Origin of the sequence: Aeromonas sp. L_1B5_3 (genome assembly GCF_963866575.1) — a bacterium.
Lineage (GTDB): Bacteria > Pseudomonadota > Gammaproteobacteria > Enterobacterales > Aeromonadaceae > Aeromonas > Aeromonas jandaei.
Window position 1 is genome coordinate 1 of sequence record NZ_CAWMDN010000115.1, and the last position, 53,123, is coordinate 53,123.

At 59.7% G+C, this 53,123-nt stretch carries 62 protein-coding genes and 1 other RNA gene (1 of these 63 running past the window's edge); 31 read left to right on the forward strand and 32 right to left on the reverse strand.

Annotation, left to right across the window (positions count from 1 at the left end; translation table 11 throughout):
- Nucleotides 1-36: 36 nt before the first annotated feature.
- Genes AACR93_RS11970 through hemC form a run of 4 tightly spaced genes read right to left on the reverse strand, consistent with a single transcriptional unit; the run spans nucleotide 37 to nucleotide 3,916 of the window.
- Nucleotides 37-1,200 (reverse strand): heme biosynthesis HemY N-terminal domain-containing protein, encoded by a 1,164-nt coding sequence (locus tag AACR93_RS11970; RefSeq protein ID WP_043850944.1) that lies wholly within the window; start codon nucleotides 1,198-1,200, stop codon nucleotides 37-39.
- A gap of 9 nt (nucleotides 1,201-1,209) precedes the next feature.
- Nucleotides 1,210-2,259 carry a uroporphyrinogen-III C-methyltransferase gene (locus AACR93_RS11975; RefSeq protein ID WP_043850945.1) on the reverse strand — a complete coding sequence of 350 codons (1,050 nt, stop codon included), beginning with the start codon at nucleotides 2,257-2,259 and terminating at the stop codon, nucleotides 1,210-1,212.
- Nucleotides 2,256-2,990, reverse strand: coding sequence for a uroporphyrinogen-III synthase (locus AACR93_RS11980; protein ID WP_043850946.1), 735 nt, complete (start codon nucleotides 2,988-2,990; stop codon nucleotides 2,256-2,258). Before AACR93_RS11980 ends, AACR93_RS11975 begins: the two co-directional genes overlap by 4 nt.
- Nucleotides 2,987-3,916: a hydroxymethylbilane synthase gene (gene hemC / locus AACR93_RS11985; RefSeq protein ID WP_156152957.1), complete on the reverse strand. Its 930-nt coding sequence runs from the start codon at nucleotides 3,914-3,916 to the stop codon at nucleotides 2,987-2,989. The genes AACR93_RS11980 and hemC overlap by 4 nt, the downstream gene beginning before the upstream one ends.
- 323 nt (nucleotides 3,917-4,239) lie before the next feature.
- Here hemC and AACR93_RS11990 point away from each other — a divergent pair, with 323 nt between their 5' ends.
- The gene (locus AACR93_RS11990) at nucleotides 4,240-6,759 is read left to right on the forward strand and encodes a class I adenylate cyclase (protein ID WP_043850949.1); all 2,520 of its coding nucleotides are present in this window, start codon (nucleotides 4,240-4,242) and stop codon (nucleotides 6,757-6,759) included.
- 76 nt (nucleotides 6,760-6,835) lie between these two features.
- Here the strand turns inward: AACR93_RS11990 and AACR93_RS11995 are convergent, their stop codons facing one another.
- Together AACR93_RS11995 and cyaY are read right to left on the reverse strand one after the other, a co-directional pair.
- Nucleotides 6,836-7,489 (reverse strand): alpha/beta hydrolase, encoded by a 654-nt coding sequence (locus tag AACR93_RS11995; RefSeq protein WP_043850950.1) that lies wholly within the window; start codon nucleotides 7,487-7,489, stop codon nucleotides 6,836-6,838.
- Nucleotides 7,486-7,800: an iron donor protein CyaY gene (gene cyaY, locus AACR93_RS12000; RefSeq protein ID WP_043850951.1), complete on the reverse strand. Its 315-nt coding sequence runs from the start codon at nucleotides 7,798-7,800 to the stop codon at nucleotides 7,486-7,488. Before cyaY ends, AACR93_RS11995 begins: the two co-directional genes overlap by 4 nt.
- A gap of 73 nt (nucleotides 7,801-7,873) precedes the next feature.
- On the opposite strand from cyaY, the gene lptM reads away from it, so the two are divergent.
- The 6 genes from lptM (at nucleotide 7,874) to AACR93_RS12030 (ending at nucleotide 12,696) form a co-directional block, all read left to right on the forward strand.
- Nucleotides 7,874-8,050 carry an LPS translocon maturation chaperone LptM gene (gene lptM / locus AACR93_RS12005; protein ID WP_082044105.1) on the forward strand — a complete coding sequence of 59 codons (177 nt, stop codon included), beginning with the start codon at nucleotides 7,874-7,876 and terminating at the stop codon, nucleotides 8,048-8,050.
- A 32-nt stretch (nucleotides 8,051-8,082) separates the two neighbouring features.
- Nucleotides 8,083-9,333, forward strand: coding sequence for a diaminopimelate decarboxylase (gene lysA, locus AACR93_RS12010; RefSeq protein ID WP_043850952.1), 1,251 nt, complete (start codon nucleotides 8,083-8,085; stop codon nucleotides 9,331-9,333).
- Between the two features lie 49 nt (nucleotides 9,334-9,382).
- A complete protein-coding gene (gene dapF / locus AACR93_RS12015; protein ID WP_043850953.1) occupies nucleotides 9,383-10,213 on the forward strand; it encodes a diaminopimelate epimerase in 831 nt (276 codons plus the stop codon).
- A gap of 100 nt (nucleotides 10,214-10,313) precedes the next feature.
- On the forward strand, nucleotides 10,314-10,994 hold the full coding sequence (locus AACR93_RS12020) for a DUF484 family protein (RefSeq protein WP_041210109.1): 681 nt from the start codon (nucleotides 10,314-10,316) through the stop codon (nucleotides 10,992-10,994).
- Nucleotides 10,987-11,952, forward strand: coding sequence for a tyrosine recombinase XerC (gene xerC / locus AACR93_RS12025; RefSeq protein ID WP_043850954.1), 966 nt, complete (start codon nucleotides 10,987-10,989; stop codon nucleotides 11,950-11,952). The genes AACR93_RS12020 and xerC overlap by 8 nt, the downstream gene beginning before the upstream one ends.
- A 33-nt stretch (nucleotides 11,953-11,985) precedes the next feature.
- Nucleotides 11,986-12,696, forward strand: coding sequence for an HAD-IA family hydrolase (locus AACR93_RS12030; protein WP_043850955.1), 711 nt, complete (start codon nucleotides 11,986-11,988; stop codon nucleotides 12,694-12,696).
- Nucleotides 12,697-12,772: 76 nt separating this feature from the next.
- Here AACR93_RS12030 and AACR93_RS12035 read toward each other — a convergent pair whose 3' ends face one another.
- The gene (locus AACR93_RS12035) at nucleotides 12,773-14,299 is read right to left on the reverse strand and encodes a cyclic nucleotide-binding domain-containing protein (protein ID WP_041210112.1); all 1,527 of its coding nucleotides are present in this window, start codon (nucleotides 14,297-14,299) and stop codon (nucleotides 12,773-12,775) included.
- Nucleotides 14,300-14,442: 143 nt separating this feature from the next.
- Between AACR93_RS12035 and AACR93_RS12040 the strand changes: the two genes are divergently transcribed.
- A complete protein-coding gene (locus AACR93_RS12040; RefSeq protein WP_041210163.1) occupies nucleotides 14,443-14,826 on the forward strand; it encodes a hypothetical protein in 384 nt (127 codons plus the stop codon).
- On the opposite strand, the gene AACR93_RS12045 is transcribed toward AACR93_RS12040, so the two are convergent.
- Nucleotides 14,827-15,609: a gamma-glutamyl-gamma-aminobutyrate hydrolase family protein gene (locus AACR93_RS12045; RefSeq protein ID WP_043850956.1), complete on the reverse strand. Its 783-nt coding sequence runs from the start codon at nucleotides 15,607-15,609 to the stop codon at nucleotides 14,827-14,829. It lies immediately after the preceding gene.
- Nucleotides 15,610-16,004: 395 nt separating this feature from the next.
- On the reverse strand, nucleotides 16,005-16,529 hold the full coding sequence (yjgA, locus tag AACR93_RS12050) for a ribosome biogenesis factor YjgA (RefSeq protein ID WP_041210114.1): 525 nt from the start codon (nucleotides 16,527-16,529) through the stop codon (nucleotides 16,005-16,007).
- Nucleotides 16,530-16,642: 113 nt separating this feature from the next.
- On the opposite strand from yjgA, the gene pmbA reads away from it, so the two are divergent.
- Nucleotides 16,643-17,986 (forward strand): metalloprotease PmbA, encoded by a 1,344-nt coding sequence (pmbA, locus tag AACR93_RS12055; protein WP_041210115.1) that lies wholly within the window; start codon nucleotides 16,643-16,645, stop codon nucleotides 17,984-17,986.
- A gap of 87 nt (nucleotides 17,987-18,073) precedes the next feature.
- Here pmbA and murA read toward each other — a convergent pair whose 3' ends face one another.
- Genes murA through mlaF form a run of 7 tightly spaced genes read right to left on the reverse strand, consistent with a single transcriptional unit; the run spans nucleotide 18,074 to nucleotide 22,598 of the window.
- Nucleotides 18,074-19,330 (reverse strand): UDP-N-acetylglucosamine 1-carboxyvinyltransferase, encoded by a 1,257-nt coding sequence (murA, locus tag AACR93_RS12060; RefSeq protein WP_043850957.1) that lies wholly within the window; start codon nucleotides 19,328-19,330, stop codon nucleotides 18,074-18,076.
- A gap of 19 nt (nucleotides 19,331-19,349) precedes the next feature.
- Entirely contained in the window at nucleotides 19,350-19,607 is a 258-nt protein-coding gene (gene ibaG, locus AACR93_RS12065; RefSeq protein WP_033115468.1) for a BolA family iron metabolism protein IbaG, read from the reverse strand.
- A complete protein-coding gene (locus AACR93_RS12070; protein WP_043850958.1) occupies nucleotides 19,607-19,879 on the reverse strand; it encodes an STAS domain-containing protein in 273 nt (90 codons plus the stop codon). The genes ibaG and AACR93_RS12070 overlap by 1 nt, the downstream gene beginning before the upstream one ends.
- Nucleotides 19,876-20,508, reverse strand: coding sequence for a phospholipid-binding protein MlaC (mlaC, locus tag AACR93_RS12075; protein WP_041210118.1), 633 nt, complete (start codon nucleotides 20,506-20,508; stop codon nucleotides 19,876-19,878). Before mlaC ends, AACR93_RS12070 begins: the two co-directional genes overlap by 4 nt.
- A gap of 2 nt (nucleotides 20,509-20,510) precedes the next feature.
- On the reverse strand, nucleotides 20,511-21,011 hold the full coding sequence (gene mlaD, locus AACR93_RS12080; protein ID WP_033115465.1) for an outer membrane lipid asymmetry maintenance protein MlaD: 501 nt from the start codon (nucleotides 21,009-21,011) through the stop codon (nucleotides 20,511-20,513).
- A gap of 7 nt (nucleotides 21,012-21,018) precedes the next feature.
- Complete coding sequence (mlaE, locus tag AACR93_RS12085; protein ID WP_033115464.1) at nucleotides 21,019-21,798, reverse strand: lipid asymmetry maintenance ABC transporter permease subunit MlaE; 780 nt, start codon at nucleotides 21,796-21,798, stop codon at nucleotides 21,019-21,021.
- Nucleotides 21,798-22,598 (reverse strand): phospholipid ABC transporter ATP-binding protein MlaF, encoded by an 801-nt coding sequence (gene mlaF / locus AACR93_RS12090; RefSeq protein WP_042030127.1) that lies wholly within the window; start codon nucleotides 22,596-22,598, stop codon nucleotides 21,798-21,800. Before mlaF ends, mlaE begins: the two co-directional genes overlap by 1 nt.
- Nucleotides 22,599-22,805: 207 nt before the next feature.
- Here mlaF and AACR93_RS12095 point away from each other — a divergent pair, with 207 nt between their 5' ends.
- The 10 genes from AACR93_RS12095 to npr all read left to right on the forward strand — a co-directional run bounded on the left by AACR93_RS12095 (nucleotide 22,806) and on the right by npr (nucleotide 29,621).
- Nucleotides 22,806-23,801 (forward strand): KpsF/GutQ family sugar-phosphate isomerase, encoded by a 996-nt coding sequence (locus AACR93_RS12095; RefSeq protein ID WP_043850959.1) that lies wholly within the window; start codon nucleotides 22,806-22,808, stop codon nucleotides 23,799-23,801.
- A complete protein-coding gene (gene kdsC, locus AACR93_RS12100) occupies nucleotides 23,801-24,355 on the forward strand; it encodes a 3-deoxy-manno-octulosonate-8-phosphatase KdsC (RefSeq protein ID WP_043850960.1) in 555 nt (184 codons plus the stop codon). The genes AACR93_RS12095 and kdsC overlap by 1 nt, the downstream gene beginning before the upstream one ends.
- A complete protein-coding gene (lptC, locus tag AACR93_RS12105) occupies nucleotides 24,352-24,912 on the forward strand; it encodes an LPS export ABC transporter periplasmic protein LptC (RefSeq protein WP_043850961.1) in 561 nt (186 codons plus the stop codon). The genes kdsC and lptC overlap by 4 nt, the downstream gene beginning before the upstream one ends.
- Entirely contained in the window at nucleotides 24,899-25,426 is a 528-nt protein-coding gene (lptA, locus tag AACR93_RS12110; protein ID WP_041210123.1) for a lipopolysaccharide transport periplasmic protein LptA, read from the forward strand. Before lptC ends, lptA begins: the two co-directional genes overlap by 14 nt.
- Nucleotides 25,427-25,429: 3 nt before the next feature.
- A complete protein-coding gene (gene lptB / locus AACR93_RS12115; protein WP_043850962.1) occupies nucleotides 25,430-26,155 on the forward strand; it encodes an LPS export ABC transporter ATP-binding protein in 726 nt (241 codons plus the stop codon).
- Between the two features lie 63 nt (nucleotides 26,156-26,218).
- Entirely contained in the window at nucleotides 26,219-27,658 is a 1,440-nt protein-coding gene (locus tag AACR93_RS12120; protein ID WP_043850963.1) for an RNA polymerase factor sigma-54, read from the forward strand.
- Nucleotides 27,659-27,679: 21 nt separating this feature from the next.
- Nucleotides 27,680-27,967, forward strand: coding sequence for a ribosome hibernation promoting factor (gene hpf / locus AACR93_RS12125; RefSeq protein ID WP_005336323.1), 288 nt, complete (start codon nucleotides 27,680-27,682; stop codon nucleotides 27,965-27,967).
- A 2-nt stretch (nucleotides 27,968-27,969) separates the two neighbouring features.
- Nucleotides 27,970-28,416 (forward strand): PTS IIA-like nitrogen regulatory protein PtsN, encoded by a 447-nt coding sequence (gene ptsN / locus AACR93_RS12130; RefSeq protein WP_042030121.1) that lies wholly within the window; start codon nucleotides 27,970-27,972, stop codon nucleotides 28,414-28,416.
- Nucleotides 28,417-28,461: 45 nt separating this feature from the next.
- Nucleotides 28,462-29,328, forward strand: a complete 867-nt coding sequence (rapZ, locus tag AACR93_RS12135; protein WP_041210126.1) for an RNase adapter RapZ — start codon at nucleotides 28,462-28,464, stop codon at nucleotides 29,326-29,328.
- Nucleotides 29,329-29,348: 20 nt separating this feature from the next.
- The gene (npr, locus tag AACR93_RS12140) at nucleotides 29,349-29,621 is read left to right on the forward strand and encodes a PTS phosphocarrier protein NPr (protein ID WP_033115454.1); all 273 of its coding nucleotides are present in this window, start codon (nucleotides 29,349-29,351) and stop codon (nucleotides 29,619-29,621) included.
- 9 nt (nucleotides 29,622-29,630) lie between these two features.
- Here npr and AACR93_RS12145 read toward each other — a convergent pair whose 3' ends face one another.
- From AACR93_RS12145 to AACR93_RS12200, 12 genes are all read right to left on the reverse strand, one after another.
- A complete protein-coding gene (locus tag AACR93_RS12145; protein ID WP_043850964.1) occupies nucleotides 29,631-31,535 on the reverse strand; it encodes a BglG family transcription antiterminator in 1,905 nt (634 codons plus the stop codon).
- A 107-nt stretch (nucleotides 31,536-31,642) separates the two neighbouring features.
- The gene (gene dagF, locus AACR93_RS12150; protein WP_043850965.1) at nucleotides 31,643-32,383 is read right to left on the reverse strand and encodes a 2-dehydro-3-deoxy-phosphogluconate aldolase; all 741 of its coding nucleotides are present in this window, start codon (nucleotides 32,381-32,383) and stop codon (nucleotides 31,643-31,645) included.
- Complete coding sequence (locus AACR93_RS12155) at nucleotides 32,383-33,498, reverse strand: DgaE family pyridoxal phosphate-dependent ammonia lyase (protein ID WP_043850966.1); 1,116 nt, start codon at nucleotides 33,496-33,498, stop codon at nucleotides 32,383-32,385. The genes dagF and AACR93_RS12155 overlap by 1 nt, the downstream gene beginning before the upstream one ends.
- On the reverse strand, nucleotides 33,482-34,621 hold the full coding sequence (locus AACR93_RS12160; protein WP_043850967.1) for an amidohydrolase/deacetylase family metallohydrolase: 1,140 nt from the start codon (nucleotides 34,619-34,621) through the stop codon (nucleotides 33,482-33,484). The genes AACR93_RS12155 and AACR93_RS12160 overlap by 17 nt, the downstream gene beginning before the upstream one ends.
- A gap of 42 nt (nucleotides 34,622-34,663) precedes the next feature.
- Nucleotides 34,664-35,314 carry a DUF4310 family protein gene (locus AACR93_RS12165; RefSeq protein WP_005355144.1) on the reverse strand — a complete coding sequence of 217 codons (651 nt, stop codon included), beginning with the start codon at nucleotides 35,312-35,314 and terminating at the stop codon, nucleotides 34,664-34,666.
- An 11-nt stretch (nucleotides 35,315-35,325) separates the two neighbouring features.
- Nucleotides 35,326-36,102: a DUF4311 domain-containing protein gene (locus AACR93_RS12170; protein WP_005341754.1), complete on the reverse strand. Its 777-nt coding sequence runs from the start codon at nucleotides 36,100-36,102 to the stop codon at nucleotides 35,326-35,328.
- A gap of 39 nt (nucleotides 36,103-36,141) precedes the next feature.
- On the reverse strand, nucleotides 36,142-36,438 hold the full coding sequence (locus AACR93_RS12175) for a DUF4312 family protein (protein WP_033115448.1): 297 nt from the start codon (nucleotides 36,436-36,438) through the stop codon (nucleotides 36,142-36,144).
- Complete coding sequence (locus AACR93_RS12180; RefSeq protein ID WP_033115447.1) at nucleotides 36,438-36,803, reverse strand: SFCGS family glycine-rich protein; 366 nt, start codon at nucleotides 36,801-36,803, stop codon at nucleotides 36,438-36,440. The genes AACR93_RS12175 and AACR93_RS12180 overlap by 1 nt, the downstream gene beginning before the upstream one ends.
- Entirely contained in the window at nucleotides 36,804-37,166 is a 363-nt protein-coding gene (locus tag AACR93_RS12185) for a transcriptional regulator (RefSeq protein ID WP_042030112.1), read from the reverse strand. It lies immediately after the preceding gene.
- Between the two features lie 320 nt (nucleotides 37,167-37,486).
- The gene (gene degS / locus AACR93_RS12190) at nucleotides 37,487-38,608 is read right to left on the reverse strand and encodes an outer membrane-stress sensor serine endopeptidase DegS (protein ID WP_043850968.1); all 1,122 of its coding nucleotides are present in this window, start codon (nucleotides 38,606-38,608) and stop codon (nucleotides 37,487-37,489) included.
- A gap of 89 nt (nucleotides 38,609-38,697) precedes the next feature.
- Nucleotides 38,698-40,059 carry a Do family serine endopeptidase gene (locus AACR93_RS12195; protein ID WP_041210133.1) on the reverse strand — a complete coding sequence of 454 codons (1,362 nt, stop codon included), beginning with the start codon at nucleotides 40,057-40,059 and terminating at the stop codon, nucleotides 38,698-38,700.
- Nucleotides 40,060-40,149: 90 nt separating this feature from the next.
- Nucleotides 40,150-40,521, reverse strand: coding sequence for a YhcB family protein (locus AACR93_RS12200; RefSeq protein WP_041210134.1), 372 nt, complete (start codon nucleotides 40,519-40,521; stop codon nucleotides 40,150-40,152).
- A gap of 140 nt (nucleotides 40,522-40,661) precedes the next feature.
- Between AACR93_RS12200 and zapE the strand changes: the two genes are divergently transcribed.
- The 8 genes from zapE to AACR93_RS12240 all read left to right on the forward strand — a co-directional run bounded on the left by zapE (nucleotide 40,662) and on the right by AACR93_RS12240 (nucleotide 46,835).
- On the forward strand, nucleotides 40,662-41,756 hold the full coding sequence (gene zapE / locus AACR93_RS12205) for a cell division protein ZapE (RefSeq protein WP_043850969.1): 1,095 nt from the start codon (nucleotides 40,662-40,664) through the stop codon (nucleotides 41,754-41,756).
- A gap of 266 nt (nucleotides 41,757-42,022) precedes the next feature.
- A complete protein-coding gene (gene rplM / locus AACR93_RS12210) occupies nucleotides 42,023-42,451 on the forward strand; it encodes a 50S ribosomal protein L13 (RefSeq protein ID WP_005341737.1) in 429 nt (142 codons plus the stop codon).
- 15 nt (nucleotides 42,452-42,466) lie between these two features.
- Nucleotides 42,467-42,859 carry a 30S ribosomal protein S9 gene (rpsI, locus tag AACR93_RS12215; RefSeq protein ID WP_005336286.1) on the forward strand — a complete coding sequence of 131 codons (393 nt, stop codon included), beginning with the start codon at nucleotides 42,467-42,469 and terminating at the stop codon, nucleotides 42,857-42,859.
- Between the two features lie 294 nt (nucleotides 42,860-43,153).
- Complete coding sequence (gene petA, locus AACR93_RS12220) at nucleotides 43,154-43,744, forward strand: ubiquinol-cytochrome c reductase iron-sulfur subunit (RefSeq protein WP_041210136.1); 591 nt, start codon at nucleotides 43,154-43,156, stop codon at nucleotides 43,742-43,744.
- A 2-nt stretch (nucleotides 43,745-43,746) separates the two neighbouring features.
- Entirely contained in the window at nucleotides 43,747-44,964 is a 1,218-nt protein-coding gene (locus tag AACR93_RS12225; protein ID WP_043850970.1) for a cytochrome b, read from the forward strand.
- On the forward strand, nucleotides 44,961-45,695 hold the full coding sequence (locus AACR93_RS12230) for a cytochrome c1 (protein WP_033115439.1): 735 nt from the start codon (nucleotides 44,961-44,963) through the stop codon (nucleotides 45,693-45,695). Before AACR93_RS12225 ends, AACR93_RS12230 begins: the two co-directional genes overlap by 4 nt.
- 88 nt (nucleotides 45,696-45,783) lie before the next feature.
- Nucleotides 45,784-46,413 (forward strand): stringent starvation protein SspA, encoded by a 630-nt coding sequence (gene sspA / locus AACR93_RS12235; RefSeq protein ID WP_033115438.1) that lies wholly within the window; start codon nucleotides 45,784-45,786, stop codon nucleotides 46,411-46,413.
- The gene (locus AACR93_RS12240; protein ID WP_043850971.1) at nucleotides 46,410-46,835 is read left to right on the forward strand and encodes a ClpXP protease specificity-enhancing factor; all 426 of its coding nucleotides are present in this window, start codon (nucleotides 46,410-46,412) and stop codon (nucleotides 46,833-46,835) included. The genes sspA and AACR93_RS12240 overlap by 4 nt, the downstream gene beginning before the upstream one ends.
- A gap of 46 nt (nucleotides 46,836-46,881) precedes the next feature.
- Here AACR93_RS12240 and dolP read toward each other — a convergent pair whose 3' ends face one another.
- The 4 genes from dolP to AACR93_RS12260 are packed head-to-tail and all read right to left on the reverse strand — an operon-like array spanning nucleotide 46,882 to nucleotide 50,168.
- Entirely contained in the window at nucleotides 46,882-47,460 is a 579-nt protein-coding gene (gene dolP, locus AACR93_RS12245; RefSeq protein WP_033115436.1) for a division/outer membrane stress-associated lipid-binding lipoprotein, read from the reverse strand.
- 4 nt (nucleotides 47,461-47,464) lie between these two features.
- A complete protein-coding gene (locus tag AACR93_RS12250; protein ID WP_005336275.1) occupies nucleotides 47,465-48,055 on the reverse strand; it encodes a D-sedoheptulose-7-phosphate isomerase in 591 nt (196 codons plus the stop codon).
- 9 nt (nucleotides 48,056-48,064) lie between these two features.
- Nucleotides 48,065-48,436, reverse strand: coding sequence for a YraN family protein (locus tag AACR93_RS12255; protein WP_041210138.1), 372 nt, complete (start codon nucleotides 48,434-48,436; stop codon nucleotides 48,065-48,067).
- The gene (locus AACR93_RS12260; protein WP_043850972.1) at nucleotides 48,378-50,168 is read right to left on the reverse strand and encodes a penicillin-binding protein activator; all 1,791 of its coding nucleotides are present in this window, start codon (nucleotides 50,166-50,168) and stop codon (nucleotides 48,378-48,380) included. Before AACR93_RS12260 ends, AACR93_RS12255 begins: the two co-directional genes overlap by 59 nt.
- A gap of 199 nt (nucleotides 50,169-50,367) precedes the next feature.
- Between AACR93_RS12260 and rsmI the strand changes: the two genes are divergently transcribed.
- The 4 genes from rsmI to lfiN all read left to right on the forward strand — a co-directional run.
- The gene (rsmI, locus tag AACR93_RS12265) at nucleotides 50,368-51,201 is read left to right on the forward strand and encodes a 16S rRNA (cytidine(1402)-2'-O)-methyltransferase (RefSeq protein ID WP_043850973.1); all 834 of its coding nucleotides are present in this window, start codon (nucleotides 50,368-50,370) and stop codon (nucleotides 51,199-51,201) included.
- Between the two features lie 62 nt (nucleotides 51,202-51,263).
- An RNA gene (gene rnpB, locus AACR93_RS12270) (RNase P RNA component class A) lies at nucleotides 51,264-51,650 on the forward strand.
- A gap of 225 nt (nucleotides 51,651-51,875) precedes the next feature.
- Entirely contained in the window at nucleotides 51,876-52,748 is an 873-nt protein-coding gene (lfiM, locus tag AACR93_RS12275) for a lateral flagellar motor switch protein LfiM (RefSeq protein ID WP_197077955.1), read from the forward strand.
- Nucleotides 52,749-52,756: 8 nt separating this feature from the next.
- On the forward strand, nucleotides 52,757-53,123 hold the 5' portion of the coding sequence (lfiN, locus tag AACR93_RS12280; protein ID WP_033115432.1) for a lateral flagellar motor switch protein LfiN. 11 nt of this gene lie beyond the right edge of the window; only the first 367 of its 378 coding nucleotides appear in the window; it begins with the start codon at nucleotides 52,757-52,759; its stop codon lies off the right edge, out of view.

Consider the following 53,123-nt stretch of genomic DNA (forward strand, 5'->3'; position numbering starts at 1 on the left):
CGGCCTCTTATCTTTTTGCTGTTTGTAGTCTGAGGATCAAATCCCTGCCAGTTCCAGTGCCTGACGGTAGTACTCGTTGGCCTTGTTGGTAAGGCGGCGCTTGTCCATCACTTGACCGAGCGCGTGGTAGACGGCGGCACTGGGGGCCTTCTCCACCTGCTGCTCCAGCAGCTTCTGGGCCTCGTCGAGCTGGCCGGCCAGCAGATAGAGCTGGGCCAGCGCGTTGTCGACCTCCGGCTGCCCCTGCTGTTTTTGCAGCAGCGCCAGCAGCGGCTGGTAGTTGTCGAGTTTCAGCTTGGGCAGACGGCTCAACAGCTGCGGCATGGCTTGCTTGCGCAGTGTCTCCTGCCAGAGGCTGGCCGCTTCGCTGTCGGCACCCAGCCCGCGCAGCAAATCGCCGTAGCTGGCCAGCAGCTCCGGCTCAAGCCGCAGTTTGCGCGGCAGCTCCTGCCACACCGCCTTGAGGGTCTCCAGATTGCTGGCCGCCTGCTGCAGACGGCCATTCCACGCCTGTTGCAGCAGCTCCTCTTCCTGTTTCGGGGTCAGCTTGCCCACCTTGTGCAGGGTGGGGATAAGGTCGCACAGGGCCGCCCAGTCGTGGCGGGCCAGATGCACCTGACGCAGCTGATCCAGCACCATGGGATGGCGCGGGTTGAGGGCGTAGACCGACTCCAGCATTGCCAGCGCCGTATCGTACTGGCCCTGCTCGATCTGTAGCTGGGTCTGGGTCAGGGTGAGTGCCAGCTCGGCCTTGGGGTTCTCCTCCTGCGCCTTTTGCAGGTATTGATCCCGGCGGACATCGTCACCGCGCGCCTGGGCCGCCTTGGCGGCGCTCAGATAGTTGAGCAGCGGGGTGTCGCTGTTGCTGGCGCCCTTGAGCATCAGCTTTTCAGCCTGGCTGTAGTGCCCTTCGGCCATAGCCAAAGTTGCGGCCACGGTCTGCTGATTGGCCTTGCGGCGGCGACGCGAGCCGTACCAGCCGAGGGTCTTGCGGCGCAGACCGAACACCCGGCCCAGCAGCCACTCGACGATGAGCAGGGCGCCGTAGAACAGCACGGCCAGGATCACCGCGCTGGTGACGGAAGATTCGATGGTGTAGTTGCCGAGGGCAATCAGGACATAGCCCTTGTTGCCTGATGCCTGCGGGCCGAAGATCAGCCCTGCGACCATGACGGCAACCAGAATGATAATGCGGATCATGGTGCCCCCTTAGCTGCTGGCCAGAATGCGTTGCAGGCGTTCGGTCAGCACCTGCTCCAGCATCGCCTGGGTCTTGAACTGCTCCGGATAGCTGATCTGGATCTGCTCGCCCTTGAGCTTGTCGAGCTCACCCTGCATGTAGTGGGTGGCGCTGTTGTCGGTATCGAAGTACTGGGTCAGCCAGCGCTGCGCCTTGTCGATGCTGTCCTCATAGAGGGACTGCTGTTCGCGATAGACGGCGAGTTGTGCCTGCAGCAGCTTGGTCTTGAGGTTTTCGCGCAGGAAGAATTCCTGCTGTGGCGAGAGCAGCGCCTCCACGGCGCCATCGCGGCGACGGATGGTGATGAAGTTTTCGGTGAACTTGACCCAGTTCTTCTTCAGGTTGCTCTCCCACTCGTCAGGATTGGTGCTGACCGCCTGATCCTGCTCTTGTTTGGCTTCCGGCATGTTGACGGCTGAGAGCGGGAGCAGCTCGATCTGGTCTTCGAGGGCGGCCAGCTTGAGGGTCAGCCCTTCGCGGTCGATGCGCGGCATCCCTTTGAGCTTGGTGATATCTTCGGCCAGCGCCTTGCGGATCGGCATCAGGCTGGGGTCGTTGAGGGCGGCAATGCGCTCGTCAGCGTTGCCGAGCAGGGTGATGGCAGAGACAAGGTCATGTTCCAGCCACAGCTTGCGGCCCGCCATCCGTACCAGATATTCGGATTCGGCCAGCATCCAGTCGTTGGGGCGCTTGTCGTTGAGATCCAGAACCCGGTTCTGCAGCCCCTGCATCTCGCCCTGCAGCCGTTGCTGGGTCTGGCCCAGCGCAGCCAGTTGTTCGGCATCCTTGCTGTTGCTCTGGTCAATCTTGCTCATGGCGCTGGCCAGCTGCTGCTTGAGCTGGGCCAGTTCGGCCTGCTGGGCCACCGCATTCTTGTGACCATGCAGATAGAGACCACCGGTAAGGCCAAGGGCCAGCAGGATGGCGACCCCTCCCAGAACGGCACCGGAGCGGCTCTTGCTGCCATTGACCACCGCGGTCGGCTGGGGTGTGACCTGGGATTCTTGTTGTGCTGTCATTCCATCTTCCTCAGTTCCAGTGCGGCCATCAGGGCCTGGTTGGATGCACCTTGGGCAATCGTGATATGGATAAAGCCCGCAGCGCTGGCCATCTGGGCCACGCGCGGACTGGGGACCACCAGCAGGCGGTCAAAAAGCCAGGGCTGCTGGCTGGCGGGAACCAGCTCCAGCAGCCGTTGCAACAATTCACCACTGGTGACAAGCAGGCTATCGAGCCCGGCTGCCTGCCAGTGGCTGGTCAATGCTTCCCCGTCAAACTCGGGGTAGTGGCGCTCATAGGCGGCACAATAGTGCACCAGAGCACCGCGTGAGGCCAGCGTGCTGGCGATGAGATCCCGCCCGCCATTACCGCGCAGGATCACCACCCGCTTGCCGCTCACCTGCTGCAGTTCGGGCAGGGCCAGCAGTCCCTCGCTGCGCGGGTCGTCCGGGCAGATCGCCCGCACGCCCACTTCGGCAAAGGCATCGGCACTCGCCTGACCCACTGCGAAGTACTCAATATGTGGCCAGGTCAGACCAGTTTGCAACAGAAAATCGTGTGCAAAATGAACGGCATGGATGCTGACGGCGATAACGATGTCGGCATCTTGCAGCATGTCGGCCAGGCGGGGGAGGTCGCTGCCCGCGACCGTTTCCAGCAGTGGGCAGCAGAGTGGTGCATGACCGTGCCGGCGCAGCAACTGCGCCAGCTCGGTGGCCTGAGCGGCCGGACGCACCACCAGCGGGATCATGCGCGGTAAACCTCGGCCAGGATCTCGTCGGCGCCAGCCGCCAGCAGGCGCTGTGCCAGCGTCTCTCCCAGCGTTTCGCCTTCGCTCACCGGGCCGCGGATTTCGTCGCGGATGACACGGGTGCCATCCGGGCTGCCCACCAGACCGCGTAGCCAGATCTGTTCGCCGTCGACCAGTGCATAGGCACCGATAGGCACCTGACATCCCCCTTGCAGGGCGCGGTTCATGGCTCGCTCGGTCAATACCCGGGCGCGGGTCTCGGCGTGCTCCAGCGGCGCCAGCAGGGCGTGCAGCTCATGATCGTCGAGGCGGCATTCGATGCCGACAGCCCCCTGACCGTTGGCTGGCAGGCTCTGCTCCGGCTCGATAAAGGCGGTGATGCGGTGCGCCATCTCCAGTCGTTTCAGACCGGCGGCTGCCAGAATGATGGCGTCATATTCACCGGCATCCAGCTTGGCAAGGCGAGTGTTGACGTTGCCGCGCAGATCCCGGATCACCAGGTCGGGGCGGGCTGCACGCAGCTGGCATTGGCGACGCAGGCTGGAGGTGCCGACCACGGCCCCTTGCGGCAGCTCGGTAATAGCCTTGAAGCGGTTGGATACGAAGGCATCGCGCGGATCTTCTCGCACGCAGATGGTGTGCAGACCGAGCCCCTCGGGGAACTCCACCGGCACGTCTTTCATGGAGTGGACGGCGATGTCGGCGCGTCCTTCCAGCATGGCGGTCTCCAGCTCCTTGACGAACAACCCCTTGCCGCCCACTTTGGCCAGCGGGGTATCGAGGATCTTGTCACCCTGAGTGCTCATAGGTACCAGTTCGACCTGCAACTCTGGATGCAGGGCTTCAAGCTGGTCTTTTACAAAGTTGGCCTGCCACAGGGCCAGCGGGCTCTTGCGAGTGGCAATTTTCAGGGTTCGGGCTGCCATATCAATCAGTTGTTTCATTTTTAGAAGGAAATCGATATTACCACCCTTTGCCCGGGCTTTCATGGCGGAGCCGGCAAAAGCGGGCTCAAGCTCAAAAATGGAGGCTGAAAATGATTTTCATTAAGTTGAGGAGGCTGATTAATTCATTGAAATTATTGAAATTTAACCGTTTCCCCTGATACTTCTTGTGGTCGTACCAGAAATAATCCGGTGATTCGCTGTCGGCTTGTTTACCACTGCTGTTTGCATTGTTAACATGATCACACTTTTTTGACGTATCCCGCTTTTGGTGCGTCATTTTCACCTTGGTGATAGGCAGGGCATTGCTGGAAAAACTCGACACGCTGGTTGCGCGTTATGACGGGATTACCCGTCTCAAGACGCAGCGGGCGCTGGGCCTCATGAGTCGCTACGGGCAGCAGGTATTTCAACTGCTGCCCGTCATGCTGCACTTCAATCATCCCCTGTTGCCTGGCTATGTTTCCGGTGATGTCCCTCATGGCATCTGGAGTTTCAGCACCACCCCGGAACAGCAAGCCTTCATCGATGACCTCTGCCAGAATGCCAATTGCCTCAACGGGCTTGCCACCCATGACCGGGCCATTCAAGGGCTCTACTCCATGGGCAGCACCTCCTCCATTGGTCAGTGCTGTCACTCGGATCTCGATATCTGGGTCTGCCACGTGGCCGGCTTGTCGCAGACGCGGCTCGATCTGCTGGAGCAGAAGTGCCAGCAACTCTCCAAGTGGGCGGAACAGCGCGGGGTTGATCTCAACTTCTTCCTGATCCCGGAAGACAAGTTCCGCCAGACCAACGATGCCGAGATGCAGGGGGAGAGCTGTGGCAGCGCCCAGCATCTGCTGCTGCTCGACGAGTTCTACCGTAGCGCCATGCACATCGCCGGCAAGCGGCTCATCTGGTATCTGGTGCCTGTCGAATATGACGACCACTACGATGAATATGTGAACGGGCTGTTCGAGAGCGGTCAGCTCGATCAGGATGACTGGCTCGATCTGGGCAGTTTTAACCGGATCCCGGCCGAGGAGTATTTCGGCTCGGCACTGTGGCAGCTCTACAAGGGGATCGACTCTCCCTACAAAGCCGTGCTCAAGTCGGTGCTGATGGAAGCCTACTCCCACGAGTACCCCAATACCCGCCTGCTCTCGATGATTGGCCGCGACTGGTTCCAGCACAACGAGGGGATGCACTACCGGCTCGACAACTACTGCCTGATGCTGGACAAGGTGACCAACTACCTCAAGTCCATCGGCGACATGGCGCGACTCGATCTGGTGCGCCGCTGCTTCTACCTCAAGGTGTGCGATGGCCTCAGCCATCCCAAGGACGATCACTCTCCCGAGTGGCGTCGCGAGCAGATGAGCCAGCTGGTCTCTTACTGGGGCTGGAGTCAGGAAAAGCTGTACCATCTCGATCACCGCCACGAGTGGAAGGTCGAGGAGGTGAAGATCGCCCATGCCGAGTTGCTGGAAGCCCTGATGCAGAGCTACCGCAACCTGATCCAGTTCGCCCGGCGCAACAACATCAGCGAGTCGATCAACCCGGAGGATATCGGCATCTTGTCGCGCAAGCTCTATGCCGCTTTCGAGAGCCTGCCGGGCAAGGTGCAGCGGGTGAACCTCAAAATAGCGCCGGATCTGAGCGAGCCGGATCTCAGCTTCGTGCAGGTGCCGCACGGCCGCCTTAACCGCGCCGGCTGGTATCTCTACAAGCATTCGCTGGAGCCGGTGGACATCATTGGCCGTGCACCGCTCGAGTTCAACGGTTACATCAGCAAGCTGGTCTCCTGGGCCTATTTCAACGATCTGCTGACGCCCCAGTCGCGGGTGCACCTGTTCAATCAGGGGTCGGATCTGCACATCGACAATCTGCACCAGTTCTGTCGCGATCTCTCCGGCTGCTTCCCCGAGAAGTACCCGCTCGCTACCAACCTGGCGCTCAGTCGGCCGTGCGAGATCCGTCAGCTCTCCATCTTCCTCAACCTGGAGATGGACCCGACCAGCCACTGGGTCGGCCAGGTGATCGAGTTCGACGCAAATACCGTGGATGTATTTTCGTTTGGTCGCAATCAGGAGTGTCTGGTCGGTTCGGTGGATCTGGTCTATCGCAACTCCTGGAGCGAGATCCGCACCCTCCATTTTCAGGGGGACGAGGCGGTGGTCGATGCCCTCACCACCATCCTCGGCAAGATGCATCAGGATGCCGCCGCCCCCGAGATGATCGAGGTGTTCTGCTACAGCCAGCACTTCCGCTCTCTGGTGCGTTCCCGCTTCCAGACGCTGGTGGCCGAGTGTATTGATCTGCGCCTGGCCCGTGACAAGCAGCAGCTGGTCAAGACCATGGCGCTCGGTAAGGAGAAGTACGGCATCTTCTTTGAGCGGCGCGGGGTGTCGGTGAAGAAGCTGGAGAACGCCATCGATTTTTACCGCCACATCTCCCACAACAAGCTGGATCACCTGCCGCTGCGGCTCGACAAGACCCACAGCCAGCATCTGCCGAGCATCGTCGATGCCTATGCCAGCGAAGGGCTGGTGCAGTTCTTCTTCGATACCCGGGATGCGGGCACCAACATCTATATCCTCGATGAGGCGAACCGGGTCGAGATCTACCAGCATTTTGCCGGCAACAAGGATGAGCTGGTCTCCGGCGTAAACCGCTTCTATACCTCGAATCACGAGCGCTTCAGCGATGACGGTCAGTTCATCAACTTCAACCTGCCCCAGTACTACGAGATAGTGCAGCACAATGGCGAGCTGGCGGTTATTCCCTACCGCAGCCAGGGGGCGGGGCGTGAACAGGTGCCGCCGACCCGCGATGTGGGTTAGCCGCTGCGTATAGGCATCCTGAGAGCCCAGCAATAAAAACGGCCTGCAGTTGCAGGCCGTTTGCTTTTGCGGTTGCTCAGGCGCCGAGGCGGGCCAGCAGCCAGCTGCGAATGTCGCCCAGCTGAGGGCGGCAGATCTCGTGGCGCATCGGGTACTCGTGCCACTCGGGGGCGAGCCCTATCTCTTCCAGCCGGTTCTTGGCATCCCAACCGAGTGACAGACTCACAACATCGTCATAGATGCCGTGCATGTAGCAGATGGGCAGGGAGCGAGCGGCTTCGCTCATTTCGTCTGCCAGCTTGTCGGGGGCGGCCAGATAGGTGGACATGCAGAGCAGGCCTGCCAGCTGTGCCTGATAGCGCAGCGCGGTGAAGGAGGCAATCACCCCGCCCTGAGAGAAACCCGCCAGCACGATATGCTCGGGGGCAAACCCTTCGGCGACCAGCTGATCCAGCAGGGTATTGATCTGGCTGGCCGATTCACGGACATGGGACTCCACGGCCCGCTCGGCGGGGTCCTCGAAGCTCTTGATGTCGTACCAGCCGCGCATCTTGTAGCCCATGTTGATGGTGATTGGGCGCTCCGGCGCATCCGGCAGCAGGTGACGCACCGGCAAGTCGGCGGGCAAATCCAGCGCATCCACCAGCGGGGCGAGCCCGGCGCCGGAATCACCCAATCCGTGCAGCCAGATCACCGCGTGACGGGCGCCCTGCGGATGGAGGTCAATCATGGGAACACCACGGGTTCACCAGCCTGAGCGGTGCAGGACTTGCTCAACAGTGCCTTGAGCTCATGGCCGAAACGGTTGTCGATCCAGGTTTCGCCTTGCAGATCGAAGTGGAAGCCGTTCTCGCGGGTGGCGACCCAAATCTGGTGCAGCGGCTCCTGCTTGTTGATGATGACCTTGGTCTTGTTCTCGAACACGAGGGTCAGGACACCCCCGTTGCGCTCGCAGTCGATATCCGGATACCCCTCGTCGAGCGTGTCCTCCACGTACTGGAAAAAGGCGTCGGTCAGGGCGTGATACTCGTGATCCTTCATCGGTTTATCCTGTTGCTTTTAACAATGTGAGTGCGATTATAGAGGGCCAAAATTTTTTTCGCAGCGAACCATTATGATTACCCAGTTCACCAAGTGTCTGCTTGCTACTCTTCTTTCCCTCGGGTTGGCCGCCTGCGGTCTGAAGGGGCCGCTTTATATGCCGCCTCCCGAGCAATCCCAGAGCCAGAGTACACCGCAAGCGGCACAGCCTGCGACCCCTGCGGCAACCAACGAGGCCGCGCCGCAATAATGCCGCACCCATTCTAGGAAGGAACCGCCCCTTTGGATCACTTTAACTACGATGCCGCTGGCCAGCTTCAGGCCGAGCAAACCTCGCTGCAACAGCTTGCCGAGCAGTACGGTACCCCGCTTTATGTCTACTCCCGTGCCACCCTCGAACGTCACTGGCACGCCTTTGACAAGGCTGCGGGCGATATTCCCCACCTGATCTGCTATGCGGTCAAGGCTAACTCCAACCTGGCGCTACTCAACTTGCTGGCCCGACTGGGGTCAGGGTTCGATATCGTCTCCGGTGGCGAGTTGTCACGGGTGCTGGCGGCGGGTGGTGATCCGCGCAAAGTGGTCTTCTCCGGGGTGGCCAAGAGCGAGGCCGAGATGCGCCTCGCGCTGGAAAAAGAGATCCTCTGCTTCAATCTGGAGTCGGAAGCCGAGCTGGAGCGCCTCAACCGGGTGGCGTGCAGCATGGGCAAGAAGGCACCGGTGTCGGTGCGGGTCAATCCGGATATCGATGCCGGTACCCATCCTTATATTTCCACTGGCCTCAAGCAGAACAAGTTCGGCATCCCCATCGAGCTGGCCCCCGCCATCTATCGCAAGGCGGCGGCGATGGAACATATCGAGATCGTCGGGGTGGATTGCCATATCGGCTCGCAACTCACTGAATTGAATCCCTTTATGGAGGCGGCGGACAAGCTGCTGCGGCTGATCGATGGTCTGGCGGCGGAAGGTATTCATATCCACCATCTGGATGTGGGTGGCGGCCTGGGGGTCAACTACGGTTCCGAGCAGCCACCGCACCCGACCGAGTATGCCGAAGCGCTCAAGCAGAAGCTGGCGGGCCGGGATCTGACCCTGCTGTTCGAACCGGGCCGCGCCATCGTCGCCAATGCCGGCGTGCTGCTGACCCGGGTCGAGTATCTGAAGCCGGGCGAGACCCGCAACTTCGCGCTGATCGATGCCGGCATGAACGACATGCTGCGCCCCTCGCTCTATGGTGCCTGGATGAACATCATCGAGGTGGATAGCCGTGCCGGCCATACCCCTGCGCTCTATGACGTGGTGGGGCCGGTGTGCGAGACCGGGGATTTCCTCGGCAAGGAGCGCACCTTGGCCATCGCCGAGGGGTCGCTGCTGGCGGTGCGCTCGGCCGGTGCCTACGGCTTTACCATGTCATCCAACTACAACACCCGTCCCCGTGCCGCCGAAGTGCTGGTGGACGGTATGCAATCGTTCCTCATCAGAGAGCGCGAGCAGTTGACCGATCTCTGGCGCGGTGAGCACTTGCTGCCTTAAGCTGCCTTTAAAAGTGCCTTGAGCGCGCGCCCAAAAACAGGAACGCACGATGTTGATAGATTTTTCCAAGATGCACGGGCTGGGAAACGACTTCATGGTGGTGGACGGTGTCACCCAGAAGATCTTTTTCAGCAACGACGTCATCAAGAAGCTGGCGGATCGCCACTTCGGGGTCGGTTTTGACCAGCTGCTGCTGGTGGAGCCCCCCTATGACCCCGAGCTCGATTTTCATTACCGTATCTTCAATGCCGATGGCAGCGAGGTGGAGCAGTGCGGCAATGGCGCCCGCTGTTTCGCCCGTTTCGTGCGTCTCAAGGGGTTGATCAACCGCGATCGCATCGCGGTCAGCACGGCGCGCGGTCGCATCGTGTTGCAGCTGGAGGGGGAGAATCAGGTCACGGTCAACATGGGAGTGCCCCAGTTCGAGCCGGGCAAGATCCCGTTTCGGGCCCAGAAGGCAGAGAAGACCTATCTGCTGCGGGCGCAGGAACATACCGTGATGTGCGGTGCCGTCTCCATGGGCAACCCCCACTGCGTCATCGAGGTGCCATCGGTGGCCGAGGCGCCGGTGGCTACTCTGGGGCCCATCATGGAGCGTCACGAGCGTTTTCCCGAGCGGGTCAATGTCGGCTTCATGGAGATGGTCAACGCCACCGAGATCAAGCTGCGGGTGTTCGAGCGCGGGGTGGGGGAAACCCTTGCCTGTGGCACCGGAGCTTGCGCGGCGGCGGTTATCGGCATGAGTCAAGGCAAACTCAAGGAACGGGTCACCGTCAGCCTGCCGGGCGGCAAACTGACCATTGCCTGGAAAGGGCCGGGCCAGCCAGTCTATATGACCGGGCCGGCCGAGCATGTCTTTGACGGCCAGATCGACGTATAAAGCAGTTATTCCGATTGATAGCGGTTCGGCGGCAGGAGCCATGCTCCCGCAGCCCATGATGTCGGGGCCAGTCCCCTTTCTCTGATGGATCAACCAAGTTATGAGTGAACTCAAACGGCAGGAGCAACTGGTGGACGAAGCCGCCGTGCTGGAGTACCTGGCCCGTTACCCCGAGTTTTTCCAGCGCCACGGTGCCGTGCTGGACAGGATCCGCATTCCTCACGAGCGTAAAGGCTCGGTCTCGCTGGTCGAACGCCAGCTGGATCGCCAGCGCGAGCGGATCGAACAGCTGGAGCAGGAGATCACCGAACTGATGGGGATCGCCAGCGAGAACGAGCGGATCTTCCGGGTCTATGCCGATCTCTATGGCGAGCTCTATGGCTGCCAGACCCTGTTCGAGGTGAGTGCCGTGATGGGCAAGGCCTTCGTCCAGCGGCTGCGGCTGACCGGTCTGCGGCTCTGGCTCAATCCGAAAAAGTTTCAGTTAAGCGGCCCCGAGTCGCGCTTTCTGGCCGAGGGCAAACAGCTGGAGCAACTGCTGGGTCAACGTTTGCCGGGGCAGGATTACTACTTTGGCCGCCTGAACCAGAGCGAGAAGCAAGCGCTGTTTGGTCACGACGTGCTGGTCAACTCGGTCGCCCTGATGCGGCTTGGCGATCTCGGCGTGTTGGCCTTTGCCAGCTCGGATCCCAGCCACTTCACTCCGCACAACGACACCCTGTTGCTGGGTCAGCTGGGCCGACTGCTGCAACTGCGGCTGCCAGAGCTGGCGCATGGCTAGGGCGCCCGCCAAGGCGCCTCCTGTTGCCGAGCCACTGCCGTCCGGATTGGCTGACGATCTGGCGGCATTCATCGAATATCTGAGGGTCGAGCGCCAGCTCAGCCCTCACACCCGCAGCAACTATCAGGCCCATCTGGAGTCGATGACCGCCGCGCTGGTGAAGCTGGGGCTCGAAACGTGGAGCCGGCTTGAGGCGAGTCAGGTTCGGACTCTGGTGACCCGGATGCACAAAGAGGGGCTGGCGCCCCGTTCGCTCGCTACCAAGGTCTCCGCCCTGCGCAGCTTCTGTGACTGGCAGGTGCGCCAGGGGCGGCTGGTGGCCAATCCAGCCCGCGGTATTGTGACCCCCAAGCAGGGGCGGCCACTGCCAAAGAACCTCGATGTGGACGAGATGCACCAGCTGCTCAACATCACCGATGAGCAGGATCCGCTGGCGGTGCGGGATCGCGCCATCATGGAGTTGATGTACTCTTCCGGCTTGCGCCTCGCCGAGCTGGTGGGGCTCAATCTGGTGGATGTGAAACTCGACGATCGTCAGCTCAGGGTGACCGGCAAGGGCTCCCGCGAGCGGGTGCTGCCTATCGGCCGGATGGCGGTGGAGTGGCTGCACAAGTGGCTCAAGGTGCGACCCCTGCTGGCGGGCACCGAGAGTGAGGCGCTGTTTGTCTCCAGCCGTCAGCAACGGCTGTCGGCCCGTTCGGTACAGGCCCGCCTCGATGGCTGGGGCAACAAGCAGGCGCTCAATGCCCATGTCCATCCCCACAAGCTGCGCCACAGCTTTGCTACCCATATGCTGGAGTCCTCCGGCGATCTGCGGGCGGTGCAGGAGCTGCTGGGCCATGCCGACCTGTCAACTACCCAGATTTACACCCACCTCGACTTCCAGCATCTGGCCAAGGTCTACGACAGCGCTCACCCGAGGGCCAAGCGGGATCCCGAATCGCAGGAAGATGAATAACGGGCCGTGCGCCCCCGTTGCAGAGGAGAGTCCATGCACTTCTATCGCCGCTGGCAGCCGGTTGCCGCCATCTCGTTTGATCTCGACGATACCCTCTATGACAACGGCCCGGCCATCGAGCGGGCCGAGCAGTGGATGTTGAGCCACCTGCGCAGCGAATATCTGGCCACCGCCATGCTCGACAAGCCGCGTTGGCTGGAGCTCAAACGAGCCGTTCTGCTGGCCCGGCCAGAGCTGCGCCACGATGTCAGTCTAGCGCGCCAGCAAACCATCTGCACCGCCATGATGGAGGGGGGGATGCCGGCGGCGCAGGCCGGGCGCGAGGCTGAAGAGGTATTTGCCGCCTTTCTGGCCGAGCGCTCGAAAATCGAGGTGAGCGATGCGACTCACGAGCTGCTGGCACGGCTGGCGGCACGCTATCCGCTGGTGGTCATCACCAACGGCAATCTGGATCTGGCGCAGGCCGGGCTTAATTCCTATTTCACTCTGGTCTGCAAGGCGGGGATGAATGCCAGAATGAAGCCGGCCCCGGATATGTTTGAGCAGACCCGCAGCGCTCTCAAGCTGTCTGCGGAGCGGATCCTCCATGTGGGGGATCATCCCGAGACCGATGTACTGGGAGCTCGTCTGCACGGTTTTCGCGCCGCCTGGCTCAACGAGCGGCAGCAGCCATGGCAGCAGTTGCAGCAACTGCCGGATGTAGAGTTGAGTGCGTTGGGAGAGCTGGCCGAGCTGCTGTTGTGACGGTTGCCGGGCTGCTGAGGGAATGAAGGGGAAGTAGTATGGCGGAGCTGTCGTCACAACTCCGCCAGAGGTTGCCTTATCTGCCGCCAAACAGCTTCATCAGCTTGTCGAGCAGATCCAGCTGTTGTGGTGGATGCTTCATGGACTCCGCCTCGCGATCCAGCAGCGCTTGCTGCTCCTGCTGACGATCGCTCAGCACCCGATAAAGGGGCTCGACCAGCGATTCGCGTTGGGCAACCAGCGCCTGAAACATCGCCTGATTGATGCGATAGGTCTCCACCGTGGCGAGCGCCCGTACCGTAAAGGTGCTGGGTTCGCCGGTGAGCAGGCTCAGCTCGCCAAAGAAGTCACCTGCCCCGAGCGTGCCGAGTTTCAACTCTTTTCCATCCGCATTGACCAGCATCTCGGCCTCGCCCTTGACCAGCACGAAGAGCCAGCTTGACACCTCTCCCTGCTCCAGCATGACGTCACCACTGACGAAGGGGGCAAATTTCACCTGATCGGCCAGCTGAAGCAGCTCGTTCTCCTGCAACATGGCAAACAGCGGCAGCTTGCGCAACGTGTCGGTACGCTCGGCGGTATGGCGTTTGTGGCGTGCATCCAGATGTTGCTTCTCCTTGGCCATAAAGACGTTGAAGATCGGCGGAGTGAGGCGCCTGTCATTGCGACGCAGAGCGGCATCGATGAGGCTGCGTACCATGGAGTCGGTGGGATCATCGCGGGCCAGATCGGTCAGCCAGTAGCGCACCGCATAGCGGGCTATTCCCCCTTCGACGTTCATCAGCAGGCAGTCCGGTTGCGGGTGCTTGGCGACGCAGGGCAGCTTGGTCTCCCGCAGGGACTTCTCGATCAGCGCGATAATCTGGGTCGGCAGGGTATCCAGCGTCAGATCGAACCAGACCCAGCGTCGCCACTGGAGCGGCTCACCACGGCGACGGCCGAGCACAGTGAAACGCTGCTTGAGTAGGTGACTGTTGGGGATGACCACTGTCTCCCAGTTGCGGGTCTCGATGGTAGTGGCGCGCCAGTTGATCTCGACGACGCGCCCCTGGGTGGTGTCCACCTGCAGCCAGTCACCGATGGAGATGGAGCTGTCGAGCTGGATCGAGACGCCAGCCAGCAGGTTGCCGAGGGTGTCCTGCATGGCAAAGGCGATGACGGCGGTGATCACCGCCGAGGTGGTGACTATCTCCCCGAGCGCCATGCCGGAAGCGTAGAGGCGAAACAGTCCCCAGCCGATGTAGCCGATGGTGATGACGATGTCGGCGATGATCCGCGGGATCTTCACGTGGCAGAGTGGCAGCAGGAATTCGAACAGCAGGATCCCCCAGATCTTCACCATCACCAGTCCTGCCAGCAGGGTGGAGATTTCAACCAGCAGGTGGTGGGGGAGCGGCAGCTTGAACCAGCCCCCTTCCAGCTGGATCAGGACGATGACCACTATGCTCATCATCACGAAGCCAAGCTCGGAGAGGAGCTCCCGTCGTTCGCCGGGGCGGCGCCAGAAGTGCACCAGCATCAGCGACAGGGTGAGCAGGGTCCAGAACGGGTGTTCACCGATCCAGAGCAGGGTCGGTAGCGCAGTGAGATTATCGCCAAACATAGCAGCCCCTTGGCATTGTTTACCTCCAGCATAGCTGTTCCACGGCGGAGAAATGGTGCGCCGATGCGCCATTTTATTTATGCTGCACTCAATAGCTTCAGGGAGGGCTTCCAGTGCAATTTTCAAAGAAAATCATCTGCTTGATGGCGCTCTTGCCGTTGGCTGGCTGTGACCTGCTGGTGGATCGCTATCGGGTCGAGTTCAGGGATGGATCCTGGCGCGAGATTGCCATTACCCCCTTCTCCAGCGAGGCACGCTGGCGCGAAGGATGTGCCACTGGCGAGGTGCTGAGCGACATGACGGTACCCATCAAGCGTGGCGACAAGGTGAATGGCCGTGAACAGCTGTTGATTGGAGGGGAGAAGTTCGAGCTGGATGACAACAATCTCTATCGCAGCAATGGCATGGTATTCGGCCAGTCGCCGGATCATATCCAGCGCGGCCTGAAAGGACTGGATGCCTGTCGCGGCCTGCGCCTCGAGCGAGGGGGTATGCCCAAGCTCAAGGCGCGCGGGTTTGGTGAGTGATTAGGTCTTGCTGGTGACCGCCTGGTGCTTGCGGCAGGCATCGCCAAAAGCCTGGAAGATCTTGATTGAGTAGGGGTTTTCCCTCGCTTTCCACTCCGGATGCCACTGCACTGCCAGCAGGAAGGGGGAGATGACGGGGGCGTGGATCGCCTCTATCAGGCCATCCTCGGCGTGGGCCAGCGGTTCCAGCCCGCTGCCCAGCGTCTTGATCCCCTGTCCGTGCAACGAGTTGACGGCAATGCTCTCTTCGCCCATGAGCTCGGCAAACCAGCTGCCGGAGACCAGATTAATCTGGTGGCTCTCGCCATACTGCTCGTCGACCGGATCGTCCGAATCTTCCCGATGATCGTCATATCCCGGCTCGCTATAGACCTTCTGGTGGATATCTCCACCCAGCGCCACGTTGATCTCCTGCATGCCGCGGCAGATGCCGAGGATCGGTAGTCCGCGCGCCAGCGCCCCCTTGATGAGCGGCAGATCGAACAGATCGCGATCCCGATCCTGTTGCTTCTCCGGAGTGAGATTCTCCTGACCATAGAGGGCGGGGTCTATGTTGGAACCCGCCCCGCTCAGGTAGACGCCATCCGCCAGATCCAGATACTGCTCCAGATCGGCGGTGCCACAACAGGTGGGCACCAGCAGCGGAACGCAGTGGCTGAGTTCGACCAGCGGCGTGATGTATTTGTGGGTCATCACCTGATAGGCGTGGCCGTTGCGGGGCTGAGCACCCATGGTCATCAATACGACGGGTTTACGGTTGGGAGGGAGTGAAGGCGTTGGCATAGGGCACCTGAGTTATCCTTGGCGTTGAATTCGCATCCTGCGCCTTGGGCAGACCCTTGCACATAAACCGGACAAGGGCATGCCTCAAGGCATGGTCAAGGGATCCCGTGTCGGCCCGGGGGGCAGAATCGTCGGTCAGCCTCGGCAACGACAGCCTGGATCCTGCTTCCAGTCTGCCAAGGCCGTTCAATATGTCAAACAAAATGATGCAAAAATGTTAATGGCTGTGACTTTCATCTTCGCCAAACAGCCTGTTTGTGGCCATTCCAAGCCATCGCTTTGCATAAAACTGCTGCTTTGTGGTGGATATATTAAACAAGGTGATGTTGTGATGCGGGCGGGAGTAGCGGGGCGTGCATAAAAAAACGCCTCCCAAGGGGAGGCGTTTTCGGGGATCACAGCAGGTCTTCAATCTCGCCGCGCAGATACTGGTACATCTCGCGATAGGCGACCGGCGGCTTGTTCAGCTCCCGCTCCTTGTTGGCGCTGCGGATCAGCTGGCGCAGCTTCTGGCGATCCAGTTCGTGGAACTGGGACATCAGCTCGTTGAGGGCGCTGTCTCCCTCGCTGATCAGCCGCTCGCGCCACTGCTCCAGCCGGTGCAGGCGGGCATTCACGGTGGAGTGGCGGTTCTTGATGATGGAGAGCGCTTCGGCGATCGGCTCTACATCCCGGCTGCGCATCAGGCGGCCGATGAACTGCAGGTGACGGCGGAAGGACTCATCTTTCTTCGGCTTGAGCTTGCGGCCCAGCTCGACCGCTTCGGCCAGCTCTTCATCCAGCGGGATCTTCTCCAGCTCGCTGTGGCTGAGGGAGACAATCTCTTCCCCCATCTTCTGCAGGGCTTCGGCATCACGCTTGAGCTGGCTCTTGCTGGGACCCCAATCTTCCCACTCGTTGTCGTCTTGATGGTGACTCATCGGTCTCTTGATTCCTGTCATTCACATTTGGTGGATATGTTACCAGCTTCTCCCGCTGGGCGCAGGGGTCTGATATGCTTAGCCCCTTTCCTTCCTTCATACAGATGTGAGTTATGGATCAGCAAGACCAAATCCGCCAGGATCAAGCCCATCTCGAGGCCGTGGTTGCCGAGGCTCTGGATATTGCCAAAGGACTGGGCGCTTCGCTGGCCGAAGTCTCCATCAGCAAGCAGACCGGACTGTCGGTCAATACCCGCGGTTGTGAACTGGAAAGTATTGAATTCAACAAGGACGGCGCGCTCGGTATCGCCGTCTATCGCGATGGCTGCAAAGGCTCCTCTTCCACTACCGACCTGAGTCGTCCCGCCATCCGTGCCGCTGTTGAAGCGGCGATGGAGATTGCCCGCCACACTTCACCGGATGCCTGTGCCGGTCTGGCTGATGCCGAACTGCTGGCCTGGGATGCGCCCGATCTGCAACTGTGTCACCCGGTGGCGCTGGATCCCCAATACGGGATCGAGCTGGCTACCGAGTGCGAGCGCCTGGCGCTGGGGCGCGATGCCCGCATCAAGCACTCCGACGGGGCTGGCTTCTCCAGCCACCTCGGCATTAAGGTCTATGGCAACAGCCATGGCTTCGTCAAAGGCTATGCAGCCTCGCGCAACTCCCTGAGCTGCGTGCTGATCGGCGAGCAGGATGGTGACATGCAGCGCGATTATGGCTACTCCTCCAGCCGAACTCTTGAAGGGATCTGGAGCCCGCAGCGCATTGCCGATGAAGCGGTGGAGCGTACCCTCTCCCGCCTTGGCGCCCGCAAGATTGCGACCTGCCAGGCGCCGGTCATGTTCCATCCCGATACCGCCTCCGGTCTGTGGGGTCATCTGGTGATGGCGATCAGCGGGGGCAACCTCTATCGCAAGTCGAGTTTCCTGCTCGACAAATTGGGCAAGCAGATCCTGCCCGAGTGGCTGACCATCCAGGAGTTCCCCCACCTGCTGGGCGGTCTGGCCAGTACTCCGTTTGATGGCGAAGGGGTGCGCACCCGCGACATGGACATAGTGCGCAATGGCGAGCTGATGAGCTGGCTGCTCACCTCCTACTCCGCCCGCAAGCTGGGGCTGACCAGCACCGGCCACGCCGGTGGCATCCATAACTGGCAGGTCTCCAGCACAGGTCAGGACTTCAATGGCATGCTCAAGGAGATGGGCACCGGTCTGCTGGTGACCGAGCTGATGGGGCAGGGGGTCAACATCGTCAATGGCGACTACTCCCGCGGCGCTGCCGGCTTCTGGGTCGAGAATGGCGAGATCGCCTATCCGGTTGAGGAGATCACCATTGCCGGCAATCTGGCCGAGATGTTCAGCCACATAGTGGCGGTGGGTAGCGATGAAGATGATCGCTCCAGCCTCAAGACCGGCTCGGTACTGGTAGAGAGCATGAAGCTGGCGGGTCACTGATCCCCCGGCTCTGCCGAGCAGAAAGAATGCAAAAGGCCCCTCGCAGTGCGAGGGGCCTTTTTGTTAGCCAGTTCTCAGGGTCGGCAATCAGCCCTTGATGCGTTCGATGCGGCCACCCAGACCTTGCAGCTTCTGCTCGATGTTCTCGTAGCCACGGTCGATGTGGTAGATGCGGTCGACGATGGTGGAGCCTTCAGCAACGAAGCCAGCCAGAACCAGGCTGGCAGAGGCGCGCAGATCGGTCGCCATCACCTGGGCGCCCTTGAGCTGAGCGGTATCGCGGCAGATGGCCACGTTGCCCTGCAACTCGATGTCGGCGCCCATCCGTACCAGCTCGGGAACGTGCATAAAGCGGTTCTCAAAGATGGTCTCGGTGATCATGCCGGTGCCTTGGGCCACCGCGTTCAGCACGGTGAACTGGGCCTGCATGTCGGTCGGGAATGCCGGGTAGGGAGCAGTCTTGATGGTGACCGGCTTGAGCGTGCGGCCAGTCATGTCGAGGGTTATCCAGTCTTCACCCTTCTCAATCAGGGCGCCAGCCTCTTCCAGCTTGACCAGTACCGCTTCCAGCAGGGTCGGGTCGGTGTTGCGGCAGGTGATCTTGCCGCCAGTAACCGCTGCGCCCACCAGGAAGGTACCGGTTTCGATACGGTCAGGCTGGACGCTGTAGCTGCCGCCGTGCAGACGCTCGACGCCGTCGATGATCAGGGTGTCGGTGCCAGCGCCCTGGATCTTGGCGCCCAGCGTGTTGAGGAAGTGGGCCAGATCGACCACTTCCGGCTCGCGCGCGGCGTTTTCGATCACGGTACGGCCTTCAGCCAGGGTAGCGGCCATCATCAGGTTTTCGGTACCGGTGACGGAGACCATATCCATCAGGATGTGGGCACCCTTCAGGCGACCGTCAACGCGGGCCTTGATGTAGCCATCCTCGATGGTGATCTTGGCGCCCATCAGTTCCAGACCGTGGACGTGCAGGTTGACCGGACGGGCACCGATGGCGCAGCCGCCGGGCAGGGAGACGTCGGCAGCACCGAAACGGGCGGCCAGCGGGCCCAGCGCCAGAATGGAGGCGCGCATGGTCTTCACCAGCTCGTAGGGGGCAACGTGGTTGTTCACGGCACCAGTCAGCACGGTCATATTGCCGTTGACCTTGGTGGTGGCGCCCAGCATCTCCAGCAACTTGATGGTGGTGCCCACGTCTTTCAGGCGCGGCACGTTGGAGAGGTGCACCTCTTCATCACAGAGCAGGGTTGCGAACAGGATCGGCAGCGCGGCGTTTTTAGCGCCGGAGATGGTCACTTCGCCGTTGAGAGTACAACGACCATCGATTTTGAATTTGTCCATTTTCTACTTGGTTACCAAATCAGGAGGGCATTAGGAATTTACGTTCGCGTTTCCACTCGGCGTCGGTGAACGCCTTGATGGAGAGGGCGTGAATGGCGTTGCTGGCGATCTTGTCCATCAGCGGGGCATAGATGGCCTGCTGTTTCTTGACCCGGCTCATGCCGTCAAACATGTCACCAACGGCGATCACCTGATAGTGACTACCGTCCCCTTTGACATGGACTTCGGACAATGGCAGAGCCTCGAGGAGTATCGCTTCAATTTCAGAGACTTGCATTATGCGTCCTCAGTTGTGAGCGGAGTTGACTGAAACAAACCGGCCACCCCGTAGAGGTTGGCCAGGGTATAGAAATCACTGGAGGCGCCCACCAGTTGCGGTGTGGCGCCTCGTGCGAGAGCGGCTTTAGCCCATTTGACCAGCAGTGCCAGCCCGGCGGAGTCGAGGGTGGTGACCCCGACCAGCTCGAGCCGGTCATCCTGCCACCACTCGTCGCGGCGTTGCCACAGGTCCTTGACCTGTGGCGCTTGCAGATCACCGCTCAGGATCATTTCTTGAGTACCAGCGGCTTGGCATTGTGCTCGTTGAGCTGCTTGATCACGGCATCGATGCCATTCTGGCGGATGAGGCCGCCCAGCTCGCTCTGCTTGGCGGAGAGCAGGCTGATCCCCTCTGCCACCATGTCGAAGGCTTTCCACTCGCCGGTCTTGTTGTTCTTGCGCAGCTTGAATTCGAGGAAGATGTCCGGCTTGCCGGCCTCTTTCACGCTGACGTTGACTGCGGTGATGTTGCTGGCACCCGGCGCCTTGCCCGGCTCGACCTTGACGGTCTGCTTGTCGAAGTGGGCCAGCGCGTCGGCATAGGAGCTCACCATGTACTCGGTAAAGGCGGCGACGAAGGCGTCACGCTGGGCCGGAGTGGTCTCCTTGATCTGGTTGCCCAGCACCTTGTAAGCGGCGAAGCGGTTGTCCACATAGGGCAGCAGCTCTTCGCGGATGATCACCCGCAGGTGATCCGGATTGCTTTTGACCTCAGCCTGATCGGCTTTCAGGCGGGCAAAGGTCTGTTTGGCTGCCTGATCCACCAGTGCGTAGGGATCGGTGGCATCAACCGCCTGAGCGGAAAGGGAAAAGAACATGCTGGTCATCAGACCCAGCAGCAGGGCAATTTTCTTGAACATGGTTACTCCTTCTTGCTGTCTGACTTGCTGTCGGAGGACTGGCTGCTATAGAGGAACTTGCCAATCAGATCTTCCAGCACGATGGCGGATTTGGTGTCTTCAATCAGGTCGCCATCCTTGAGCATGCTGGTCCCCATCTCCTCGTCGGTAAAGCCGGGGGCCAGACCGATGTACTGCTCGCCGAGCAGACCGGAAGTGAGGATGGAGAGGGTGCTGGTCTCGGAGAACTCGCCGGCACTCTTTTCCATCTGCAGGGTGACCTCGGGAACCTGGGTTTTCGGGTCGAGCACGATGTCGCTGACCCGGCCAACCACCACGCCGCCGACCTTGACCGGCGAACGGACTTTCAGGCCGCCGATATTATCGAAATGCGCGCGCAGGGTATAGGTTTCTCCTTCCGGTTTGAAGCTCAAACCGGCCACTTGCAGTGCCAACGCCAGAATGGCACCGATGCCGGCCAGCATGAAGGTGCCAACCAGGAATTCTACTTTGCTGAACTTCATCTTTACCTTATCCAAACATGACTGCAGTGAGAATAAAATCCAGGCCGAGTACGGCGAGGGATGAGTGAACCACGGTACGAGTCGTGGCCTGACTGATCCCGGCCGAGGTCGGCTTGGCATCATAGCCGTTGAAGAGGGCTATCCAGGTGACCACCAGAGCGAAGATAAGGCTCTTGATGGCACCCTGCATGATATCTTCATGCCAGTCGACCGAGGCCTGCATGGCAGACCAGAAGCCCCCTTCGTCGACGCCAAGCCAGTCAACCCCGACCAGCTTGCCGCCAAAGATACCGATCAGGCTGAACATGAAGGCCAGCAGCGGCATGCTGATGACTCCGGCCCAGAAGCGGGGCGCCACCACCCGGCGCAGCGGATCGACTGCCATCATCTCGAGGCTCGAAAGCTGCTCGGTCGCCTTCATCAGGCCGATCTCGGCCGTGAGGGCCGAACCGGCGCGACCGGCAAACAGCAGCGCGGTCACCACGGGGCCCAGCTCCCGCAACAGGGAGAGAGAGACCAGCGGGCCCAGACTCTGCTCGGCCCCAAAATCCTTCAGTACGTTGTAGCCCTGCAGCGAGAGCACCATACCGATGAACAGCCCCGACACCAGAATGATGGCGACGGACTGCACCCCGACAACATAGAGCTGCTGCACCAGCAACGGGAAGTGCTTGCGTGGTTCGGGTTTGCCCGCCAGCGCATGGAACAGCATGATGGCTGCCCGACCCAGGGAGGTGATGGCGCGAATGCCGACCCGCCCCAGCTTGCTTATTTGACTTATCAACATCAGAGATCCTGTAGCAGGTCGCCTGCCGGAAAGTGAAACGGAACAGGACCATCGGGCAATCCTTTGAGGAACTGCTCGACTTCGGGGTTGTGCTCCTCGCGCAGCTGTTCCGGCGTACCGTGCGCCACCACCTTGCGGTTGGCGATGATGTAGGCGTAATCGGCGATGCTGAGCACCTCTTTCACGTCGTGGGTGACGATGACTGAGGTGATACCAAGGGCATCATTCAAATCCTTTATCAGCTTGACCAGCACCGCCATGGTGATGGGATCCTGGCCGACAAACGGCTCGTCATACATAATGAGGTCGGGATCCAGCGCGATGGCACGAGCCAGTGCCGCCCGGCGGGCCATGCCGCCGGAGAGCTCGGAAGGCATCAGCTTTGCCGCGCCGCGCAGACCTACAGCCTGCAGCTTCATCATGACAATGGTGTGGATCAGCTCTTCCGGCAGACCTGAGTGCTCCCGCAACGGGAAGGCCACGTTGTCGTAGACCGTCATGCCGGTAAAGAGGGCACCGCTCTGGAACAGCATGCTCATCCGCTTGCGCACCTCGTAGAGGCGCGAACGGGAGAGGGCGGGGATATCTTCCCCGTCAAACAGGATATGACCGGACTCGGGTTTGAGCTGGCCACCGATCAGCCGCAGCAGGGTCGTTTTGCCGATGCCGCTCGGGCCCATGACGGCGGTGACCTTGCCACGGGGAATGGTCAGGTTGATCCCGTCATACAGCAGCCTGTCTCCGTGACTGAAGGTCAGATCGGAGACGGTGATCAGGTCATTGTTCAAACAATTGTCCATTCGGTGTAAATGAGGTGCGAATTTTATGGGCTAGTCTAGGTCTAAGCAACAGCAAGGAACAACTATTGAGCAGCCTTCAGCGTGGTTTGCGCGACAGTTTTATGTAACAAACTGCGTCATGTGTTACGGGATTTACCATCCGATTCGCTTATCAGAGCAGACTTTTTTATAATCCCGCAGCTAAATTCGCCCCGGAGCTGTCTCTTTATGTCTGCAACCCCCGAGAAAGTGTCTGAACTGTTCGATTTCCGTCGCAGTGCCCGTGCGGTGCTGGACACAGAAAAACAAGCGATTGATGGACTCTATCAGTATCTGAACGACGCCTTCGACAAGGCGTGCGAGATGGTGCTCCGTTGTGGTGGCAAGATAGTGGTCACCGGGATGGGCAAGTCGGGCCATATCGGCAGCAAGATTGCCGCCACCCTTGCCAGTACTGGTACGCCAGCCTTTTTCCTCCACCCGGGTGAGGCCAGCCACGGCGATCTGGGGATGATTTCGGCAGGGGACCTCATCATCGCCATCTCCAATTCCGGTGAGAGCGACGAGATCCTGGCCCTGCTGCCGGTGCTCAAGCGTCGCGGAATCCCGCTCATCTGCATGACCGGCAACCCGGCCTCTACCATGGCCAAAGAGGCCAACGTGCATCTGTGCATCAAGGTGGAGAAAGAGGCTTGTCCGCTCGGGTTGGCTCCCACCTCCAGCACCACGGCGACGCTGGTGATGGGTGATGCGCTGGCGGTCGCTTTGCTGGAAGCGCGCGGCTTTACCGCCGATGATTTCGCTCTCTCTCACCCGGGTGGTTCGCTCGGCAAGCGGTTGCTGTTGCGAGTGGGCGATTTGATGCACAGTGGCGAGCTGTTGCCCCGGGTAGGGATCGATGCCACCATCAGCGAAGCGCTGCTGGAAGTTAGCCGTAAAGGGCTCGGTATGACCGCAGTGGTTGACCAGCACGGGCTTCTGGCGGGACTCTTCACCGATGGCGACCTGCGCCGTATTCTCGACCAGCAGGTCGATATTCATCGCACCCCCATCAGCCGCGTCATGACGGCCAACTGTGTTACCGTAAGGCCGGAGATGATGGCGGCAGAAGCCGTCAAACTGATGGAAACGAGAAAAATCAACGGATTACTGGTTGTGGATGGCGACAAGCGCCCGCTGGGTGCCTTCAACATGCATGACCTGCTGAAAGCCGGAGTTATTTGATGCAAAACGTACCGACCCTCTATGGTCCGGTGACGCGCAGCCAGTTCGACAAGGCGGCGCAAATTCGCCTGCTGGTGTGCGATGTGGACGGGGTTCTCTCCAATGGCCTCATCTACATGGGAAACAACGGGGAAGAGCTGAAAGCCTTCTGTACCCGTGATGGTGCCGGCATGAGAGCGTTGCTCAATGCCGGGATCGAGATCGCCATCATTACCGGGCGCAACTCCCGTATCGTCAGCGATCGGATGAAGAGCCTGGGGGTGGCCCATGTGGTGCAGGGGGCAGACAAGAAGTTGCCTCATTTTGAAGCCCTGCTGACCAAGCTGGGACTGGCACCCGAACAGGCAGCCTACATGGGAGATGACACCATCGACCTGCCGGTGATGGAGGCCTGTGGCCTCGGCATTGCGGTTGCCGATGCCCATCCGCTGGTGCTGAGCCGTGCCGATATGGTGACCCGGCTTGGCGGTGGGATGGGGGCGGTACGCGAAGTGTGCGATCTCATCCTGCAGGCGCAGGGCCATGACGATTATCAGCCCGAGGTATCGGCATGAGCAGACAGACCCTGTTGTTTGGCCTGCTGTTTCTGGTCGCTCTGGTGGCCTGGCAGCTTGGCAAGGTGGAGCTGGTGCCCGAGGCCAAGGTAAAAACCGAGCACTATCAGCCGGATTTTGTCGCCAGAGATCTGGTGACCACCCGGTTCGATGTCAACGGCAAGCGTACCGAGCGGCTGGAGTCCCAGTATGCTGAGTATTTCCAGATCCTCGAGCAGGCGACCTTCGAAAAACCGGTGGTCTACATGTTTGACGAACAGGGACAGGCCGAGTGGAAGGTGACGGCCGAGACCGGCGTACTCAATACCGATGACAACGTGATCCTGCGGGACAAGGTGCATCTGGACGGGTTGCTGCCGGACTCCTTTATCTCCAAGCTGGATACGCCCTATATGGAGCTGGATCTGGTGACACAGGACGTACGCAGCAATCGGCAAGTGAACATTTTGGGTCAGGATTTCCAGACCGAAGGGGTTGGCCTCAAGGGCCATCTGGACCGCAAATATTTTGAGCTACTGGATCAAGGTCATGCCATCTATTTCAATGAAAAACGCTAATCTGGCCCTCGCCGCTCTGATGCTCTGCGGCACAGTCAACGCCAAGGAGTCTGACTTCACCGAGAAGGTCTATGTCGACGCCATCAAGCAGGTGGCCGAGATGCAGGACAACCGAATCACCTTCGAGCAGGATGTGACTATCAATCAGGGCACCATCAGGATTAAGGCTGACAAGGTTGTGGTAACCCGTTCCGGCGAGAAAGGGGCCGAGGTAATGACAGCCTATGGCAAACCCGCCACCTTCTTCCAGATCCTGGATAACGGCAAGCCGGTCAACGCCCATGGCGACAGCATTCGTTACGAGCTGAAAAAGCGTCTGGTGACTATCACCGGTAACGGCCAGCTCAAGCAGGAAGATAGCCAGGTCAACGGTGACCTGATCCGTTACGACATCGTCAAACAGAAGATGATTGCCGAGAGCAAGACCCCGAACCAGCGGGTCAAGACGGTGTTCCTGCCCGATCAGGTCGAGAATTTCGACAAGCCCGCCGACCAGAAGAAGCAGGGAAAATAAGCCATGGCAGTATTGAAAGCAGTCGGCCTGCAGAAGAGTTACAAGCGTCGCATGGTGGTTAGCGACGTGAGCCTTGAGGTCGGAACCGGCCAGATCGTCGGCCTGCTTGGCCCCAACGGTGCCGGCAAGACCACGTCGTTTTACATGATCGTCGGGCTGGTACAGCGCGATGCCGGTCTCATCACCATCGATGATCAGGATATCAGCCTGCAGCCCATGCATGTGCGTGCCCGCAACGGCATCGGTTATCTGCCGCAGGAAGCCTCAATTTTCCGCCGCCTCACTGTGTATGAAAACCTGATGGGGGTGATGCAGACGCGCAAGGAGTTGAGTCGCGAAGAGCGGGAGGACAAGGTTCAGCAACTGCTGGAAGAGTTCAACATCACCCATATCTGCGACAACCTGGGGCAAAGCCTCTCCGGTGGTGAGCGGCGGCGGGTCGAGATTGCCCGGGCGCTGGCAGCAGAACCGCGCTTTATCCTGCTGGATGAACCCTTTGCAGGGGTTGATCCGATTTCTGTGATAGACATCAAGAAGATCATCCAGCACCTGAAAGATAGGGGTCTTGGCGTCTTGATTACCGACCACAACGTCAGAGAGACTCTGGACGTATGCGAGAAGGCTTATATCGTCAGCCACGGCCAGATGATTGCCGAGGGTGCTCCGGCCGATATCCTCGCCGATGAACAGGTCAAGCGCGTCTATTTGGGCGATCAATTCAGTCTATAGTAAGGGGGCAGCCTTCATTCTCTGTGACAGTGCCTCGCTGAACATAAGGATATCCCGACGTAGATGAAGCCGACATTACAGTTGCGTCTCGGTCAGTCCCTGACCATGACGCCGCAATTACAACAAGCGATTCGTCTGCTCCAGCTCTCCTCTCTGGAACTCCAGCAGGAAATTCAGCAAGCGCTCGAAAGCAATCCTCTGCTGGAGCAGGAAGAGAGCGACGTGCAGGAGACTGCCCCGCAAGAGACTGTCGATGCCAGCCAGCTCGACTCCAGCGATGCCATGGCTCAGGAGCAGATGCCGGACGAGCTGCCGGTAGATACCACTTGGGATGAGGTTTACTCCGCTGGCACCGCCCAGAGCGCAGGCCCGATCCACGACGGTGAAGACAGCGTCTATCAGGGCGAGACCACCGAAAACCTGCAGGACTATCTGCTGTGGCAGATGCGGCTCACTCCGTTTAGCGATGTCGATGCCGCCATCGCGCTCGCTATCATCGATGCCATCGACGAGTCCGGTTATCTGACCGTTGCTCTGGAGGATATCCAGGCTGCCGTCAGCAGTGACGAGGTGGAGGTCGAGCTCGACGAGGTGGAGGCAGTTCTCAAGCGGGTGCAGCATTTTGACCCGGTCGGTATCGCCGCCCGCTCGGTGCAGGAGTGTCTGCTTATCCAGTTGGAGCAGTATGCCCCCGAAACGCCCTGGCTCAACGAAGCCAAAGAGGTGATCCTCGAGCACATGGATCTGCTCGGCAACCGTGATTATCGCACTCTGGCCCGTAAAACCCGCCTCAAGGAGAGCGACCTCAAGGAGGTGCTGGATCTCATCCAGCTGCTGGAACCCCGCCCCGGTAACGGCATTATCCAGAGCGACTCCCAGTATGTGATTCCCGATGTCTCGGTGGTAAAGCGCCAGAACCGCTGGGTGGTGGAGCTCAACCCCGATTCCGCCCCGCGCATTCGGGTCAACGAGACCTATGCCGCCATGGCCCGCAACGCCCGCAGCAGCACGGATACCCAATTCATCCGCTCCCACCTGCAGGAGGCCAAGTGGTTCATCAAGAGCCTTGAGAGCCGCAACGATACCCTGCTGAAAGTAGCCAGCTGTATTGTCGAGCAGCAGCAGGGCTTTTTCGAGTATGGTGAAGAGGCGATGAAGCCGATGGTGCTCAATGACATCGCAGAAGCGGTGGAGATGCATGAGTCGACCATCTCCCGGGTGACCACCCAGAAATACATGCATACCCCCCGTGGTATCTTCGAATTGAAGTTTTTTTTCTCCAGCCATGTGAACACCGAAGGAGGAGGAGAGTGCTCATCGACCGCAATTCGCGCGCTCATCAAAAAGCTGGTGACGGCAGAGAATCCTGCCAAACCGTTAAGTGATAGCAAGATCGCGGATTTGCTGGCCGAACAGGGTATTATGGTGGCTAGACGCACGATCGCTAAGTATCGCGAATCCTTGTTTATCCCACCTTCCAATCAGCGCAAACGCCTGGTTTAGGCAAAACAAAAGGATGATGTTATGCAAATTAACCTGACCGGACACCATGTCGAGATCACCGAAGCTCTGCGTGATTATGTGAATAACAAATTTGCCAAACTCGAGCGTCATTTTGACCACATCAACAACGTGCATGTGGTGCTTAGCGTAGAGAAACTGAACCAGATTGCCGAAGCCAAACTGCATGTCAGCGGTGGCGAGGTGTTCGCCAACTCCGAGCATGCCGATATGTATGCCGCGATTGATACCTTGCTCGACAAGCTGGACAGGCAGATCATCAAGCACAAAGATAAGTTAAATAAAAAATAACTATGCAACTTGAACACATACTGAGTCGGGACTGCACCAAGAGTGCAGTCCCATGTACCAGCAAGAAACGCGCTCTCGAAATTATCAGCGAGCTGGCCGCCGAACGCCTCGGCACCTCCCGCCAGGCGCTGTTTGAATGCTTGCTGGCCCGCGAGAAAATGGGTAGTACCGGGATCGGTGCCGGTATTGCGATCCCCCACGGTCGAATTGACGATGAGTTCCCGCCAACCGCGATCCTGATGACCTTTGCCGAACCCATCCCTTTCGACTCCATCGACAATCAACCGGTTGACCTGCTGTTTGCCTTGCTGGTACCGGAGAGTGAGTGCAAACAGCATCTCAAGACCCTTTCTCTGATGGCTTCCAAGCTGGGTGACAAGGCGGTCTGCCGCCAGTTGCGTCAGGCTACCAGTGACGAAGAGCTCTATCAGATCATGACCTCGGCCTGATGTGCAGGCCCTGATGACACACCCGTTTTGGCGTGAGGGAACAAGATGCAGTTAATCGTGGTGAGTGGACGTTCGGGCTCCGGCAAGACGGTAGCCCTGCGGGTGCTGGAGGATTTGGGTTACTACTGTGTAGATAACCTGCCGGTCAACCTGCTGCCCCAGCTGATCGTCTCGGTCGAGAGCCAGTACGACAAGCTGGCGGTCAGCATCGACGTGCGCAACCTGCCCGGTGACCCGGAAAAACTGGAGAACCTGTTGGCTCAAGTTCGCAACGAAGGGCGGGTTGAATTTGCCAGCTTCTTCTTCGATGCCGACAACGGCACCCTGCTCAAGCGCTATGGCGAGAGCCGCCGTCTGCACCCCCTGTCGCGCAACAAGCTGTCGCTGGATGAGGCGATCCGTCAGGAGACCCACCTGCTGGCGCCGCTCTCCTCTACTGCCGACCTGCGTATCGATACCACCAACCTCAGCATTCACGACCTGAGCGAGCTCATCAAGACCCGGGTGCTCGGCAAGAAAGAGAACGAGCTGGTGCTGGTGTTCGAATCTTTCGGTTTCAAGTACGGCATTCCCAAGGATGCCGACTTCGTGTTTGATGCCCGCTTCCTGCCCAACCCGCACTGGATCCCGGAACTCAAGCCTTTTACCGGCAAGGATGAACCGGTTGCCAACTACCTCGCGGCGCAAGCTGATGTGATGCTGTTTACCCAGCAGATCGAAAACATGCTGGCGACTTGGTTGCCCCATCTTGAGCGCAACAATCGCAGCTATGTGACGGTCGGCATCGGTTGCACCGGCGGTCAGCATCGTTCGGTCTTTATCGCGGAGCGGCTGGCAGCGGCCTTCAGAGCACTGGGCAAGAACGTGCAGCTCCGCCACCGCACCCTCGACAAGAACCCATCCCACTCCTGATGACGCAATAGGACGGCCAAATGACAGTCTCTGCTTCGGTTGAAGTGAAAAACAAGCTGGGCATTCACGCCAGACCGGCCATGATGCTGTTCGAGCTGGTACAGGGATTCGATGCCCATGTGTTGCTGCGTAATGAAGATGGGGTCGAGGCCGATGCCGACAGCGTGATTGGCCTGCTGATGCTGGACTCCGCTCAGGGCAAGCAGGTGGAAGTGCAGGTTGAGGGCCCCGAAGAGGTTGAGGCCCTTGCCGCCGTAGTGGAGCTGTTCACCTCGGGTTTCAACGAGGAGTAGTAACGACGCTCAGGGCGCTACTCTTGCCAGCGCCTTGAAATCGGCAAAATCGCGACAAGCCAGCAGACTCCTGCTGGCTTTTTCATTCATCAGCGCCAGAAAAAGATCGTAGAGCCCCATCGCCTCCTCATAGTCTGCCTTGCTGATGGCCAGCACGAAGATGAGGGTGGCGTTTTCGCCATTGCCCCAGTCGATCCCCTGCGGTGCCAGTACGGTATAGGCCAGCGTTCGGCGAGCCTGCAGGCCGAGGGAGTGGGGCAGGGCGATACCCTCGCCCAGCATGGTGGAGACTATTCGCTCCCGCTCCTGCAGGGAGGCCCTGAAGCCGCTCTCTACCAGCTCCTCCGCCTCCAGCTGGCTGCAAATGCGATCAAATAATTCCGCCTGGGTAATCGGCTCGTTGACCACCATGAAATGGTCTGCATCGAAGTATTTGTCGAGCATATAGGGGCGGGTACGGTCGATCAGCACCAGCTTGCCAAGTTGCTCCAGCTGGTACTGGGTCGGGAAGGGGTCTACCTGCACCACCGGCACATCCTTTTCGCTCACCTTGACGCTACTGATGACAAAATCCTGTTTGATCTGCGCCAGCCCTTCGTAATCCCGTACCGATTCCAGCGTGGTCAGCTGCAACTGGGGATACTCTCGCTTGATGCGCGCTTCCAGTACGCGGAAGGTGGCGTTGCCCGCATCGCACAGCAGCAGTGCCTGCGGGCGGCGGGTATAGCCGATATCGTAGTGGCGCTCCAGCCCGACACCGATATGGATCACCAGATAGCCGATCTCGTGGTGAGTCAGCCGGTAAGGAGTCTGCCTGATCCACTCCGAGATGGCTGCCAGCGTGATGTCGTAGGCGAGGGGGTAGTACTGCTTGATGTGGTCTGCCAGCGGATTGTGGCTGCCGATCTGGTACTTGACCCGCAGCAGCATGGCGCTGATGTGGGTTTGCAGGTCGGCTCGCAGCTGCTGGTCACCCCGCAGATCATAGGGGTAGTGCTGGTGGATGTACGTGAGCAGATGTTCCACCAGCTGTTCGCTCTCGGCCGCCATGGCCGGGCTAAGCTGAGGCGTTTCGGCAATCAGGCGCGCCTGGATCTGGATGGCGAGGCAGGCTATCTCCTCTTCTCCCGGCGGGGTGAGGGTCGGCAGTTCGCCATAGATGTCACGGGCGACTGCCAGCAGGGGGGCTGTGAGATCCTCGCTGGCGAATTGGCGCAGCTCGTGGCCAGCGGCCTGGCGCAGCAGGGCGACGGCGCTGTAGATGGCAAGCTGCTGCAAACTCTCGTCGGCCAGACGCAGCTGATGACGGCTCAACTGGCCGTGAATGTGATTGCCCACTACCTCCTGAGTTTTGCTGGGGCAGAGGTTGGGCAGCAGGCTCTGCAGGGGATGGTTGTTGAGCAGCTCCTGACAGAGCAGCTGGGTCAGACAGGCGCGGATTGCCGTCTCGCTCCCCTGTACCCGCATGCCCACCCTTGGCTTGCTCTCGACCGCGAGGCCAAAGTGAGCCAGCTGTTCCCGCACTTCCGCCATATCGCCCTGTAGCGCCGTCCGGCTCAGGTACCAGGTATCGGCCAGCTCATCGAGCTTGATCCCCTGCTCTGCCGTCAGCAGCAGGATCTGCAGATGCAGCACCCGCTCGCGACTGGTACGCGGCAAGGTACTCTCCTGTCCCTGCGCTGCCAGCAATGCCTCAAACAGCGTCTGATTGTAGATCTTCAGCTGGTAGCCGCTGCCACGCTGGTGGATCAGGTGGGCACCGTGAGTGGCAATCAGCTCGTTGAGGGTCGCCACATCGGTGCGCACCGTGCGGGTGGAGACATTGAGGCGGCGTGCCAGCTCTTCCTGCGGCAGTGGTTCGGCATGAAGTTGGGTCAGCAGCTGGTGCAGTCTCGGGTGGGGCAGCTTGATCATGTGGGGATGAGCGTCTCCTGTTGCACGATAAAAGGACCGATGTTAACAAGCATGTCACCAGCAGGCCAGGCACCGGTCAGTGATTAAACCGGTGCTCGTGACTGCCATCACGCCAACAGTCGTTTCACCGTGGCCAGCAGAGTCCGTACATCATCAGGACGGGTCTGACCGCTCGCGCTGTCGATGATGGAACTGTAGACGTGGGGGATCACCTTCTCGACCCCGGCATCCAGCGCGATTCGTACAATCTCTTCAAAGTTGTCCAGGTCGATACCGCCGGTGGGCTCCAGCCAGAAACCGTGGCGGGCACAAGCCTCGGCCACCGCCTGATACTCGTCGCGGCAGGCCAGCCCGCCCATGGGGAAGAACTTGACCGAGCTGCCGCCCATATCCTTGAGCAGGGCGATGGCGGTATCGATGGGGACAATCCCGTCCGGCTGCCCGGCGCTGAGCGGGCCGGTGGAGATCTTCACCATGCCCGGCATGCCGGTGGGGGAGATCAGGCCGTTGACCAGCGTTTCCGACTGGCCGAGCAGCGCCCTGCTGGCGCCAACGCCAGTGAACACCTGGTTGACGTGCTGGGGCTGTAGCTGGCAGGCCAGCTCGGCCACCATGGCGGATTGACGCGGATCACCGGCCCCCAGCCCGATGGAGAGAGCGTTATCGATAAGCTTGGCGTACTCCTTCATATCAGCAACTGCGGAGGGAATATCAGGGTAGTTTTTGGAGAGCACACCGACCAGCACGTGGCCTTCGGCTGCGTCGTATACCTCGACGGCATTCTCTTTGGAACCTGCCAGCACGTTGAGACATACCCGATCTCGGTAGTAGTTGGGGGTAAGGGACATCAGCGATTCTCCTGAACGAGGTTGGCAATGGCGGAGTGGATTTGGTCGAGCTGGGGCACGGTGACGCTGCGCACATCGATCTCGATATGCCCCTCGTTGGCCTTGTAGCCACGGCAGTAGATGGCAGGTGTGCCCTGTTGCAGACGGCTGACGACCTGCACAGTGGTCATGCCGATCTGCTGGTGGTCGAAGGCGATATCGGTGCGGGCGATGTCGCGCCCTGCGCTGTCCCACACCACCTTGGCGGTGACGCCGGGCAGCTGATTGAGGCGCTCGATGAAGGGGGTCATCTTGGCGACCATGGCGGCGCCGCTCTCTTTCTCTTTGGCTAGATAGCGCTCGATGGCGTAGGTCAGGCCAAGGATCCCCTCCTTGCCCACTTTCATGGCGCGGCCGATGCCGTTGGCCTGCTGCTTGACCCACTCCACGTACTGACGCTTGCCGAGTACCAGCCCGCTGGTGGGCCCTTCAATGGCCTTGGCGCCGCTGTAGATGACCAGATCCGCACCTTGGCTGTAGTAGAGGCGCAGATCCTCCTCGGCGGCTGCATCAACGATGAGCGGGATCCCGTGTGTCTTGGCTACTTCGGCGGCCTCGGCCACCGACAGAATGCTCTTCTGCACGCAGTGGTGGGATTTGATGTAGAGGATTGCTGCTGTGTTGGCATTGATGGCTGCGGCCAGCTGAGCCGGGGAACATTCGTTGGCGTAACCGGCCTCTATAACTTTGCCGCCACCCAGATTGACCATGGTGCCGACCGGGGCGCCGAAGTTGACGTTGTGTCCCTTGGGCAGCACGATTTCGCTTGGCACGTCATGGGGGTGGGCATGCAGGTGCTCGAGGCGGTAGGGGTCGCCGCGTACGATCACGGCGGCCACTGACTGGGCGATGCCGGCGCTGGCACACGAAATGACCACTGCATCTTCCACTCCCAGCAAGCCAGCCAGGTAGGCGCCGGTCTTGTTGACCAGATCCTTGACCTCGAAGTAGTGGCCGAGGCCGAAATTGACAGCATCGACCACCTCCTGCTCGGGGGTGGAGACGCCGAGAATGGTCATGCGCCCGGAGGCGTTGATCACCGGTTTGAGCTGATATTTCTCATAAACAGAAGGCATGGTGTGATTTCCCATAGTGAGTCAGAACCAGTTCGCCGCCGACCAGGACGGCGAGAGGCTGCAGTTGTTGGTCACCGCGGCGAGACTGGGCTTCGGTATCCATAAACAGGGTCGGGCCGCTGGCGACCTCGAACAGGGTCAGATCGGCATCGGCACCTACCTCGAGCCGCCCCTTGCCGGAAAGGCGCAGGGCATCGGCGGCCTGATGGGTGACGCAGGCGAGCACCTGCGCCAGCGTCATGCCGATGGCGAGAAACTTCGACATCACGTGGGCCAGACTGTAGACCGGCCCCTTGATGCGGTTCTTGCAGTAGATGTCTGAGCTGATGGTGCGGGGCAGGATCCCCTGCCGGATAGCCAGCTCCGCCACCTCGAAGCTGAAGCTGGCACCGCCGTGGCCAATGTCGAGCAAGAGGCCCCGCTGCATCGCCTCGCGCACCGCCTGACGCAACTCGCCAGCCGGGGTCAGGATGCGGTTGGGCTTGCCGTTGAAGCAGTGGGTCAGCAGATCGCCATCCCCCAGCAAGGCAACTATCTCGTCCAGATCCGGCGGCGTGTTGCCCACGTGCACCATCAGCGGTAGCTGGCCGTGGGCCTGTTGCAGCGCCTTGGCCATGCGCAGCGGTTGCAGGCCGTTCTCACCCACCACGCTGCCGCTCATCCGCGCCTTGATGCCGACGATAAAGGCGGGGTGGCGGCGAATGGCTGCCGAGGCGAGATCCATATCGAGGTCCCGGCTATCTGCCAGCTCGTTCTGGCGTAGCAGACCGATGCGGGAGATGTTGAGCAGGGCATGCACCCGGGTCTTGCAACCCGCAGCGATCTGCTGGAAGTCATCCACATCATCGGCTCCGGTGCTGCCGGCGTCGATGACGGTGGTGACGCCGGACTCTACGCCCACCTTGTCCGGCTCATCGTGATAGATGGGGGAGGTGGGGTAGCAGTGGGTGTGGCCGTCGATCCAGCCGGCGCTCACATGCACCCGGCCGCCGAGCTCCAGTGTTTGCCGCGCCGTTGCCGTCCCCGGCAGGGAGCCGATGGCGGCGATTTTGCCCTCCCTGATGGCGATATCGACGAGCTGGCCATCTCCCTGGCGTCCCGCTTTGATGATCATGTCGTACATGCAGATGACCTCTGGCGAGCCGCCCCGCAGGGCGGCTGGAGCTTACACAAGGGCGACCGGAAAGAAGGTGCCCAGTAGCATGGCTCCCAGGATGGCACCGCCGGTGATGGGCTTGCCCCACACGTAGAACAGCAGGGCACCCAGCAGGGAACCGATACCGATGGGGATGGAGGCACCCATGGCGGAGAGGATGATGAGGGGGCCGAGGAAGCGGCCAGAGCTGTTGCCAGCTCCCATCATGACGTCTGCACCGTAGGTGGAGTTGCTCTGGTTGATGGTGAACTTGCGCGCCAGAATGATGACATAGCCGATGGCCAGACCAATCCCCATGCCGGTTGCCAGCGAGGCACCGAAGTTTTCCACCGGATAGACGATGCCGGCTCCCAGCAGCAGGGCGGGCACGCCGAGGCCGACCCCGGTCTGGATGGCACCGCCGATATCCAGGATCCCCACCAGGGATCCCTCGATGATGCGGGCGAACAGGAAGCTGGCACCGAACGCGGCTACCGCGCCGTAGGCACCCGTATCCATTCCCGCTTTCAGCATGGCGACGAAGGCTACCTCGTTGAAGGCACCGACCCCGTACAGATAGAACATGTGGGTTCCGGCAAAGACCCCGGCCGAGAGCAGGCCAACGAAGATGGGGAATGACCAGTCGGCATACCAGAAGTTGTTTTTCAGTTTCTCATCCATGGTGTGACCCCTTATTTGCCGCTCAGCAGGTTATGGACGTTTTCCAGCCACAGGGGGACACCCATATGGAAGGATTCAATCAGTTTCATATCGAAGCCGCGGAAGAAGCCGCTCAGCACAAACAGCAGGACGATGGCCGCCATCATCACCTTGGTGACGTGGTTCCAGCCGCTCTCTTCCACGCCCTTGCCGATCAGGATGCCGAGCACCAGACCCGGTACCGCGTTGCCCATGATGAGCTGGGCCAGACCGCCGAAGATGGTGGCCCAGAAACCGGACTTCTTGCCCGCCTCAATGGCTGCCAGCCAGAAGATCACCGGCATGACGGTATTGACCAGCAGGTTGGCGGCCGGTACCAGCACCTTGACCGCAGTGACCTGCAGGGCGGCCGGTACGGCGGCGGCCGTGCTGTTGAGGAAGGCGACCACGATGGCGCCTATGATGCCGCCGGCGATGGCCATCTTTTTCGGGTCGTGCAGGGTGGTGGCGAGATCCCGGTTCTTGAACAGCAGTGCCGCCGTGGCCCAGTGCGGAATGATGCGGTGATCCACATCCTGGGTGAAGGCGCCCGCCGCCACGGTGGAGGCCCAGGCGTTGAAGAAGAAGCCCAGACCAAACGAGAAGTGGGAAGCGGGATCCCCTTCGCAGGAGTTGAGTTCGCCCAGGGTGCGGAAGGCGCCCATGCCCTGTACGGTCGGGGCGTGGAACATCCGCGCCGCGCCGGCCCCCACCCCGACGCCAACCAGGCCGCCAATGATGAGAGACTTGATAAATATGATTAGAAACATCCAACGTATCCTTCTTGTGGGGTGGTGCCGGTCAGGAGATCACACCTGGGTGAACGTCACCCTGGCGACGTCGAGACTGGTGACCTGAACCGTGATCTCCAGCTGGACGCGGTATTCGCGGCGCTGGCGCGGCAGGAAGAAGAACAGGAACTTCTCCACCCGGACCGACTCCTCGGCTTTGAGCACCTGTACATCGACCGGCTCAATGCGCAGCAGTACCTGCTGGTTGTCCTTGAGCAGTGTGGGTTGCACCTGGCTGAGGGCGGAGGCAAACGCCTGCTGACGGGTGGTTCCCTTGCCGCTGACGGTGACCTTGGTGGTGAAGTTCTCTTTCATCAGGCGTGTCCGTGTTTCTTGGCGAAGGCTTCGACCAGTTTCTGGCCCAGCTCTTCCTTGTCCATGAAGCCAAAGCCCAGCACGACGCAGCCTTCGTTGATGGCGGTGACGCCCTCTTCAATGGAGCGCATGCCGTAACGGCACTTGTAGCCGTACTTGGTCTGGGCGGTGATGGCACCGGCGCCGCCGCTGCCGCAGAAGGAGATTCCCAGATCTGCCTGCTCCTTGTTCATCACGTCGCCGAGCTTCATGTCGGCGGCCATGCCGGGGATGATGGTCACGCTGGCTCCGGCTGCTTCCGCGCCAGCACCCACTTTCTGACCCTTGCCGAGACGATCTCCAATCACGAGTTTGATGGCAGTCATTTAGTTATCTCCTGTTACTGAGCTGAGTTCGTTTTCTTTGGCTACTTCAAAATGGACGGACAAGAGGTGTGCCTCTTCGTAGGCGAGTCGCTCCAGCCAGCTGACAACCTGCTCGGCGAGACGCAGGGAGAGGGGAGAGATCTCCTCAAACAGGCTGAGGTCAACTTCCGGCAGCGGTTCACCGCTGTGGGAGCGCCACACCATGGCTTTGACGTGGGAGGCCAGCATCTGCTGCTGTACCTCGTTGGGGCGGATGCCCTGATCGCCCAGCAGAATATGAATGCGTGCCAGGATCTGGTCGGTCTGGCGCAGCAGCGCCGGGCTGTCCGGGGTCAGGGTCTGGTCATGAGTCTCTGTTTGCAATGTCTGCTCTCCAAGGCTGGCAGAAGGGATGGCTCTACCCTAAGCCGGCACGGCTGGAGAGAGGAGGCAGCTTTTTTCCGATTCGAAGCGGAAATTCCCGTCATCCGGGGTCAAAGAGGACCCTTTGTTGGCAAAAGAGAGTGGAAGGGCTCCGAACGAAGCTGAATTAGTGTGAGCGGCGGCGCACTTTTCCGTTTTCAGCTGGCAGCTGAGCCTTGGCGAAAAGTGTGAATTGCCTCACGCAGGCGGGGCGTATTTATGAAACAGCGGGCAAGAAAAAGGGCGGTTGCCCGCCCCTGAACGATGAGATGAGGTCGAGGTTAGCTGGCGCCTGCCGAGCTGGCGGCAGCCCGGCTCTGGTAGCGCAGATCCTCTTCGATGGTCACTACCACCTCGAGCGGCTTGCCATCGCGGAAGACCGAGATGGAGAGCTTGGTGCCGGGGCGACTCTCGACGATCTTGTCCATGGCGGCACGTACCCCGGTGATCGCTTCACCGTTGATCTTGAGCAGCACGTCACCCCGTTGTAGGCCGCCTTTGGCCGCCGGGCCGACCGGATCCAGACTCTCGACGATGAGGCCGCGCAGTTCGCCCAGGTTCATCATGCGGGCGACGATGGGGTTGATCTCGACGCTGGAGATGCCGAGATAGCCACGAATGACGCGGCCGTTGGCGATCAGCTCGTCCATGATCCGCTTGGCCAGCCGGTAGGGGATGGCGAAGCTGATGCCGTAGCTCTCCTGATTGCCGTTGAGGTGATAGGTGGCGGTGTTGATGCCCACCAGATCGCCCCGGCCGTTGACCAGAGCGCCGCCTGAGTTGCCGGCATTGATGGCGGCGTCGGTTTGCAGCAGATCCTGCCGGCCATTGCTGTCCGGCCCCATGCTGGAGAGACCGGTGCGACCGGTGGCACTGATGATCCCCTGGGTGATGGTCTGGCCGACGTTGTAGGGGTTGCCGATGGCAAGCACCACATCGCCCACCTCGGGCTGGTTGTTCTGATCCTGCGGGATCACCGGCAGGTTATCCGATTCGATGTAGAGCACCGCCAGATCGGTGAGCTGATCGGTGCCGACCAGTTCGGCGCTGAAGACTCGGCCATCCTGGAGGGCGACGATGATCTGATCGGCATCGGCGATGACGTGGTAGTTGGTCAGCACATAGCCGCGCTGGTTCATGATGACGCCTGAGCCCAGCCCCTGTGGCTGCAGCTGTCCGCGATTGCCCTGATTGGAGGCAAAGCTGCGGGTATAGATGTTGACGACTGCCGGGCCGGCACGGTGGGCGGCGTAGGAGAAGCTCAGTTCGCGGGCGTTGGTGATCAGGCCGGGCAGCTGAGCCCCGCCACGGAAATTGGGAAACAGCAGCAACAGCAGTGCGGCGACGGTCAAACCGAAGCCGATAGACTTGCCCAAGTAACTGACTAAAGAGGGGATTTTCATGTCATTCTCATCCGTGCTGGCTGCGGGCAGAGAATAACACTATCAATGGATAAAAATCACCCGCGGCGAGTGCCGCGGGTGATGGGGGATTAGCGGATTACCAGATAGAGGGAAGAGTCGCCGCGCTGGATGTTGAGCGCCAGTACGTCCGGCTTGCTCTTGAGCGCTTTGGTCAGTTCACCCAGGGTGTTGATGCGCACCCGGTTGACCCCGATGATGATATCGCCCTTCTGCAGGCCGGAAGCGGCAGCCGCAGAGCGGGGGTCGATATCGGCCACTGCGACGCCGGAGACCGGGTCGGTAGTGGTACTCAACTTGGCCCCTTCCAGTGCCGGGTGCAGGGCGCTGGCGCGCACCTCGCTGTCATCGGCCTGCTTCAGGGTGACCTTGGCGCTCTGGGCCTTGCCATCACGGATCAGCCCCAGCTCGACCTGCTTGCCGGCGCCCATGGTGGCGATCTTGGCGCGCAGCTCGCCGAAAGAGCGAACCGGCTTGCCATCGATGCTGACGATGATATCGCCCGCCTTGATGCCCGCCTTGTCGGCCGCAGAGTCCGGCATCACCTGGTTGACGAAGGCGCCATCCTTCTTGTTGTAGCCGAAGGTTTTGGCGATGTCGGAGGTGAGCTCGGTGCCGGTAATACCCAGCTGGCCGCGACGTACTTCACCGTACTTGACGATCTGGTCGGCCAGATCCCGCACCATGTTGGAGGGGATGGCGAAGCCGATGCCGATGTTGCCACCGTTGGGGCCCAGAATGGCGGTGTTGATACCGATCAGCTCGCCACGCAGGTTGAGCAGGGCGCCGCCGGAGTTACCGGAGTTGATGGCCGCATCGGTCTGGATGAAGTTCTCCAGATTTTCGATGTTGAGGCCGCTACGGCCGAGCGCACTGACAATCCCGGAGGTGACGGTCTGACCCAGACCAAAGGGGTTGCCGATGGCCAGCGCATAATCACCGACCCGCAGCTCGTCGGAGTCGGCGAACTTGATCTGCACCAGATCTTCCGCCTTGATTTGCAGCAGAGCGATGTCGGATTGTTTGTCCTCACCGATCTTCTTGGCCGCATACTCGCGACCATCTTTCAGGTTGACCTTGATCTCGTCCGCCTCGTGAACCACGTGGGCGTTGGTGATCACGTAGCCCTTTTTGGCATCGATGATGACGCCGGAGCCGAGCGCCTGGAAGGGCTGCTCGCTCACCTGTTCGTCAGGCATGTTGGGGCCAAAAAAGAAGCGGAACTGCTCGGGCAGGCGCTGGCGGGTCACTTTCTTGCCAGAGACTGAAATGTTGACCACGGCCGGAGTGACCTGCTCCAGAACTGGTGCCAGACTCGGCATCTCCTGGTTGGAGCCTAACAGGGAAGGCAGTGCAGCCTGAGCAGGGGCCGCAGACATGGCGATACCGACACTGAGGGCTAGCACACTGAGCATGGAAAGAGGTTTACGCATATGAAAAACAGCTCCCAGAAAAAGTTGCATTGCAATCGTCAAGGTCAGACCACAGACGTTCCCGATTAGTTCCGCAAGGGACTGACCCGCTTACTTGAGCAGACCGGAAGAGGCGCCGGCATAGTCGCGGGGCGGTACGCCCGGCTCGGCTTCGGTCTTGGTCTCTTCTTCTTCCGCCAGGACTTCGCGGAACAGCGGCTCCTGAGCCTTGGCCAGGAACTTGCTCTGCTCTGCCATGTGGCGATAGAGGGTTTGATACTGCTCGGCCAGCTGCTCCATCAGTGCCGCACTGTCGGCAAAGTGGGTATTGATCTGGCCCTGATAGTTTTCGAGCTCTTTATGGGCCTTTTTCAGCTCCTGTTCCAGACGACCGGCGTCACGGCTGCGAACCGAAAAACGGCCGATGATGATACCGACGATCAAGGCTGCGACAGCCAGCAGGATCCCAATTGACAGACTCATAGATGCTCCTTGTTACAGCTAAAACAGTGTGTGTTCATGCGGCCGGATGAGCCGCCATGCCTTGATGGCACTATACCGTGCGTCCTGAGGCCGTGATACCATTTTGTCCTCTATTCAGGGAGTTGGAGAGGCCCTCAAGGATGACACCGCAGCAAAAATACCAGCAGGATCTGCTACGACCCGGCGTGCATGCCGACCCCGCTCAGGGGATGGCCATCAGCAGGCTGGAGCGACTCTATCAGGATTTGCTGCATCGCCCGACTCCGACCAGATCCCGTGGGCTGTTTGGCTGGTTGCAAAAGCCCAGGGCGCAGGAGCCCATCCTGGGGATCTATATGTGGGGTGGAGTGGGCAGAGGCAAGACCTGGCTGATGGATACTTTTTTCGACAGCCTGCCAGGGACGCGGAAAATGCGCTGCCACTTCCATCGCTTCATGCAACGGATCCACGATGAACTCAAGGCGTTGAGCGGCCAGGCTGACCCGCTCAAGCTGGTAGCTGCCAAGCTGGCCGGCGAGACGGACATCATCTGTTTCGACGAATTTTTCGTCTCGGACATTACAGATGCCATGTTGTTGGGCACGCTGTTTCAGGAGTTGTTCGGTCAAGGCGTCGTGTTGGTGGCAACCTCAAACATTCCGCCAAAGGATCTTTACCGCAACGGCTTGCAGCGAGCCCGTTTTCTGCCAGCTATCGAGCTTATCGAGCGCCATTGCGAAATACTTAACGTGGACGGCGGCATCGACTATCGCCTGCGTACACTGGAGCAGGCCGAGATTTATCACTGCCCGCTGGATCTGCAGGCAAAAACAAATCTCGATCGCTATTTTCAGCAATTAACCGGGGGGCACGAGGCCTCCGGGGGGCGTTTTGAGGTCAATCATCGTCAGCTGACGTCGCTGGGGATGGGAGAAGGGGTGCTCTATATGGATTTCGAGCAACTTTGCTGCACTCCCCGCTCCCAAAACGACTATATCGAGTTGGCCCGGCTGTTCCACACCGTGCTGCTGGCCAATGTTCAACCAATGGGCAGAGGCACGGATGACGCGGCCCGCCGCTTCATCGCCATGGTCGACGAGTTCTATGAACGGCATGTCAAACTCATCATGTCGGCCGCCGTGCCCATGACGGAACTCTATGGTGAAGGGCTGCTGAATTTCGAATTCCAGCGCTGTCTTTCACGGCTTCAGGAAATGCAATCGCACGAATACCTTGCCAGAGTGCACCTTCCTTAGTCACAATACCGCGCCTGCCAGTCGGATGGGCATCTGCGGCAGGTAGGGCCGGGCGACATTTGCTAGCTTCATGGCAGTGAAATTAGCAGGTGATATTTAAGGCAACTTCACTTATAATCGCCCGGCCCACGTTACAGCTGTCGATAAGACAGCAACACTTTAAGCTTTACTTGTATTCGAAGGGGTACAGGTAGGCCATCGTTTGTTGTTTGTGGGAGAGCCCCCATAAACAATTGGGTCTGTAACAGGTAATTGGGTTTAACTTAATGAAAACTTTCGTTGCCAAGCCAGAAACCGTAAAACGTGACTGGTACATTGTGGACGCAGAAGGTAAAACTCTGGGTCGTATCGCAACCGAGATCGCTGCTCGTCTGCGTGGTAAGCACAAAGCTGAATACACTCCGCACGTTGACACCGGTGATTACATCATCGTTGTAAACGCTGAGAAGGTACGTGTTACCGGTAAGAAAACTACCGACAAAATGTACCACGCTCACTCCGGTTTCCCGGGTGGTATCAAGTCCATCAGCTTCGACAAGCTGATTCAGCGTAAACCGGAAATGGTAATCGAAGCTGCTGTTAAAGGCATGCTGCCGAAAGGTCCTCTGGGCCGTGCCATGTTCCGTAAACTGAAAGTTTACGCAGGCGCCGAGCACGCTCACGCTGCTCAGCAACCTCAAGTACTGGATATCTAATCGGGAACTGGCAACATGGCAGAAAATCAATACTACGGTACCGGCCGTCGCAAAAGCTCCACTGCTCGCGTATTTATCAAAGCGGGTAGCGGTAAGATCGTAATCAACCAGCGCTCCCTGGAGCAGTACTTCGGCCGTCCGACTGCCCGCATGGTAGTTCGTCAGCCGCTGGAACTGGTTGAGATGACCGAGAAACTGGATCTGTACATCACCGTTAACGGTGGTGGCATCTCCGGTCAAGCTGGTGCGATCCGCCACGGTATCACTCGTGCTCTGATGCAGTACGACGAAACCCTGCGTTCCGAACTGCGTAAAGCTGGCTTTGTTACTCGCGATGCCCGTAAGGTTGAGCGTAAGAAAGTCGGTCTGCACAAAGCTCGTAAGCGTCCGCAGTACTCCAAGCGTTAATTCGCTTCTGGTACTCACTCTTTCGAGTGTCAAAAAAGCCTGGCAACTGCCAGGCTTTTTTTATTGGTGATCTTTCCTGCCGCAATGCTAACCATACGTCACAAAAGACAAAAAATTGTATATTTATTGTTTTCTTGGACTACCTCTCTTTCTTGTCAAGTTGTTATCTTTTCTTTAAAATTTCCTCGGTTTTTCTGTGGCAATTGTAACTCCAGCTTCCGCCGCTGTTGTCACGGGAAAAGGGGAACAGGGACACAATAAGAATGTGCGGAGTCCACATGGGAGAGTTTTTGGATGAGCAATGCGCCAGTTGATACCGGTCGCCGCAGATTTCTTACCTGGTCAACGGTTGCCGTTGGCGGGGTAGGAGCTGCGTTTACCGCAGTGCCGTTTATAAAATCATGGAACCCGAGCGCCAAGGCCAAAGCCGCTGGCGCCCCGGTTGAAGTCGACATCAGCAAGTTGGAACCGGGTCAGCTCATCCGTGTCGAGTGGCGAGGCAAGCCGGTCTGGGTGGTGAACCGCACCAAGCAGACGCTGGATGCGCTCTCTGCGCATGACGACAAGCTGCGGGATCCCTCATCCGAAGAGCCGCAACAGCCTGACTATGCCCACAACGGGTATAGATCCATCAAGCCGGAAATCTTCGTGGCGGTAGGCATCTGCACCCACCTCGGGTGTTCGCCCTCCTATTTGCCGGACAGCTTTGGCGAGCAGGTGCAAGGGGTCACATCCGGCTTCTTCTGCCCGTGCCATGGCTCCAAGTTCGATATGGCTGGTCGGGTATTCCAGGGGGTGCCTGCACCGCTGAACCTGGTCATTCCGCCATACAAATTCATCAACGACACCACCATTCTGGTCGGTGCCGACGGCAAGGAGGCCTGATCATGTTGAGCAAACTGATGGGCTGGATCGACTACCGGTTCCCGCTCACTGCCATGTACAACGACCACATGGCCAAGTATCCGGCACCGAAAAACCTGAACTTCTGGTACTTTTTCGGCTCCCTGGCGATGCTGGTGCTGGTTAACCAGATCATCACCGGTATCTGGCTGACCATGAACTACAACCCCTCTGCGGAAGGCGCCTTTGCCTCCGTCGAGTACATCATGCGGGATGTGGATTACGGCTGGCTGCTGCGCTACATGCACTCAACCGGCGCATCCGCGTTCTTCATCGTGGTCTATCTGCACATGTTCCGCGGCATGATCTACGGCTCCTACCAGAAGCCGCGCGAGCTGCTGTGGATCTTCGGCATGCTGATCTTCCTCTGCCTGATGGCGGAAGCCTTCATGGGCTATCTGCTGCCGTGGGGTCAGATGTCCTTCTGGGGGGCTCAGGTCATCATCTCGCTGTTCGGTGCCATTCCGGTTATCGGCGACGATCTGACCCTGTGGATCCGCGGTGACTACGTTATCTCCGGCGCCACCCTGAACCGCTTCTTCGCGCTGCACGTCATCGCGTTGCCGCTGGTGCTGGTGATGCTGGTTGCGATGCACATCCTGGCGCTGCATGAAGTGGGCTCCAACAACCCGGACGGCATCGACATCAAGAAGCACAAGGACGAGAACGGCTGGCCGCTGGATGCGGTAGCATTCCACCCTTACTTCACCGTCAAGGACATGATCGGCGTCGCCGGCTTCCTGTTCATCTTCTGCGCCATCATCTTCTTCAAACCGGACATGTGGGGTTACTTCCTCGAGAAGCCGAACTTTGAAGTGGCCAACGGCCTGAAGACCCCGGCCCACATTGCGCCTGTGTGGTACTTCACCCCCTTCTATGCGATTTTGCGTGCCGTACCCGACAAGCTGCTGGGCGTTATCATGATGGGTCTCTCCATCGTGGTGCTGTTCCTGCTGCCCTGGCTGGATCGCTGCAAGGTGCGTTCGGTGCGCTATCGCAGCAAGCTGCACAAGCTGAACATCGCCCAGTTTGTGGTCTGCTTCATCATCCTGGGTGTTCTGGGGGTGCTGCCATCGACCCCGACCCTGACCCTGATTGCTCAGGTGTGTACCTTGGGTTACTTCGGTTTCTTTGTCCTGCTGTTCTTCTATAGCAAGAACGAAAGCACCAAGCCGCTGCCAGAAAGGGTGACATTTAAATGAAAAAAATAATATTTGCAGTGCTGACCCTGCTGCCATCTCTGGTGTTTGCCAATACCGGAGCCGTGCATCTGGACAAGGCCAACTATGACCTGAGTGACAAGGCGTCACTGCAGCGTGGTGCGGCCACGTTCATGAACTACTGCTTCGGGTGCCACAGCACCCAGTATCAGCGTTACAACCGGGTGGCCGAGGATCTGGGGATCCCGGCCGATCTGATGGCGTCCAATCTCATCGTCAACGGTGCCAAGATTGGTGACCTGATGGAAAACTCGGTGCATGACAAGGATGCAGCCAAGTGGTTTGGTGCGGCGCCTCCCGATCTGACGCTGGTTGCCCGTGTGCGTGGTGCGGACTGGATCTACACCTATCTGCGCTCGTTCTACGTGGATCCGACCCGTCCGTTTGGCGTGAACAACGTGGTGTTCCCGTCCGTGGGCATGCCGCACGTGCTGGAGCCGTTGCAGGGCACTCCGCGCGCCGAGTTCGCCACCCACACGGTCGATGGAGTCGAGACCCAGCAGGTTGTCAGCATCAAATCTGACGGCAATGGTGAAATGAATAACGAAGAGTATGATCAGACGGTGCTGGATCTGGTAAACTTCTTGGTCTACTCGGCTGAACCGGTCAAACAGGAGCGCGAACGCATGGGCTTCTGGGTACTTGGTTTCATCGTGATCTTCTTCATCTTCACTGTGCTGTTGAAGAAGGAATTCTGGCGCGACGTTCACTAAGCGACCAGATCCGGGTAATATAATGCACGGCAATGAAGACCATAGAGGCTTCATTGCCGTTTCTGCTTTTAAATGACGGGAGGGTTCAATGGCTGTAGCTGCCAATAAGCGTTCGGTAATGACGCTGTTTTCCGGTGCCAACGATATGTTCAGCCATCAGGTGCGTATTGTCCTGGCGGAGAAGGGTGTTAGCGTGGATATTTGCCAGGTTGACCCTGCCAACTTGCCGGATGAACTGGCTGAGCTGAACCCCTACAACTCTGTACCGACCCTGGTTGATCGTGAGCTGGCACTCTACACCTCGCGCATCATCATGGAGTATCTGGACGAGCGTTTCCCGCATCCGCCCCTGATGCCTGTCTACCCGGTAGCCCGTGGTAACAGCCGTCTGATGATGCACCGTATCGAGCTGGACTGGTACTCGCTGGCCGACAAGATCATGGCTGGCACCGATGCTGATGCTGCGCGCAACGAGCTGCGGGACAACCTGCTGGCCATCGCCCCGATCTTCGGTGAGATGCCCTACTTCATGAGCGAAGAGTTTGGTCTGGTGGATTGCTACATGGCTCCGCTGTTGTGGCGTCTGCCGAGCCTTGGCATCGATCTGACCGGTCGTGGTGCCAAAGAGCTGAAGGCCTACATGGTTCGCCTGTTCGAGCGTGAGTCCTTCCAGGCTTCCCTGACCGAGGCCGAGCGCGAGATCCGTGCCGGCGTATGAGCATGGAACCGACAATGACCCCGAGCCGCCCGTACTTGTTACGGGCGTTTTATGACTGGTTGCTGGACAATGACCTGACCCCCCATCTGGTGGTCAACGTCAATATCCCCCATGTGATGGTACCGATGCAGTTCGCTCAGGATGGGCAGATTGTGTTGAACATAGCGCCACGCGCCGTGGTGCAGTATCACATGGATAACGAAGCGATCAGCTTCAGCGCCCGCTTTGGCGGTGTCTCCCAGCAGGTTTACATCCCGATGGCGGCCGTGCTGGCCATTCATGCCCGGGAAAACGGTGTGGGCACCATGTTCCCGCCCGAGCCTGGCTATGACATCTGGCTGGAGCAGGCCGAGGCGCCGGTGGAGACAGAGCCGGAACCGCCGCGTCCAAGCGGTCGTCCAACCCTGAAAGTGATCAAATAAAAAACGCAGCCGGTTGGCTGCGTTTTTTTATATCCGCTTCGCATCATCAGTTCTGAGCGTACTCGAACGCCTTGATTACGCGCTTCACGCCGTTGACGTGGCGAGCAATCTCGACGGCTTGTTCCCCCTCCTGGCGCGTAACCAGACCGATCAGGAATACCTCGCTATCTTCGGTTACTACCTTCACCTTGGTGCTGTCAAAGTTCTTGGTGCCGAACATATCGGCTTTCACCTTGGAGGTGATCCAGGAGTCATTGCTGCGGGTGGTGAAGCTGGCTGGTTGACCAAGGCGCAGCTCGTTATAGACGTGGCGAACCCCTTCGATGCGGCCGACGATTTTGCCTGCCTCCAGTTTGTACACGTCAGAAGGTGTCTGGCCGACCAGCAACACGCGGCCATTGTTGCTGTAGACGCTGATCTTGCTGGCCGCGCTGAGCGGTTTGTTGTCAGCCAGCAGGTTGGCTGCTTTGAGCTCGATGGCCTGATCGTCCCACTGGGCGCCCAGGGTGCGGCGATCGCCTGAGGCCTTGGCAGTACCGGCTGCGCCGCCAACGACTACTGCCGCACAGCCTTGCAGCAGCAGGGAACCGGCCAGCAGGCCAAGAATGAGGATCTGCTTGTTCATGGTTTCAATCTTCCTGTTGCGGGAAAAGAGTCTGGTCGATGAGATCACACAGGCAGTGCAGGGTCAACAGGTTCACTTCCAGAATGCGAGGCCGACGGGCGGATGGTACGCGGATCTCCACATCGTTCGGGCCCAGCAGGCCAGCCATCTCGCCACCGTCACCACCACTGAGTACCACTATGGTCATGTCGCGGGAGAGCGCAGCTTCCGCCGCCTTGATCAGGCTGCGGCTGTGACCCGAGGTGGTGATCACCACCAGAATGTCACCCGGCTGACCCAGTGCGCGGATCTGCTTGGCGTAGACTTCTTCGAAGCCGTGATCGGTGGCGATGGCGCTGATGGTCGCCATGTCGGGGGTCAGCGCCATGCCGGGCAGGGAGGGGCGCTGGGTTTCGTAGCAGTTGACCAACTCGGAGATGAACAGCTGCGCCAGTGCGGCAGAAGGACCGTTACCGCATGCCAGCACCTTGTGGCCATTGAGCAGGCAGATGGTGATCATCTGGGCTGCAGTATGGATGGCATCCGGCAGCGCCTCGGCGGCTGCAATCTTGGTCTGGATGCTTTCGGTGTAGTTCTCTTTGATGCGGTCTGTCATAGGGTCCTCTTAAAATGCGTTCCGGATCCAGTCTGGCTGGTCCCCCTCGAACGCGATCACATCGAATCGGCAGGCCTGGCTGGCCTCGTTGATGGCATGTTGCTTCAAATAGTGGCGCGCTGCCAGCATGATCTTGCGCTGTTTTGCCCGGGTGACCGAACTGGCTGCTCCACCATGGCTGGCGGAGGCCCGGTACCTCACCTCAACAAACACCAGGGTCTGGCCCTGGTGCATGATGAGATCGATTTCGCCGCCCCGGCAGCGGTAGTTGCGGGTCACCGGCTGCAGACCCTGGGTCTGCAGCCAGCGTTCAGCCACTAGCTCAAAGTGCTGTCCCTTGCTCGACGGGAGCGGGAACAGGTTCTGCAATTGCTGGCGCATCCGTGCTAACAGCTCCTTCATTGGCTGGCTCCTCCAGCTGCTGGACTGCATTCTCGTCGACCAGCTTGCCATTTTGGTAGGTGGCCCAGCTCAGCATCCGCACGATATTGCCCTGGGCATCGACGCTCAGCTGACCACTCATGCCGGACTGCTGCATGCCACCCACCTTGCGCATCTGTTGCAGATTTTCCGCCAGTGCGACGGCGTCATAGCCCATGGCAAACAGGCGCAGCAGGTCGCCCTGGGTCTGCGGCCACAGCAGGGCAATTTGCTCGCGCTGCTTCTCGTAACCACCGAGCAGCAGCGGCATATCGGCGATACGCATGCCGTTGAGTTCGGAGGTCACTTCGGTCGCGGCGCTGTCATAGCCGCGCGGGCCGGTGAAGATTGGCAGGCTGCCCATCGGATTGACGGAGACATCCACATAGGGCTTGATCATCCGGGTTTCCAGCGGGTTGGCCACGATGTAGACGACATCAATGCTGCGCGGTGCGGCGTCGGAAAGCTGGACAACCTGACCGGCACGGGTAGTAGAGCGGCCGCTCAGGGCGTTTTTAACCATGCCTTGAACTTCGTTGCGGCCGCCAAAGGTGGCGACTACCGGCTTATCCTGGCTCACGGTTGCCCAGGCCTGTTCAAAGGCCTTGATGCTGCTGTAGCCGATCCGCCCCTGGGCGGCGATCAGCAGTGGCTTGCGGTAGCCCTGGGTATAGAGGTACTGCGCAGCCTGCGCGGCATCTGCGGCGGCAGAGAGGGAGAAGTAGTAGGTGCTGTCGTTGACGATCGGCTTGTCCAGCTCGTTGAGCGCCAGAACCGGCACAGTCGGGTTGGCCTTGAGCAGCTCCTCGACCCGGTCTTTGAGCAGCGGGCCGATGATCATGTCCGCCCCTTCCTGAATCGCCTGCTTGTAGAGGTCGATGGTCGGTTTGCTCTGGGTGTCGTAGAAGTTCAGGGTAAATTGACCCTGATTCTCCTTGTAGGACATCAGCATACCGTTGCGGATGGCGGCGCCCTGTGGCTCCAGATTGCCGGAGAGGGGGAGCAGCACCGCAATCTGCTGCACCGAGGTGCTGGCAGCAGTGGCAGTCAGATCGCCAAGACCCGCCGGCATGTCTTTCTGGGCCGGATGGTTGGGGAAATCGCGCTTCCAGCCAGCCAGCTGACGGGCGAGCAGGTTGGGCTGGGCACCGAACTCGTTGACCAGTGCCGCCAGACGCAGCCAGCCGGTGGTTACGTCAGGAGCCGGGGCCTCTTCCAGCGCCTGCAGGGTAGAAGGGGTCATGCTCTTGAGCAGCGACCAGATCTGCTGATGGTTGGTGGCCTGCTCGCTCTGGTTGAGGTAAGGCTCCAGTGCAATCAGTGACTTGGCGGCACCAAACTTGTTGTTGATGTCGAGCTGCAGTACCACGCGCTGACGATACCAATCCTTCTGGGTATCGGCATCCAGCGCAACCTCAGGTTTGCCTTCCAGCAGGATCAGCGCCTGATTGGCATGGCCTTGTGCCAGCAGCAGGTGGGCTTGCAGCAACTGCAACTGCGCCTTCTGGGCGGGCTCCTTGGCCTGCTTTTGCAACTGCTGGAACAGCGCCGAGGCCGGTTTGGCCTGACCGAGCGCCAGATAGCTACGCGCTGCCAGCATCTGCCAGGTAAAGGCTTCAGCCGGTTTGGCGGGATCGACCTGCTCCAGATACCACTGGGCATTCTTGGTCAAATCCGAGAAGGCTGACGGCATGCCAGACTGCCCCGAAGGTTGATTGGGCTCCGACGCACAGGCGGCCAGCAGGATTGCCGCGAGTAGGATGCCGAAGAGTCGTGATACACTTAGCTGCTTTGTAACCCGGTTCAAGTTCATTCCCCGACCAGTGTTGAAATTCCCCATAGTGTAAACGGGGCAATATGGCGACACAATTGTCGGGGCACTCGGAGATCCCATGAGTGACATCCCAACCCTGTATATAGTGCCCACTCCGATCGGCAATCTGGCTGACATCACCCAGCGTGCTCTGGATATTCTGCGCAGCGTCGATCTGGTCGCTGCCGAAGATACCCGCCACACCGGCATTCTGCTCAGCCACTACCAAATCTCGGTGCCGACCTTTGCGCTGCACGATCACAACGAGCAGCAGAAAGCCGATGTGCTGATCGGCCGGATCAAAGAGGGCAAGAGTGTCGCTCTGGTCTCCGATGCGGGTACCCCGCTCATCAGCGACCCCGGTTATCATCTGGTCACCCGCTGTCGCGAAGCCGGGGTCAAGGTGGTGCCACTGCCCGGCCCCTGCGCCGCCATCACGGCGCTCAGCGCTGCTGGCCTGCCCACCGACCGGTTTGCTTTCGAAGGTTTCCTGCCGGCCAAGAGCAAAGGGCGTGACGATCGCCTGCAAGCTGTCATCGAAGATACCCGTTCGCTGGTGTTCTACGAATCCCCGCGCCGGGTACAGGATACGGTGGAAGCGATTGCTCGCATCCTGGGCGAGCGCCAGGTGGTTGTGTGCCGTGAACTGACCAAAACGTTCGAATCCATCCACGGCTTGCCCGCCTCCGAGATGCTGACCTGGCTTGGCGAAGATGAAAACCGCTGCCGTGGCGAGATCGTGCTGGTGGTTGCCGGAGCCAGTAAAGAGGAAGAGGAGCTGCCGGCCGAGGCGATCCGTACTCTGGGTCTGCTGGTTGCTGAGCTGCCGCTCAAAAAAGCGGCGGCACTGACCGCCGAGATCCACGGCGTGAAGAAGAATGCCCTCTACAAGTACGGTCTCGAGCACTATTAATTGCCGTAAACGGGAATTGCCGGTTTACCCCGCCCACATCACGAGGCTATAATCCGCGCCTCGGAGTTGGCTGGGCAATCGCTGCTTCGTCGTTGTGTCCCTCGGGACAGACGGGCGGAGGGGAGGAAAGTCCGGGCTTCACAGGGCAGGGTGCCAGGTAACGCCTGGGGGGCGCGAGCCTACGACCAGTGCAACAGAGAGCAGACCGCCGATGGCCCGCAAGGGATCAGGTAAGGGTGAAAGGGTGCGGTAAGAGCGCACCGCGCGACTGGCAACAGTTCGTGGCACGGTAAACTCCACCCGAAGCAAGACCAAATAGGCCCCTATTGGCGCGGCCCGCGTTGGGGGCGGGTAGGTTGCTTGAGCCAGCGAGCGATTGCTGGCCTAGAGGAATGATTGCTACCCGGGGCAACCCGGTACAGAACCCGGCTTACAGGCCGACTCCGACCCAATTCTGCGTGACCCGTCACGATAAATCCCGGTGCTTAGCGGCACCGGGATTTTTTACATCTCACAACATGATGTGGCGTGTGGCAGCATTTTTGAATTTGTAATAAAGTTCGGCCTCTTTTTGGTCGCTATGACCCGGTTGGATGAGTTGTATCTATCATGCTGCATCCCCCACCGAAGGGGCTGACGGCAAGGGAAGATGAAATGGTCAGGGTGGATTTTTAATGTCATCAAGCGGTGCAGTGCACACACCTTCCCGCCTGCTCGGAGCCGAGCAAGGCAAAGCCCTTCCTCGTTATGATCTGCTGGGTATCGATCGGGTAAACCGCACTCGTCTCAAGCAGGTTAACGCCCAGTTGAGCACCTTTTCTCTGCAGGTCGCCGGCTGCATGGCCCAACTTTTCAACAGTGCTGATTGCGAGCTGGCCTATGGCGAGTTCGCCGCCTCCAGCGTCGCCGATGTTGCCGAGCCACAACTCTGGGTCGAGGCCACATCCCGGGTTGATCCCCAGCGCGCAGTCTATTTTTCCATCTCTCCTCTGGTGATCTACCGTCTGGCCGTCCTCTTTTTTGGTGGCACGCTCCATCAGAAAGAGGAGGCACTTCCTGCCGGTAAAGGGGTGACTGATACGGAACAGCGCCTGCTGCAACGACTCTGTCACTATCAGGTCGATATCTGGTGCTCCTGCCTCGGGCTGGGAGATCTTGAGTGGCAGATCAATATCATCCCGCAGGATGCCATGCCGACCCGTCAGCTGTGGACTACCCGTGCCGCCCTGCAAGCTGGCAATTGCACCCACCAGTGGCAGATGTGGCTGCTTCCGTCCGAAGAATCCGACTCTCAGGAAGGGATTGCCTTGCCCGAGGGAGAGCTGGAACAGGTATTGAGCCATGTTCCGGTCCGGCTGCGGGTGGTCATGGGGCAGCTGTCGATGACGTTGGCCTATCTGGAGTGCCTCAAGGTGGGAGATGTGCTGTCGCTGGATCTGCCGGAGATGGTGCCCGCCCTGATTGGAAACCGCCCCTGCTTCAACGGGCGCATAGCAGAACATAAAGGCAGTCTGGTCTACCAGGTTGCGACTGTGGTAGAGGAGTAAATCGAATCATGAGCGAGCACAATATGAATGACCCGCTGGATCTGGATGGACTGGATCAACTGTTTGGTGACGATATCAGCATGCCCAGTGCCGCCGACTACATGGCGCCGACCAGTAGCAGCAAGCAGCGGGATCTCTCTTTCTTCCGCCAGATCCCGGTCAAGGTGACCCTCGAGGTGGCCAGTACCGAAGTGCCTCTGGGTGACCTGATGCGGGTGGAAGAGGGCGCCGTGATTGAGCTGGATAAACTGGCGGGTGAGCCGCTGGATGTCCGGGTCAATGGTCGCCTGCTTGCCAAGGGGGAAGTGGTCGTCGTCAACGGCAAGTATGGCTTGCGTCTGGTTGATGTAATCGATGCCAAACTGCTGGGTGGCA

What these genes read in the sequence shown, in the direction of transcription:
- dagF (WP_043850965.1), bottom strand. Translation starts at nt 32,383, where the DNA reads ATGTCCCTTACCCCCAACTACTACCGAGATCGGGTATGTCTCAACGTG.
- mlaF (WP_042030127.1), bottom strand. Translation starts at nt 22,598, where the DNA reads ATGGACAATTGTTTGAACAATGACCTGATCACCGTCTCCGATCTGACC.
- AACR93_RS12120 (WP_043850963.1), top strand. Translation starts at nt 26,219, where the DNA reads ATGAAGCCGACATTACAGTTGCGTCTCGGTCAGTCCCTGACCATGACG.
- dapF (WP_043850953.1), top strand. Translation starts at nt 9,383, where the DNA reads ATGTTGATAGATTTTTCCAAGATGCACGGGCTGGGAAACGACTTCATG.
- mlaE (WP_033115464.1), bottom strand. Translation starts at nt 21,798, where the DNA reads ATGTTGATAAGTCAAATAAGCAAGCTGGGGCGGGTCGGCATTCGCGCC.
- AACR93_RS12035 (WP_041210112.1), bottom strand. Translation starts at nt 14,299, where the DNA reads ATGTTTGGCGATAATCTCACTGCGCTACCGACCCTGCTCTGGATCGGT.
- AACR93_RS12195 (WP_041210133.1), bottom strand. Translation starts at nt 40,059, where the DNA reads ATGCGTAAACCTCTTTCCATGCTCAGTGTGCTAGCCCTCAGTGTCGGT.
- AACR93_RS11980 (WP_043850946.1), bottom strand. Translation starts at nt 2,990, where the DNA reads ATGATCCCGCTGGTGGTGCGTCCGGCCGCTCAGGCCACCGAGCTGGCG.
- kdsC (WP_043850960.1), top strand. Translation starts at nt 23,801, where the DNA reads ATGCAAAACGTACCGACCCTCTATGGTCCGGTGACGCGCAGCCAGTTC.
- lptB (WP_043850962.1), top strand. Translation starts at nt 25,430, where the DNA reads ATGGCAGTATTGAAAGCAGTCGGCCTGCAGAAGAGTTACAAGCGTCGC.
- petA (WP_041210136.1), top strand. Translation starts at nt 43,154, where the DNA reads ATGAGCAATGCGCCAGTTGATACCGGTCGCCGCAGATTTCTTACCTGG.
- AACR93_RS12020 (WP_041210109.1), top strand. Translation starts at nt 10,314, where the DNA reads ATGAGTGAACTCAAACGGCAGGAGCAACTGGTGGACGAAGCCGCCGTG.
- AACR93_RS12175 (WP_033115448.1), bottom strand. Translation starts at nt 36,438, where the DNA reads ATGAAAGAGAACTTCACCACCAAGGTCACCGTCAGCGGCAAGGGAACC.
- hemC (WP_156152957.1), bottom strand. Translation starts at nt 3,916, where the DNA reads ATGGCAGCCCGAACCCTGAAAATTGCCACTCGCAAGAGCCCGCTGGCC.
- hpf (WP_005336323.1), top strand. Translation starts at nt 27,680, where the DNA reads ATGCAAATTAACCTGACCGGACACCATGTCGAGATCACCGAAGCTCTG.
- zapE (WP_043850969.1), top strand. Translation starts at nt 40,662, where the DNA reads ATGACACCGCAGCAAAAATACCAGCAGGATCTGCTACGACCCGGCGTG.
- dolP (WP_033115436.1), bottom strand. Translation starts at nt 47,460, where the DNA reads ATGAACAAGCAGATCCTCATTCTTGGCCTGCTGGCCGGTTCCCTGCTG.
- yjgA (WP_041210114.1), bottom strand. Translation starts at nt 16,529, where the DNA reads ATGAGTCACCATCAAGACGACAACGAGTGGGAAGATTGGGGTCCCAGC.
- murA (WP_043850957.1), bottom strand. Translation starts at nt 19,330, where the DNA reads ATGGACAAATTCAAAATCGATGGTCGTTGTACTCTCAACGGCGAAGTG.
- AACR93_RS12260 (WP_043850972.1), bottom strand. Translation starts at nt 50,168, where the DNA reads ATGCCGTCAGCCTTCTCGGATTTGACCAAGAATGCCCAGTGGTATCTG.
- AACR93_RS12225 (WP_043850970.1), top strand. Translation starts at nt 43,747, where the DNA reads ATGTTGAGCAAACTGATGGGCTGGATCGACTACCGGTTCCCGCTCACT.
- AACR93_RS12240 (WP_043850971.1), top strand. Translation starts at nt 46,410, where the DNA reads ATGAGCATGGAACCGACAATGACCCCGAGCCGCCCGTACTTGTTACGG.
- AACR93_RS12250 (WP_005336275.1), bottom strand. Translation starts at nt 48,055, where the DNA reads ATGACAGACCGCATCAAAGAGAACTACACCGAAAGCATCCAGACCAAG.
- sspA (WP_033115438.1), top strand. Translation starts at nt 45,784, where the DNA reads ATGGCTGTAGCTGCCAATAAGCGTTCGGTAATGACGCTGTTTTCCGGT.
- AACR93_RS12095 (WP_043850959.1), top strand. Translation starts at nt 22,806, where the DNA reads ATGTCTGCAACCCCCGAGAAAGTGTCTGAACTGTTCGATTTCCGTCGC.
- AACR93_RS12165 (WP_005355144.1), bottom strand. Translation starts at nt 35,314, where the DNA reads ATGGATGAGAAACTGAAAAACAACTTCTGGTATGCCGACTGGTCATTC.
- AACR93_RS12145 (WP_043850964.1), bottom strand. Translation starts at nt 31,535, where the DNA reads ATGATCAAGCTGCCCCACCCGAGACTGCACCAGCTGCTGACCCAACTT.
- npr (WP_033115454.1), top strand. Translation starts at nt 29,349, where the DNA reads ATGACAGTCTCTGCTTCGGTTGAAGTGAAAAACAAGCTGGGCATTCAC.
- cyaY (WP_043850951.1), bottom strand. Translation starts at nt 7,800, where the DNA reads ATGAAGGATCACGAGTATCACGCCCTGACCGACGCCTTTTTCCAGTAC.
- AACR93_RS12200 (WP_041210134.1), bottom strand. Translation starts at nt 40,521, where the DNA reads ATGAGTCTGTCAATTGGGATCCTGCTGGCTGTCGCAGCCTTGATCGTC.
- AACR93_RS11975 (WP_043850945.1), bottom strand. Translation starts at nt 2,259, where the DNA reads ATGACAGCACAACAAGAATCCCAGGTCACACCCCAGCCGACCGCGGTG.
- ibaG (WP_033115468.1), bottom strand. Translation starts at nt 19,607, where the DNA reads ATGCAAGTCTCTGAAATTGAAGCGATACTCCTCGAGGCTCTGCCATTG.
- mlaC (WP_041210118.1), bottom strand. Translation starts at nt 20,508, where the DNA reads ATGTTCAAGAAAATTGCCCTGCTGCTGGGTCTGATGACCAGCATGTTC.
- lptA (WP_041210123.1), top strand. Translation starts at nt 24,899, where the DNA reads ATGAAAAACGCTAATCTGGCCCTCGCCGCTCTGATGCTCTGCGGCACA.
- xerC (WP_043850954.1), top strand. Translation starts at nt 10,987, where the DNA reads ATGGCTAGGGCGCCCGCCAAGGCGCCTCCTGTTGCCGAGCCACTGCCG.
- AACR93_RS12030 (WP_043850955.1), top strand. Translation starts at nt 11,986, where the DNA reads ATGCACTTCTATCGCCGCTGGCAGCCGGTTGCCGCCATCTCGTTTGAT.
- AACR93_RS12160 (WP_043850967.1), bottom strand. Translation starts at nt 34,621, where the DNA reads ATGTACGACATGATCATCAAAGCGGGACGCCAGGGAGATGGCCAGCTC.
- AACR93_RS12230 (WP_033115439.1), top strand. Translation starts at nt 44,961, where the DNA reads ATGAAAAAAATAATATTTGCAGTGCTGACCCTGCTGCCATCTCTGGTG.
- AACR93_RS12045 (WP_043850956.1), bottom strand. Translation starts at nt 15,609, where the DNA reads ATGCCAACGCCTTCACTCCCTCCCAACCGTAAACCCGTCGTATTGATG.
- ptsN (WP_042030121.1), top strand. Translation starts at nt 27,970, where the DNA reads ATGCAACTTGAACACATACTGAGTCGGGACTGCACCAAGAGTGCAGTC.
- AACR93_RS12070 (WP_043850958.1), bottom strand. Translation starts at nt 19,879, where the DNA reads ATGATCCTGAGCGGTGATCTGCAAGCGCCACAGGTCAAGGACCTGTGG.
- AACR93_RS11995 (WP_043850950.1), bottom strand. Translation starts at nt 7,489, where the DNA reads ATGATTGACCTCCATCCGCAGGGCGCCCGTCACGCGGTGATCTGGCTG.
- AACR93_RS12040 (WP_041210163.1), top strand. Translation starts at nt 14,443, where the DNA reads ATGGCGCTCTTGCCGTTGGCTGGCTGTGACCTGCTGGTGGATCGCTAT.
- AACR93_RS12170 (WP_005341754.1), bottom strand. Translation starts at nt 36,102, where the DNA reads ATGTTTCTAATCATATTTATCAAGTCTCTCATCATTGGCGGCCTGGTT.
- lfiM (WP_197077955.1), top strand. Translation starts at nt 51,876, where the DNA reads ATGTCATCAAGCGGTGCAGTGCACACACCTTCCCGCCTGCTCGGAGCC.
- lptC (WP_043850961.1), top strand. Translation starts at nt 24,352, where the DNA reads ATGAGCAGACAGACCCTGTTGTTTGGCCTGCTGTTTCTGGTCGCTCTG.
- degS (WP_043850968.1), bottom strand. Translation starts at nt 38,608, where the DNA reads ATGAAAATCCCCTCTTTAGTCAGTTACTTGGGCAAGTCTATCGGCTTC.
- pmbA (WP_041210115.1), top strand. Translation starts at nt 16,643, where the DNA reads ATGGATCAGCAAGACCAAATCCGCCAGGATCAAGCCCATCTCGAGGCC.
- lptM (WP_082044105.1), top strand. Translation starts at nt 7,874, where the DNA reads ATGATTACCCAGTTCACCAAGTGTCTGCTTGCTACTCTTCTTTCCCTC.
- rplM (WP_005341737.1), top strand. Translation starts at nt 42,023, where the DNA reads ATGAAAACTTTCGTTGCCAAGCCAGAAACCGTAAAACGTGACTGGTAC.
- AACR93_RS12255 (WP_041210138.1), bottom strand. Translation starts at nt 48,436, where the DNA reads ATGCGCCAGCAATTGCAGAACCTGTTCCCGCTCCCGTCGAGCAAGGGA.
- AACR93_RS12155 (WP_043850966.1), bottom strand. Translation starts at nt 33,498, where the DNA reads ATGCCTTCTGTTTATGAGAAATATCAGCTCAAACCGGTGATCAACGCC.
- rapZ (WP_041210126.1), top strand. Translation starts at nt 28,462, where the DNA reads ATGCAGTTAATCGTGGTGAGTGGACGTTCGGGCTCCGGCAAGACGGTA.
- AACR93_RS12180 (WP_033115447.1), bottom strand. Translation starts at nt 36,803, where the DNA reads ATGACTGCCATCAAACTCGTGATTGGAGATCGTCTCGGCAAGGGTCAG.
- rpsI (WP_005336286.1), top strand. Translation starts at nt 42,467, where the DNA reads ATGGCAGAAAATCAATACTACGGTACCGGCCGTCGCAAAAGCTCCACT.
- mlaD (WP_033115465.1), bottom strand. Translation starts at nt 21,011, where the DNA reads ATGAAGTTCAGCAAAGTAGAATTCCTGGTTGGCACCTTCATGCTGGCC.
- AACR93_RS11970 (WP_043850944.1), bottom strand. Translation starts at nt 1,200, where the DNA reads ATGATCCGCATTATCATTCTGGTTGCCGTCATGGTCGCAGGGCTGATC.
- rsmI (WP_043850973.1), top strand. Translation starts at nt 50,368, where the DNA reads ATGAGTGACATCCCAACCCTGTATATAGTGCCCACTCCGATCGGCAAT.